This window comes from Pleomorphochaeta sp. (genome assembly GCF_050031695.1).
Classification (GTDB): domain Bacteria; phylum Spirochaetota; class Spirochaetia; order Sphaerochaetales; family Sphaerochaetaceae; genus Pleomorphochaeta.
The window spans coordinates 1-57671 of sequence record NZ_JBNAIC010000055.1; the positions used below are offsets into that span (position 1 = coordinate 1).

47 protein-coding genes, 1 rRNA gene and 1 other annotated feature (1 of these 49 running past the window's edge) are annotated in these 57671 nt (G+C 28.5%); of the genes, 19 read left to right on the forward strand and 29 right to left on the reverse strand.

Translation table 11 applies throughout. The features are described 5' to 3' along the window. From ACPKM0_RS09220 to ACPKM0_RS09310, 19 genes are all read right to left on the reverse strand, one after another. Positions 1–116, reverse strand: a 16S ribosomal RNA gene (locus ACPKM0_RS09220); the annotation flags it as partial. Positions 117–606: 490 nt separating this feature from the next. Next, entirely contained in the window at positions 607–1788 is a 1182-nt protein-coding gene (locus ACPKM0_RS09225) for a hypothetical protein (protein WP_472475341.1), read from the reverse strand. A gap of 56 nt (positions 1789–1844) precedes the next feature. Next, on the reverse strand, positions 1845–2441 hold the full coding sequence (gene pgsA, locus ACPKM0_RS09230; protein ID WP_472475342.1) for a CDP-diacylglycerol--glycerol-3-phosphate 3-phosphatidyltransferase: 597 nt from the start codon (positions 2439–2441) through the stop codon (positions 1845–1847). Between the two features lie 108 nt (positions 2442–2549). Further along, on the reverse strand, positions 2550–4073 hold the full coding sequence (locus ACPKM0_RS09235; RefSeq protein WP_472475343.1) for a carboxypeptidase M32: 1524 nt from the start codon (positions 4071–4073) through the stop codon (positions 2550–2552). Positions 4074–4126: 53 nt separating this feature from the next. Further along, the gene (gene thrS / locus ACPKM0_RS09240; RefSeq protein WP_472475344.1) at positions 4127–5878 is read right to left on the reverse strand and encodes a threonine--tRNA ligase; all 1752 of its coding nucleotides are present in this window, start codon (positions 5876–5878) and stop codon (positions 4127–4129) included. Positions 5879–5952: 74 nt separating this feature from the next. Beyond that, positions 5953–6188: a binding site (T-box leader), on the reverse strand. A gap of 47 nt (positions 6189–6235) precedes the next feature. Then, complete coding sequence (locus tag ACPKM0_RS09245; protein ID WP_472475346.1) at positions 6236–6685, reverse strand: GAF domain-containing protein; 450 nt, start codon at positions 6683–6685, stop codon at positions 6236–6238. A 42-nt stretch (positions 6686–6727) separates the two neighbouring features. Next, complete coding sequence (locus tag ACPKM0_RS09250) at positions 6728–8191, reverse strand: monomeric [FeFe] hydrogenase (protein WP_472475347.1); 1464 nt, start codon at positions 8189–8191, stop codon at positions 6728–6730. Continuing rightward, positions 8175–8444 carry an NAD(P)H-dependent oxidoreductase subunit E gene (locus tag ACPKM0_RS09255; RefSeq protein ID WP_472475349.1) on the reverse strand — a complete coding sequence of 90 codons (270 nt, stop codon included), beginning with the start codon at positions 8442–8444 and terminating at the stop codon, positions 8175–8177. Before ACPKM0_RS09255 ends, ACPKM0_RS09250 begins: the two co-directional genes overlap by 17 nt. A 12-nt stretch (positions 8445–8456) precedes the next feature. Further along, positions 8457–9653, reverse strand: coding sequence for a SpoIIE family protein phosphatase (locus tag ACPKM0_RS09260; protein ID WP_472475351.1), 1197 nt, complete (start codon positions 9651–9653; stop codon positions 8457–8459). A 10-nt stretch (positions 9654–9663) separates the two neighbouring features. Further along, entirely contained in the window at positions 9664–11442 is a 1779-nt protein-coding gene (locus ACPKM0_RS09265) for a [Fe-Fe] hydrogenase large subunit C-terminal domain-containing protein (protein WP_472475352.1), read from the reverse strand. A 19-nt stretch (positions 11443–11461) separates the two neighbouring features. Beyond that, positions 11462–11707 (reverse strand): (2Fe-2S) ferredoxin domain-containing protein, encoded by a 246-nt coding sequence (locus ACPKM0_RS09270; protein ID WP_472475354.1) that lies wholly within the window; start codon positions 11705–11707, stop codon positions 11462–11464. A gap of 208 nt (positions 11708–11915) precedes the next feature. Then, entirely contained in the window at positions 11916–12578 is a 663-nt protein-coding gene (locus ACPKM0_RS09275; protein WP_472475355.1) for a redox-sensing transcriptional repressor Rex, read from the reverse strand. Next, positions 12568–13437 carry a 4-hydroxy-3-methylbut-2-enyl diphosphate reductase gene (ispH, locus tag ACPKM0_RS09280; protein ID WP_472475356.1) on the reverse strand — a complete coding sequence of 290 codons (870 nt, stop codon included), beginning with the start codon at positions 13435–13437 and terminating at the stop codon, positions 12568–12570. The genes ACPKM0_RS09275 and ispH overlap by 11 nt, the downstream gene beginning before the upstream one ends. A 99-nt stretch (positions 13438–13536) precedes the next feature. Then, positions 13537–14724 carry a protein translocase subunit SecF gene (secF, locus tag ACPKM0_RS09285; protein ID WP_472475357.1) on the reverse strand — a complete coding sequence of 396 codons (1188 nt, stop codon included), beginning with the start codon at positions 14722–14724 and terminating at the stop codon, positions 13537–13539. Beyond that, a complete protein-coding gene (gene secD, locus ACPKM0_RS09290) occupies positions 14724–16451 on the reverse strand; it encodes a protein translocase subunit SecD (RefSeq protein ID WP_472475359.1) in 1728 nt (575 codons plus the stop codon). The genes secF and secD overlap by 1 nt, the downstream gene beginning before the upstream one ends. A 33-nt stretch (positions 16452–16484) precedes the next feature. Next, entirely contained in the window at positions 16485–16946 is a 462-nt protein-coding gene (gene yajC / locus ACPKM0_RS09295; protein ID WP_472475360.1) for a preprotein translocase subunit YajC, read from the reverse strand. Between the two features lie 195 nt (positions 16947–17141). Next, on the reverse strand, positions 17142–18779 hold the full coding sequence (gene groL / locus ACPKM0_RS09300) for a chaperonin GroEL (RefSeq protein ID WP_472475361.1): 1638 nt from the start codon (positions 18777–18779) through the stop codon (positions 17142–17144). A gap of 108 nt (positions 18780–18887) precedes the next feature. Beyond that, positions 18888–19769 carry a DUF92 domain-containing protein gene (locus tag ACPKM0_RS09305; RefSeq protein WP_472475362.1) on the reverse strand — a complete coding sequence of 294 codons (882 nt, stop codon included), beginning with the start codon at positions 19767–19769 and terminating at the stop codon, positions 18888–18890. Then, positions 19766–20437: a diacylglycerol/polyprenol kinase family protein gene (locus ACPKM0_RS09310; protein WP_472475363.1), complete on the reverse strand. Its 672-nt coding sequence runs from the start codon at positions 20435–20437 to the stop codon at positions 19766–19768. Before ACPKM0_RS09310 ends, ACPKM0_RS09305 begins: the two co-directional genes overlap by 4 nt. Before the next feature lie 221 nt (positions 20438–20658). On the opposite strand from ACPKM0_RS09310, the gene argR reads away from it, so the two are divergent. The 4 genes from argR (at position 20659) to ACPKM0_RS09330 (ending at position 26420) form a co-directional block, all read left to right on the forward strand. Beyond that, positions 20659–21129, forward strand: coding sequence for an arginine repressor (argR, locus tag ACPKM0_RS09315; protein ID WP_472475364.1), 471 nt, complete (start codon positions 20659–20661; stop codon positions 21127–21129). Positions 21130–21215: 86 nt separating this feature from the next. Then, entirely contained in the window at positions 21216–22793 is a 1578-nt protein-coding gene (locus tag ACPKM0_RS09320) for a glucose-6-phosphate isomerase (RefSeq protein WP_472475365.1), read from the forward strand. 139 nt (positions 22794–22932) lie between these two features. After that, a complete protein-coding gene (locus ACPKM0_RS09325; protein ID WP_472475366.1) occupies positions 22933–24699 on the forward strand; it encodes a hypothetical protein in 1767 nt (588 codons plus the stop codon). Positions 24700–24704: 5 nt separating this feature from the next. Next, positions 24705–26420, forward strand: coding sequence for a hypothetical protein (locus tag ACPKM0_RS09330; RefSeq protein WP_472475367.1), 1716 nt, complete (start codon positions 24705–24707; stop codon positions 26418–26420). A gap of 197 nt (positions 26421–26617) precedes the next feature. Here the strand turns inward: ACPKM0_RS09330 and ACPKM0_RS09335 are convergent, their stop codons facing one another. The 4 genes from ACPKM0_RS09335 to ligA all read right to left on the reverse strand — a co-directional run bounded on the left by ACPKM0_RS09335 (position 26618) and on the right by ligA (position 31917). Further along, the gene (locus ACPKM0_RS09335) at positions 26618–27976 is read right to left on the reverse strand and encodes an ATP-dependent 6-phosphofructokinase (RefSeq protein WP_472475368.1); all 1359 of its coding nucleotides are present in this window, start codon (positions 27974–27976) and stop codon (positions 26618–26620) included. Between the two features lie 64 nt (positions 27977–28040). Next, on the reverse strand, positions 28041–28421 hold the full coding sequence (locus tag ACPKM0_RS09340) for a winged helix-turn-helix domain-containing protein (protein WP_472475369.1): 381 nt from the start codon (positions 28419–28421) through the stop codon (positions 28041–28043). After that, the gene (locus ACPKM0_RS09345; RefSeq protein WP_472475371.1) at positions 28412–29713 is read right to left on the reverse strand and encodes an aminotransferase class I/II-fold pyridoxal phosphate-dependent enzyme; all 1302 of its coding nucleotides are present in this window, start codon (positions 29711–29713) and stop codon (positions 28412–28414) included. The genes ACPKM0_RS09340 and ACPKM0_RS09345 overlap by 10 nt, the downstream gene beginning before the upstream one ends. 98 nt (positions 29714–29811) lie before the next feature. Continuing rightward, positions 29812–31917 (reverse strand): NAD-dependent DNA ligase LigA, encoded by a 2106-nt coding sequence (gene ligA, locus ACPKM0_RS09350; protein WP_472475373.1) that lies wholly within the window; start codon positions 31915–31917, stop codon positions 29812–29814. 107 nt (positions 31918–32024) lie between these two features. Between ligA and ACPKM0_RS09355 the strand changes: the two genes are divergently transcribed. The 9 genes from ACPKM0_RS09355 to ACPKM0_RS09395 are packed head-to-tail and all read left to right on the forward strand — an operon-like array spanning position 32025 to position 44010. Next, positions 32025–34019 (forward strand): xanthine dehydrogenase family protein molybdopterin-binding subunit, encoded by a 1995-nt coding sequence (locus tag ACPKM0_RS09355; protein ID WP_472475374.1) that lies wholly within the window; start codon positions 32025–32027, stop codon positions 34017–34019. Further along, positions 34012–34569, forward strand: a complete 558-nt coding sequence (locus tag ACPKM0_RS09360; RefSeq protein WP_472475375.1) for a (2Fe-2S)-binding protein — start codon at positions 34012–34014, stop codon at positions 34567–34569. Before ACPKM0_RS09355 ends, ACPKM0_RS09360 begins: the two co-directional genes overlap by 8 nt. Then, positions 34559–35449 carry an FAD binding domain-containing protein gene (locus tag ACPKM0_RS09365; RefSeq protein WP_472475377.1) on the forward strand — a complete coding sequence of 297 codons (891 nt, stop codon included), beginning with the start codon at positions 34559–34561 and terminating at the stop codon, positions 35447–35449. Before ACPKM0_RS09360 ends, ACPKM0_RS09365 begins: the two co-directional genes overlap by 11 nt. 33 nt (positions 35450–35482) lie before the next feature. After that, entirely contained in the window at positions 35483–38950 is a 3468-nt protein-coding gene (dnaE, locus tag ACPKM0_RS09370) for a DNA polymerase III subunit alpha (protein ID WP_472475378.1), read from the forward strand. 15 nt (positions 38951–38965) lie between these two features. After that, a complete protein-coding gene (locus ACPKM0_RS09375; protein ID WP_472475380.1) occupies positions 38966–39577 on the forward strand; it encodes a YggT family protein in 612 nt (203 codons plus the stop codon). 9 nt (positions 39578–39586) lie between these two features. Then, a complete protein-coding gene (recG, locus tag ACPKM0_RS09380; RefSeq protein WP_472475381.1) occupies positions 39587–41662 on the forward strand; it encodes an ATP-dependent DNA helicase RecG in 2076 nt (691 codons plus the stop codon). Between the two features lie 8 nt (positions 41663–41670). Then, on the forward strand, positions 41671–42210 hold the full coding sequence (rsmD, locus tag ACPKM0_RS09385; protein WP_472475382.1) for a 16S rRNA (guanine(966)-N(2))-methyltransferase RsmD: 540 nt from the start codon (positions 41671–41673) through the stop codon (positions 42208–42210). Positions 42211–42214: 4 nt separating this feature from the next. Further along, entirely contained in the window at positions 42215–43138 is a 924-nt protein-coding gene (locus ACPKM0_RS09390) for an AEC family transporter (RefSeq protein ID WP_472475383.1), read from the forward strand. Between the two features lie 53 nt (positions 43139–43191). Further along, on the forward strand, positions 43192–44010 hold the full coding sequence (locus tag ACPKM0_RS09395; RefSeq protein WP_472475385.1) for an acyl-[acyl-carrier-protein] thioesterase: 819 nt from the start codon (positions 43192–43194) through the stop codon (positions 44008–44010). A gap of 2 nt (positions 44011–44012) precedes the next feature. Here ACPKM0_RS09395 and ACPKM0_RS09400 read toward each other — a convergent pair whose 3' ends face one another. Continuing rightward, positions 44013–44231, reverse strand: coding sequence for a SlyX family protein (locus tag ACPKM0_RS09400; protein WP_472475386.1), 219 nt, complete (start codon positions 44229–44231; stop codon positions 44013–44015). A gap of 355 nt (positions 44232–44586) precedes the next feature. Here ACPKM0_RS09400 and ACPKM0_RS09405 point away from each other — a divergent pair, with 355 nt between their 5' ends. Further along, entirely contained in the window at positions 44587–45651 is a 1065-nt protein-coding gene (locus tag ACPKM0_RS09405; RefSeq protein ID WP_472475387.1) for an IS110 family RNA-guided transposase, read from the forward strand. 91 nt (positions 45652–45742) lie between these two features. Here ACPKM0_RS09405 and ACPKM0_RS09410 read toward each other — a convergent pair whose 3' ends face one another. Then, positions 45743–46111 carry a VOC family protein gene (locus ACPKM0_RS09410; protein WP_472475388.1) on the reverse strand — a complete coding sequence of 123 codons (369 nt, stop codon included), beginning with the start codon at positions 46109–46111 and terminating at the stop codon, positions 45743–45745. A 228-nt stretch (positions 46112–46339) separates the two neighbouring features. Here ACPKM0_RS09410 and ACPKM0_RS09415 point away from each other — a divergent pair, with 228 nt between their 5' ends. The 3 genes from ACPKM0_RS09415 to ACPKM0_RS09425 all read left to right on the forward strand — a co-directional run bounded on the left by ACPKM0_RS09415 (position 46340) and on the right by ACPKM0_RS09425 (position 48350). Beyond that, on the forward strand, positions 46340–47311 hold the full coding sequence (locus tag ACPKM0_RS09415; protein WP_472475390.1) for a helix-turn-helix transcriptional regulator: 972 nt from the start codon (positions 46340–46342) through the stop codon (positions 47309–47311). 39 nt (positions 47312–47350) lie between these two features. Further along, the gene (gene rd, locus ACPKM0_RS09420; RefSeq protein WP_472475391.1) at positions 47351–47512 is read left to right on the forward strand and encodes a rubredoxin; all 162 of its coding nucleotides are present in this window, start codon (positions 47351–47353) and stop codon (positions 47510–47512) included. Between the two features lie 64 nt (positions 47513–47576). Next, the gene (locus ACPKM0_RS09425) at positions 47577–48350 is read left to right on the forward strand and encodes a nitroreductase family protein (RefSeq protein ID WP_472475392.1); all 774 of its coding nucleotides are present in this window, start codon (positions 47577–47579) and stop codon (positions 48348–48350) included. Here the strand turns inward: ACPKM0_RS09425 and ACPKM0_RS09430 are convergent. Then, complete coding sequence (locus tag ACPKM0_RS09430; protein WP_472475393.1) at positions 48340–48915, reverse strand: GGDEF domain-containing protein; 576 nt, start codon at positions 48913–48915, stop codon at positions 48340–48342. The two genes, ACPKM0_RS09425 and ACPKM0_RS09430, sit on opposite strands and share 11 nt — an antisense overlap. Positions 48916–49470: 555 nt before the next feature. On the opposite strand from ACPKM0_RS09430, the gene ACPKM0_RS09435 reads away from it, so the two are divergent. Further along, positions 49471–50277, forward strand: coding sequence for a histidinol-phosphatase HisJ family protein (locus tag ACPKM0_RS09435; RefSeq protein ID WP_472475394.1), 807 nt, complete (start codon positions 49471–49473; stop codon positions 50275–50277). Positions 50278–50341: 64 nt separating this feature from the next. Here ACPKM0_RS09435 and nifJ read toward each other — a convergent pair whose 3' ends face one another. The 3 genes from nifJ to gdhA all read right to left on the reverse strand — a co-directional run bounded on the left by nifJ (position 50342) and on the right by gdhA (position 56186). Beyond that, positions 50342–53878, reverse strand: a complete 3537-nt coding sequence (gene nifJ, locus ACPKM0_RS09440) for a pyruvate:ferredoxin (flavodoxin) oxidoreductase (RefSeq protein WP_472475395.1) — start codon at positions 53876–53878, stop codon at positions 50342–50344. A 357-nt stretch (positions 53879–54235) separates the two neighbouring features. Continuing rightward, positions 54236–54478, reverse strand: a complete 243-nt coding sequence (locus ACPKM0_RS09445; RefSeq protein ID WP_472475396.1) for a hypothetical protein — start codon at positions 54476–54478, stop codon at positions 54236–54238. A gap of 370 nt (positions 54479–54848) precedes the next feature. Further along, a complete protein-coding gene (gene gdhA, locus ACPKM0_RS09450; protein ID WP_472475397.1) occupies positions 54849–56186 on the reverse strand; it encodes an NADP-specific glutamate dehydrogenase in 1338 nt (445 codons plus the stop codon). Between the two features lie 221 nt (positions 56187–56407). Here gdhA and ACPKM0_RS09455 point away from each other — a divergent pair, with 221 nt between their 5' ends. Continuing rightward, positions 56408–57671, forward strand: the 5' portion of a protein-coding gene (locus ACPKM0_RS09455; RefSeq protein WP_472475399.1) for a PEP/pyruvate-binding domain-containing protein. The gene runs 1676 nt beyond the window's last position; the window shows 1264 of its 2940 coding nt (coding positions 1–1264); it begins with the start codon at positions 56408–56410; its stop codon lies beyond the right edge, outside the window.

Consider the following 57671-nt stretch of genomic DNA (forward strand, 5'->3'; position numbering starts at 1 on the left):
CGTGTTACTCACCCGTCCGCCGCTCTAGGCTAACCGAAGTTAGCTTACCGCTCGACTTGCATGCTTAAAACGCGCCGCCAGCGTTCGTTCTGAGCCAGGATCAAACTCTCCGTTATATAAATATGGTCCGAAGACCACTAAATTAACAAATTCATTTAATTCCTGTCACTCGCTTTTAACGAACATTAGCTTATTTCATCTTGTTCTATTTTGAATTGACAGAAAGCCCTAATGCTTTCTATGTATTACTTTTACAACGACCAATAATGGCAATCAAAAAGTAAAATAAACTTCTCTTCTCTTCTCTAATATCTATGTCAAAAATCTGCTCTAAATAATCTAAAATTATTAACAAGCTTGTTGAAAATAGCACGTATAAAAATTATAGTCAATAGCTAATTTATTTTTTCTTGTTTTTTTCAACAAAATTGTTGTTTTTTAAGGTTTGAATTAACATTTCTTGCTAAACAACAAGACGGATATTACGAAAACTTTAGATTTTTGTCTAGTACTTTTTTTAATTTTTTTTATTTATTTTTATATACCTTAAAATTAGACTATTTTTTCTTAAAAACACCAATTTTTTTTGACAATTTTAGCCAAATTTTAATATTTTGTTTCAGAAAATATTTGTTTAACTAAATTTATCTTATTGCAATCATTTAATAAACTATTCCAATTTTCTTTAAATTTAAAATATTCACTACATTTAATTTCACAAGTAGATAATGCAGCATTAATATAGTCATCTATTTTATTTTTATTATTTTCAAAAACTATAGATAATATCTCTTTTACATCATTTATAAGTAGTTCTTCTTTTATAAAATAATTCCCAGGATAAGGATAAAACAAATTATTATCCATTTTTTTATATCCAAACCTTTTATTATATTCATTTATTTTTTTATTCATATAAATAAATCTAACAATATCAGCTTTTAATTTGTTTAAATTTGATTTATCACTAGAAGCTTCTGCACTTGGTGGAAGATGAATTATATGAGTGTTTTTATTAAAATAAAATTGAAAATCAAAAAGATAAGCATTCAATACATAATCATAATCTTCACCTCTTGGAATAAATGGATCGTGAGGTATATTTTTAATTGTACTTCTTTTAAAACACATATTACCACCAAAAGCTATTACACTAGGATGAAAATCATCTTTATGATTCATTTCTTTTTTTACAGCTTCATTCATGTAATATATTTTACGCTTATATAAATTAGTTTCTTGATTTAGCTTATCAGCATTTTTTATTTCATAATTTCCATTTTTATCAAGATAAGGCCCAGCTAGGCCACATGCTTTATCTTCGTTATCTAAAGACGTAACAACATCTTTAATAAAGTCTTTATTTTCTATTATTTCATCATCATCTATTGCAATAACATAATCACAACCTAAACAATAAGGTATAAACAATTGAATATTTCTAACACTTCCATATGAATTCAAATTTAATAAATTAGTATGCAATTGTTTAGATATCAGATTTATTTCATCTTCAGAAACTAAAAATATATTATTTCTTATATTTAATTTATTAATTATAGTAACAACTTTTGATTTGGCTTCATTATAATACTTTTTATGAGTAATTGCTAAAATAATCAAAACATTAAACTTCCCGTTTATATTATTTAAACTATTTATGGTCCTACTTAATGTCTCTCTAGAACTTGGATATGTTGGATGATCAAAGATTATTTGGTTTTCTAAACTATTTATTTCATTTTTACCCCAAAAAGTAGGTATTGTTACCCAAATATTTTTACCCATAAAACCTCCAAAAAAAAGTTGCTACAAATTAATGTAACAACCTATATTTTAATTTCTTATCTGCTTAAATGATTTAATATCCCACTTTTTTTTATTTCAAATATATAAGTAAAAAAAGAAGCAATAGAGGCAAATGCTGATAAATAAAATAAGATATTCAAAATCAAATGAATCTTAGATAAATATGAAAAATCAGGAACACTTCTTACTAGTATTAAATACAAAACACCAGCAACTGCTGAAACTGCATAAAGTACAGCTTTTGATTTTCCCCATATATTAGCAGGCAAAGCTTTTCCTTCTCTCATTAATAAAGACCTTACAAAAGATTGTGCTAATTCTCTCCAAAATATTATTACAAATGCTATTATCGGAAAAATGCCAACACTCATCAAACATACAAAATAAGTTAATCTTGCAAAAGTATCAGCAAAGGGATCCATTACTTTCCCTAAATCAGTTACCATATTTCTTTTTCTTGCAATAATACCATCTAGTAAATCCGTAGCTTCGATTGCAATAAACAATAACAAAACTAATATTGTCGATAATGTTTGCAAATTAGTACCAAACCATTGTGGTAAATTAAAAGCTACAAAAAACAATGGAGTCATTATTAATCTCGCAAGAGTTAATCTATTCGGTAAGTTCACTTTTCTCTCCTATAAAATGCAATTTATTATATATTTTAGCCAAGAGTTATCTCTTTTTTCATACTTAGAGTATAAAGCATTTATAAATAATAGCTTTATATTTAACTATTATTCATTATAGATATCATTTAACTTCTTCTCAAGGTACTGTGTGAAATAGTTCGCGTCAAGTGTTTTATTTGTGATTTTATTTACTAGAACTTCAGGTTTATATAAACATCCCTTTGAATGGATATTTATATCTAACCATTCACTAATTTTAGAAAGGCCATCTTTTTTTATTATTTCACCTAAATCTTTCATACCAAAATCTTCTATCATTTGATTACTAAATTGTGCAGCATATAAATTCCCTAAAGCATATGTTGGGAAATATCCTATTAATCCACTTCCCCAATGGACATCTTGCAAACACCCATTTTTTGCTACATCAACTTTTCTAGAAAATAGTTCTTCATAAAGTTTATTCCATTCTTTTTCTAAATCCTTTACTTCTAAACTACCTTCAATTAATTTTTTCTCTAATTGATATCTTAATATAATATGTAAACTATATGTAACCTCATCTGCATTAACTCGTATAAAAGATGGATTAACTTTATTTATAGCTTTGACAAATGCTTTTTTTGACACACTATTTAATTGAGTCGGAAATAAATTTTGTAGTTTTATATACCAAACATCCCAAAAAGCAGGGTTTTTTAATATCATATTTTCCCAAAATCTACTTTGACTTTCGTGTATACCCATACTAACACCTTCGCCTATACTTGAGCCTTTAAAATAACCTTTAGAAGCATTCATTTCATATAGAGCATGTCCCCCCTCATGAATAGTTGAGCTTAATGGATCATTAAAATTAGGGTCTGTGTATCTAGTTGTAATTCTTATATCATCAGAACCAAGACTTGTTGTAAAAGGATGTATTGCTAATGATAAAGTACCTCTATCAAAATCAAATCCCATTTCTGTTAATATTTCTTTTGCAAAAGCTTCTTGCTTTGTTTCATCATACTTTAAATATAAAAAGTCATCTTCTATATTTTTAGAACTATATTTCTTTACTAAAGGTATAAGATTTGTTTGAAGTTCATCAAAAACTTGATCTAGCATTTTGCTAGTTGCTCCTTCTTCATATTCATCTAATAAAGCATCATATAAACTTTGATTTTCTTTTTTAATATAACTAGCTTCATCCCTTAAAATGTTTACAACATCTTCTAAATATGGAACATAAGATTCGAAATCATTATTATTCCTAGCTTCTACCCATTTATCATAAGATAGTGTTAATATTTCTCTTTTTCTCTTTATGTGCTTTTCAGGAATTCTATTCGCTCTAACAAACTCTTTATACCTTCTTCTTATTATTGCTTTTTGATAATCTGTATCGCCTTCCCCTTCTTCTTTATAATCACAAGCTCCTAAATCTTTTAATAATTCTTCGATTTCTCTACTAGAAGCTAATTTATGAGCTTCTAATGAAGTCCAAGACATTTGTTTTGATCGCTCTTCGCTTGCTTTCTTTGGAGCATTAACTTCTAAATCATATTCTAAAATTTGTGTAATATGATTTATCATTGTAATTCTCTTATCAATCTCTTCTAATTCTTTAAACTTTTCAATTTTCATAGGTATACCCTTAAAAAGGGTGACAAATAATTGTCACCCTATATTTTATTTTATTATAATTCAATTTGTTTTGTATCAATAATATTATGCAATTTACTTACAAAAGAATCAAAGTCTCCCCAATTCTGTTGTTTTCCATTTCTAAGTCTTACTGACATCTCTTTAGATTCAACTTCTTTATTTCCTACAATTACCATATAAGGAATTTTTTCATGTTGAGCTTCTTTAATTTTAGCTTTGAAGTGAGCAGAAGTTAAATCTGCAGAAACTCTAAAGTTTTCTCCTCTTAGTTTCATTTCTAACTCTTTACAATAATCAAAACAAGAATCATTAATTGGTATGATTTTTACTTGTTCAGGTGATAACCATGCAGGGAAAGCTCCAGCATAATGTTCAACTAATACTCCAAAGAATCTTTCAATTGAACCAAGAAGTGCTCTATGAATCATATATGGGCGTTTTTCAACACCATCTTTATCAACAAAAGTCATATCAAATCTATCTGGTAAATTAAAATCAAATTGAATTGTAGATAACTGCCATTGTCTACCAACAGCATCTTTAATCTTTAAGTCAATTTTTGGACCATAGAATGCTCCACCACCTTCATCTACATCATATTCAAGACCTTCAGCTTCAATTGCTTTTCTAAGTGCTGCAGTTGCTGCATCCCATCTTTCAACTTCACCTACACTTTTTTCTGGTTTAGTAGATAAATATGCTTTAATATCTTCAAAACCAAAACTATGTAACATATGAAGAGAGAATTTTAATACTGTTGAAATTTCTTCATCCATTTGTTCAGGAGTAACAATTAAATGTGCATCATCTTGTGTGAATCCTCTTACTCTTAATAATCCATGTAAAGCCCCAGCTTTTTCATATCTATAAACAGTACCTAATTCAGCCCATCTACAAGGAAGCTCTCTATATGAATGTTTTTTATTATTATAAATCATAATATGGAAAGGACAATTCATTGGTTTTGCATAATAGTTGGCTTTATCCATAACCATTTCTGGATACATTCCTTCTTTATAGAAGTCTAAGTGACCACTTGTTTCCCAAAGCCAAGATTTTCCAACATGAGGAGTATAAACCATTTCATAACCATTTTTATAATGTTCATTTCTCCAAAAATCTTCTATAGCTAATCTAATTCTAGCTCCTTTAGGATGCCAGTAAACTAAACCAGGACCAGCTTCTTCATGAATTGAGAATAAATCTAATTCTTTTCCAAGTCTTCTATGATCTCTTTTTTCAATTTCTTCAAGTTTGTTAAGATATAATCTTAAATCTTTTTTATTAGCCCAAGCTGTACCGTAGATACGAGTTAACATTGGATTAGATTCTTTTCCTCTCCAATATGCACCAGCTATACTCATTAATTTGAATGAGTCAAATCTTAATTGTCTTGTTGAATCAACATGAGGACCTCTACAAAGATCTGTAAAATTACCTTGATTATATAGAGTAACTACTTCATTTTCATCAATTGCATCTAATAACTCTAGTTTATATTTTTGATCGCTAAATCTCTCTCTTGCTTCATCTCTAGAAACTTCAATTCTTTCAAACTTTTTATCACTTTTGATAATAGCTTTCATTTTTTCTGTTATTTCATCTAAATCTTCACTTACCAATTGTCTTGGTAATTCAAAATCATAATAAAAACCATTTTCAATTGAAGGTCCAATAGCTATTTGAGCTGTAGGGAACATTTCTAAAACAGCCTCAGCCATAACGTGAGCCATAGAGTGTCTAATTCTAGCTAATTTTTCTTCTGCACTTAATTTCTCTGCCATATTCTTTTCTCCTAATAAAAAACAAAAAAAGCTATTATGTCTTCATCTTTATAAATGATGACATAATCATCAATTACAAGGACGAATGCATAATAGCTCCCGCGGTTCCACCTTGTTTCCTTTTCAAAAATCAAAAAGGCACTTAATTATCTCATAACGTTGAGTATACGGCTTCCTTAATAAACTTTAAAGTTTTTAGGGTTGCAGCTAAAAAGGGGTTTTCACAAAAGCGTTACTAAATATCTTTCAGCCTAAGGATATTCTCTCTAAAGCACAGACTTTTGTTACTCGTCTTTATCATTGCTGTTATTTAAAAATATGCTATTTTTAAATTCAGTTGTCAAGATGTAATATTATTTAAAATAATTTTTTTCCAATTATTTCTACAAGATCTTCTAACATTTTAATTTCCTCATTTTTAAAACGAGAAAAAGATTTAGAATCTATATCTAATACACCAACAACTCTTGAGTTAGATTTTATTGGAATTACCAATTCACTACATGTATCACTTTCACATGCGATGTGATTATCATACAAATTAACATTGTCTACATTAATAGTATCTTTCTTTGTATAACAATCACCACAAACACCTCTTGTAAAAGGTATTTTTTCACATGCAACATTTCCTTGGAATGGACCTAAAACTAAAAAAGAATCCTTTTTCAAATAAAAACCAATCCAAGAAATCTCATTCAACAAAGTTTTTATATAGGCTATTGCATTTGCTAAAGAACAATATCTGCTCTCAATTGAACCATCATAACTTTCTAATAATGCTTCTAATTCTTTTGTATTACCCATAATTACCTCTTTGCTAAAAAATAAACTTAATTTTATTTATGGTCAATAAAGAGGTTCTTTTTTCATAGCTTTTGCTATAGCTTTTGTATTACCATTTCTTAATTTCATAGCAACTTTTGGTTTTACAATAGTTCCAGGTCCATTTATACAACCACCTTCACAAACCATAACTTCTACAAAATTACCTTTAGCTGGCATCTTTTCAATAACATTCAACATTTTATATGCTTTTTTATCTAAGCCATTTATTGCATAAGCTTTAACAAGAGATGGATCACTAATCCTGCTCATTACACATGCTGTAACCCCATCATTAATAGCAAAGTTTCTACAATCAGCAAAAGATTCTGTGTCCCCTAAATCAGTTTCATCTATCTCTTTTACATCTATTTCTTTAGCTACAAATATAGAAGCTAATTCACTAAAGGTCATAACTCCATCAATTTCATTGTATTTTGTTGCTTCAACACGTTTAGCTAAACAAGGACCAATAAAGACAACTTTTGTATTAGGATCTCTTTCTTTTACTATTTTTGCTGTATATGCCATTGGAGAGAGAGTATCACTCTTTATTTTATTTAAATGAGGATAATGTTTTTCAATTAATTCAACATAAGCTGGGCAACAGCTAGTACTCATTAATTTATCACCTCTTTCTATTCTTTCAACTAATTCTTTAGCTTCATTAATACTTGTTAACTCAGCTCCTTCGCTAACTTCTACGACATTACTAAAACCAACTTGTTTTAATGCAGTTTTAATTTGACCTAAATTACCTGGGAATTGTCCATCAATAGCTGGAGCAAATATTGCAGTTACAGATTCTTCTTTTCTTAATAATTCAAGAATAGAGAACAGACTACTTCTTTCAACAATTGCACCAAAAGGACAACTTCTTGAACATTTACCACAACTTATACATTTGTCATAATCAATTTCAACAAAGCCTCTCTCGTTTTTCTTAATAGCACCAACAGGACAAGCTCCTTCACAAGGAACAGGGGTGTGTAAAACACTATTAAAAGGACAAACTTCTTGACACTTTCCACATCTAATACATTTTTCTTGATCTATTTTAGCTTTCCCATTTACAAATTTAATTGCATTTACAGGACAGTTTGCTAAACAAGGTCTTGCATAACAACCTCTACAAGCATCACTAATATAATACCTGTCTTTTGGACAAGCACTACAAGCAGTACTAATTGTTGTTAATACTGGAATTTGTTTAATCTTTGTAGATATAGCTTCTTTATAAAATTCACTTAAAGGTTTTAATTCATCATCATCTTCTTCAATATTCACACCTAAAAAAGCTAGAATTCTATAACGAATCATCGCTCTTTCTTTATAAATACAACAACGACTTGGATCAGTATCTTTAGGAATAATCCAATAAGGGATTTTATCAATATCTTCTTCAAGAGTTCCTTTGAAATAACTTCTTAAAACATAAGCATAAACTTTATTTTTTAAATGAGTAAATTGATTATTTATTTCTAGCATTGTATACCTCATTTACTATTTCTTTTAATTTTCTTGGGGTCATATCTCCATAAACAACATCATTTATCATTACAAATGGAGCACCTTCTTTATTGCTTATATTTTTACAAGCATTGATACAGGAAACACCTTCAATATCACACTTCTCAATTATTTCTGGATCTAAAAAATCATTATATAATAATAAATCTGCTCCACCTTGTACAAAACAAGATGTTCCAACACATATTTTAATTGCTACTCTCTTACTCATAAAATATCCCCTTTAAATGTATTCTATTGAAGTTTCTTTTAGATAATTATCTTCTAATGCTCTTCTTAATCGTTCAATCAAAGTCCTTCTTATTCCAATCTCAACAGGAATACTTGGATCTTGATGTGCTTCATTTATTTTAGTACCTACTAAAAAGTGAACTTGATCACTATCTAATATTAACTCTACATATTTTTTAACAGCATCATTGTTTAAATTATTGATTGCTATTTTATTTTCAATAACATTAACAACTTTTGTAAGTGTTAACATTCCTTCTGTAACTAAATCCATACCATCCATTTTAGAATATGGGGGAACATCTTTTGACCATGAAGATAAATCAACTTCAATTTTCTTTTCCATTATCCTAGAAATAATTAAAGCAGTAGTTCCACCTGAAATTATTTTTTTACCCTTAAACTCTGAAACTTTTTCACACATTTTTTCATCAGATTCTTTTAAAAAAGGAGGACCGGTTACTATTAATGTTCTTCTAGGCTTTCTTATATAAATACAACAACAAGTTATATCATCTTTGGAAGCTAGCCCATCTAGATTTAGTGCTTTATATACAATTTTCTTTGTTAATTCTCTACTACTAATTGAAGGATTATTTTTTAATATAACACCTATATAATCTTTAACTCCTTGAAGTCTCCAACCTAAAGGGGTTGATGTTCCAAGTCCTGATTGAGTAACTCCATCACTAAAAATAATTAACCTATCACCTACTTTTAAACTAAACTCATTGTGAATTATTTCTTCATCTTTAAAAGCTTTTTTTCTATCTAGTACTATTTTGTCACCAAACCATTCGCAGTTTTTATCATTTTTAAAATATAATGCTCTAGGATTATCATATTCTAAAAAATTTACTTTAATATCAGAATTAAATTTTTTATATCTAATATCTGCTATAGAAAAAGTTGAATAACTTATCTTCCTTTCTTTACATACGGGAAGTGTATCCATAATTATTTTAGCTGAATGTTTTAAATCCATAGGAGAAAAGCTTAGTTTCTTTGCCATATTAGCAGTTAATGATGCTAAAACATTAGCTTTTACACCGGAGCCTAACCCATCACTTAATACTGCAACTATTTGCTTTCTCTCAGGATTTCTTTTTTGAAGGAAAACATCTCCTCCAATCTTTTGTCCATATTTATATATTTGGCAATAATCTATATCTATAAAAATATCATTCATATTATATCACCTAATATTTATTTTTTTCTTCAGAAGGCACATCAAAAGCTTCTATTAATGAATTTAATGTTATTTCAGTATCAGCAGCATTTTCACCTAGTAATGAAGCAATTTGTTGAACAGTTTCTAAGCTATGCTGAATTACAGTTTCGGCTTTTTTTACAACAGTTTCTCTTCTAACAGTAGGATTTGTTATATCATCAAATAATGCACCGACTAAATTATGTTTAGGTATTGAAAAGAAAGTAACCTTTAAAAACATTTCATTTACTTTTATTTTAACTTGTTTTGAATATTCTTTATTAAATTGTTCTTTAAATCGATCTTCAAAAGAAATAAATTTACTAACATGAAGACCTTTTATTATTTCTAAGTATGCATTGTCTATTTCATAATCTACTTCAGAAAACAATTTAACAAATTTCGCATTACAATCAACAATATTTAACATCTCATCAACTATTACAACACCCATAGGTATAGTTCTTAATAAGACATCCATTTTTGTTTGAGCTTCTTTTCTCATTTTTGTAACGCACATTTCAACTTCAGCCATTCCATCTAAATATGCAATTGCCATATCTCTACAAGTAGAATAACCACATCCACCACAGTTGATTTGATCTTTTAAATGAACCTTACCTAAAGCGCGTAATGCCTTTTGAATTTCATTCTCACTATAAATTTCTGTATCATAATGTCTATATATTGTTGTAGCAGGTTTTACTTTTAATATTCCATACCCTTTTTCAACGACTTTATTAACAAAATCCATTGGAGATTTAAATAAATTTTCTTCATGTAATCTATCTCTTGTATATCCTGTTGAAATATACTTTTTATTAGATAGAGCAATTTTTTTATTGGTAGAAGGACCATTGATACAACCACCTTCACAACTTAATAATTCTAAAAATTGATTATTTTTAGAATGTACTAAATTATCTAAGGTTGATTTAACAGCTAAACTACCTGATAATGCTATAGAATTTTCTTGGAAGAAATTATCACCATCTTTAAAAGAAGCTATCATCCCACCTTCAACACTATAAGCAGAAGTTTTAGCTGCTTTAGATGGAATAAATTGTGGATAATCTAAATTATTTATAAATAATTGGTCATTTATCCTATCTAAATCTATATTCTCTTGCTCAAACCAAGTTCTCAGTTCATCAAAAGTTAATGCAAAATTCGGATATCCTGGCCATTCATCAGCCTCCCATTTTTTAGCAATACATGGACCAACAAATACAATACCAATATGTTCGCCATAAAGCTCTCTTAAATATGCACTGTGTAATTGTAAGGGAGATGGAATTGGTGCTAGATCTTTTTCAAGAGTTGAATAATACTTCTTTACTAACTGTACTACAGATGGACAAGCAGTTGAAATCCAAGAAGTTTCTTCTCCTCTTCTTCTATATTCATCAACACAAGAACTTACTAAATCAGCACCGATAGCTGTTTCACTTATATCACTAAATCCTAATTTTTTTAAAGCAGTTAATAATGCAGCTTCTCTATTTACAAATTCACTACTATGAGAAGGAGCTAAAGAACAAATTATTTTTCTATTACTTTTTAAGAATAATTGAACTCGTGCAATATCATTTCGAATTTTTTTAGCATTTGCAGGACATACATCAACACATATTCCACAATAAGTACACCTATCATGAATTACAACAGCATTGCCTTCTTTTACTTGTATAGCTTTTGTAGGACAGGCTCTAACACATTTATAACAATCTCTACATTCAGTTAATTCAGTATATATTGGATGAATCATATATTTTCTCCCTTTGTTATTATTGTTCTAATTCTTCACGAATTAAATCAATTACACATTCGGGATTAATATTTTCATAATCCTTGCCATTAATTTTAATTATTGGTCCAAAACTACATTTTCCTAAACATAGATGTCCCTTGATTTTAATTAAATCTGAATAATCATTTTCTTTTACAAATAATTCAATTAATTCTAGAGTTCTTGAGTTCCCTCTAGAAAAACAAGAACTACCCATACATAACTCAACAACGACTCTTTCCATATTTTTCTCCATCCATTAATTTTATAATATTTTTTATAGATAGAGGTCAATAGAAAAAATTAAAAATAAGTTCCAGTTTTTACAATTTATTAAACTAATATATGAAAATAAATCGTATATATTGTTAATAATTTATTATAATTATCTTTTTTTTAATTTAATATCCTAAAAATATATATTTATGTGAATAATATCACATAAATATATATTACCAAAGAGTATTTTCAGATTTGCTTTTTTCTTTCATTATATTAGATCTTAGCTTTGCTGAAAGAACAGCAAATTGTGTTGCTAAATCAGTTCTTTGTACTGCAATATTTTCAGGCAAAGATAAATCTTTAGGAGCAAAAGTCCAAATAGCTTGAATACCACATTTAACTAACAACTCTGCACAAGCTTGTGCTTGAGGAGCCGGAACAGTTAATATAGCTATGCTTATTCCATTAATTAATACATATTCTTCTAACTCCGTTAGAGATTTAACCTTTAAATCGTCAATTTCTGTACCAACAATATCTTCTTTTTTATCAAAAGCAGCAACAATTCTTAAACCGTAATTTTCAAAACCTTTATATCCAATTAAAGCTGATCCTAAATTACCTGCCCCAATCAAAATTGCATCAGTAGAGTTATTCCACCCTAAAGCTTCTATTAATGCTTCAGATAATTGTTCAATATCAAAACCAACTTTTGGTTTTCCTTCAATACCTGAAAAAGCTAAGTCTTTTCTTACTTGTATAGGATTAAGTCTTAAATCATTTGCTAAAATAGTTGCACTTACACTCTTTAATCCATTTTCTTTATATTGATTAATTAATCTAATATAGGAAGGGAATCTCTTAATTGTTGGAATTGGAATTTTATGTTTCATTTTTACCTCTTTTTAGTTTTTCTTCTATCTCTTCTATTACGAACAAGGGTGTTGAAGTTCCTGTAGCTAAACCTACAGTATCATAATCAAATAAATGACTAGGTATTTCATCTTTATTACTTATTAAATAACTCTCAACACCACTATTTTTACAATAATTGTATAGCCCTCGAGTGTTTGAGCTATTTTTACCGCCAATTACAATTATACAGTTACACTTTTTAGATAACTCTGCAACAGCATCTCTTCTTCTTTGATTACTATTACATAATTCATTGGCAAATTTATATTTTATTTTATTTTCTTTTGCAAAAGTTTCTAAAGAATTTTCAATATCTCTACTTCTTCCACTTGGAAAAGTAGATTGTATAACTACAAATAAATTGTTAGTTGTAGGAATTTCTATAATATCTTTTACATCACTAATTATAATCTTTTTTGTCGGAGTTTCAACACTTTTTAAAGCAACTGCCTCAGGATGTGTTTTCCCTCCAATAATAACAATAGTTTCATCTTCTTGAGCATTTAAGACCATATCTTGTTCTTTTAAAACAATTGGGCATGTCGCATCAAAGATATAGAAGCCTTTGTTTAAAAACAACCTTCTAACCTTGTCACTTACTCCATGAGCTCTTAATACAACTATACCAGGATTAACTTTATCAGCATCAGCCTCTTCAATAACAGATACACCATATTCTTTTATTCTTTCCACAACTTGAGGGTTATGGATAATATGGCCAAGAGAATATACTTTCTTATGTAATATATCTCCAACTTTTACAGCTTCTTTCATTATCGAAATTGCTCTTGAAACACCACTACAATAGCCAATCACATCCGATTTAATTACTTCCATTTTCTATCCTTTCTTTATTATAAATTAAAAATTAATCTTTATAAAGAAAAAAATACCGCAAGAAAACTCTTGCGGCATATATAAAATATAATCTATATATTAATTTTCTTTAGTTTTTTCTTGAACATGTTCACCTTTACTAATCCAATATAAGAAAGATGGAGCAATAAAGTTAGAAGAATATGTACCAATAATAATACCAAAAATCAAGTTAATAGCAAATAATCTGATTGAACCACTAGCTAATAGAGCAAGAGGTAATACAGCTAATACTGTTGTAACACTTGAAATAATTGTACGTGTTAATGATTGTGTAACACTATGTTCGATTACTTCTTTAAATGGTTTATCTTTCATTAATTTACTATTCTCACGAATTCTATCGAAAATAACGATAGTAGCATTCAATGAATAACCAATAATTGTTAATACAGCTGCAATTGTTGTACTTGAAACTTCAAATCTAAATAAAGCAATAAATCCTAATAATAATAATACATCATGAGTTAATGCAATTAATGAAGATACAGCATATGCAAATCTAAATCTTACCCAAATATAGAATAAAATTAATACCATAGCTACTAATATTGCTAATAAAGAACCAGTAATCAATGTTTGACTAAATCTAGGACCAACGAAGTTACTTTCTAAAACAACAAAGCCATTATCAAAAGTGCTTTCAAACCCGTCTGAAACTGCTGCTTCCATACTGCCTTGAGTATCACCATCATTAGTTCCAAGTCTAATTTGGAAGATTTGATCTGATTCGTCACCTACAGTTTGTACTTGAACATTTCCTAAACTTGTTAATGCTGATCTAACTTGTTCAATATCAACATCACCACCAGTAGCAAAATTAATACTAGTTGCTTCATTTGATAATGTTGCAGGGAACCCATAACCAGAAATCATAGTTGAAGAGTCTATATTACCATTAAGAACATTAGCACTTACACCTTCTATTGAAGATAAAGCTGCTGCTAAATCACTTACAGTACTATATTGTGAACTTTCAAATGTTGTAGATTCAACACCAGAGTCACCTCTTACTTCAACAACTAAAGCATCATTATTTACAGATACTTCAACATCATCAGAACCTGAATATGTTAATTCTAATCCAACTGGAGCAATTTGAATTCTTTGACTCAAACCACTTTCAAAGTCAATACCAGTATTGAATCCGCTATTTAAAATAAAAGATACAATACCTACTACTAACAAACAAATTGAGAATGTTAACGCAATAAAACGTGTTTTAATAACAGGAAGATTCTTTTTCATTATTTTTTCCTCCAAGTTATATGTAATTTTGCTCCCTCACGATCTGTGACAGTAGCATCAAAAATTAAGTGTGATACGAACAATGCAGTAAATAATGAACTTATAATACCAATAGCTAATGTATTAGCAAATCCTTTAACTGCACTTGAACCTAATTGAGAAAGAACTAATGCTGCAATTATTGTAGTAATATTTGCATCCATAATTGTCCAGAAAGCTTTTCCAAAACCAGCTTTAATAGCTGCTTGTGGGCTCTTTTTAAATCTTAATTCTTCTTTAATACGTTCAAATATAATAACGTTAGCATCTACAGCCATACCTAGAGTTAATATTAAACCAGCGATTGAAGTTAGTGTTAATGTGAATTTTAATGCTGAAAGTACAGATAACATAAGTACTAAATTTAGAACTAGAGCTAAATCAGCAACAAGACCACTTACACCATAATAAATAAACATAAATACAACAACTAATAATAAACCAATTAAAATAGCATTTAAACCTGCAGAAACAGCATCTTCACCTAATGTAGCACCAACAGCTTGTTGACTTGACACAATCAATTCAATTGGTAATGCAGCTGTTCTTAATACAATAGCTAAAGCTGAAGCTTCTTCTTGGCTAAATCCAGAAATTTGAACATCTTGGCGAATAGGTTCATTAATTGTTGCTATAGATTTTACTTTTCCATCCATTACAACAGCCATTGCTTCACCAACATGAGTAGATGTGAATTTATAGAAAGCATCACCACCACTTGCATCTAAATGGAAATTAACTACAGGTTGACCTGTAATAGAATTAGAACCAGTTTGAGCACTTTCTAAATGAATACCATCTAAACCAATTTCAGAATCTAAAACCACAAAACTTTCTAACTCATCTATGCCATAAGAATCTTGAACATAATAACCTGCAGCAATTTTACCTGCTGGTAAGAATTCAGGTTGTTTGATTGAACCACTTTCAGTATATACTTCTGATGGGTTTTCAGCAAAATAAGTATTTAATTCTTGTGTTAAAGTTTCATCAACTACTTGGAATAATAAAGAACCTTTACCTTGTAAGAATGAATTAACTCTTTCAGGATCTGCAGCACCAGGAATTTCAATTAATATTTGATCATTTCCTTGTAATCTGATTTCAGGTTCACTTACACCAAATTCATCAATACGATTCTGCAATATTTCTATATCTTGAAGAACTAATTCATTAATTTCTGATGAACTAGCGCTTTTACCAGCTTTTTCATTATAAGAATCAACATCAGCATCAAGTAAAATACTCATACCACCACGTAAATCTAAACCTAATTGTAAAACACTATCGCTTAAATCTTTTACTTCTAATAATGAAGATCTATAATATTGTTCAATTGTATCAAACATATCTTGTTCATTATAGAAACCAGAACAAAGTTCTTCTATAGTCCAATTAGAAGGAGTATCTTTGTCCATTAGACGATAATTTTCTTTAGCAAATGATTCTAGGTATGAATACTCTGCTGGAACATCAGCTGAAGCATCACTACTTACTAAACCTTTAATTGCACGAAGTTCGCGAGTTGCTTGTCCACGTGCATATTCTCTTATTTGCTCATTTGAGCCACTTGCGAGATCTTTGGTTTCCTGAGGTACGATTGTATACCACTTAAAAGTTGGGTATAGAAAATAACCGCACAAAAGTAATACCAAAAGAACTATGATCCATCGATCACGTTTTTTCATAACATTCTCCAATAGTAACTTATGTGATTTTTTTTAATTTTCTTTTTTGTCTTCAGTTGATTCTTTAGTTTCTACTGATTCTTTAGCTTCATCTTTAGTTTCAACAACTTTTTCTTCTACAGCTTTTTTAGCATTTTTAGATTTAGCTTTGTTTTTTGCAGAAGCTTTTGAAGCACCTTTCTTAGCAACTACACTACTAATAGCTGATTTACTAAATTCAATTCTAGCATTATCATCAACTTTGATAACAACTGTTTGTTCTCTAACTGCTACAACAGTACCATGAATACCACCGATAGTAACGATTTTATCTCCCTTTGCGATAGAAGATATCATATCTTTTGCTTCTTTATCACGTTTTCTTTGAGGACGAATGATTAAGAAATAGATAATTACGATTATTAATCCGAAAGTAACCATTGAAGTAGCCATACTACCTGCTTGTGCAGAACTTGATGTTGCTGTTGTTCCCATTAATGCAAATAATGAATTCATTAATTAAACCACCTTTATATACATAAATAAATTATGTCAAAATTATTATTGATAAAAATTTGAAAATAATTAATATCAATGCCATTTAAAATAACATGTTAAGTTAATTATAGTCAAGTTTTTAGTTTTGTCTATGTTAAATATAACATTAGGACTCCGATATACGAAGTCCTAATTATAATATAACATTTTAAATTACATCATGCCGCCCATTCCGCCCATTCCTGGAGCTGGAGCTGCAGGAGCTTCTGGTTCAGGTATATCAGTAATAGCACATTCTGTTGTTAAAATTAATTGTGCAATAGATGCAGCATTTTGAAGTGCACATCTTGTAACTTTCATAGGATCTAAAATACCATTATCAACCATATTTACCCACTTCATTGCATTAGCATCAAAACCAATACCACTTTCATTGTTTTTACACTTATCAGCAATAATTGATCCATCTAATCCAGCATTTTGAGCAATTTGACGAATTGGTTCTTCTAAAGCTCTTCTTACAATCTTATATCCAATTTTTTCATCTTCTGTTAAAGTAGCTAAATCTTTATTTTCTAAAGCATTTACAGCTTGAACTAAAGCAACTCCACCACCTGGAATAACACCTTCTTCAATAGCTGCACGAGTTGCACTTAGTGCATCTTCAACTCTATGCTTTTTCTCTTTTAATTCTACTTCTGTAGCAGCACCAACATTAATTACAGCAACACCACCAGCAAGTTTTGCAAGTCTTTCTTGAAGTTTTTCTTTATCATAGTCACTTGTTGATTCAATAATTTGAGCTTTTATTTGAGCAGTTCTTTCTTCAATATCACTCTTTTTTCCAGCTCCATTAATAATTGTAGTATTTTCTTTATCAACTTTAACATTCTTAGCTCTACCTAGCATTGAGATTTCAGCTTTTTCTAAAGTTAAACCAATTTCTTCACTTACAACTTCACCACCAGTTAAGATAGCAATATCTTCAAGCATAGCTTTTCTTCTATCACCAAAACCAGGAGCTTTAACTGCTACAACATTTAAGATACCTCTTACTGAGTTAACAACTAAAGTTGCTAAAGCTTCGCTATCAACATCTTCTGCAATAATTAATAAAGGTTTATTTGTTTGAGCAATTTTTTCTAAGATAGGAAGTAATTCTTTCATATTAGAAATCTTTTTATCATAAATTAAAATAAATGGATCTTCTAATACAGATGTCATTGTTTCTCTATTATTACAGAAATATGCACTTAAATAACCTCTATCAAATTGCATACCTTCTACAAAATCAGTTGTTGTTTCGAAAGTTTTAGATTCTTCAACAGTAATAACCCCATCAATACCAACTTTTTCCATTGCATTAGAAATTTCATCACCAATAGTTCTATCATTATTTGAACTAATAGTTGCAACTTGTGCAATTTCTTCTTTATCTTTGATAGATTTAGACATATTTTTAATTTCAGATACTGCATCTGCTACAGCTTTATCAATACCACGTCTAATGCCCATAGGATTTACACCAGATGCTACACTTTTCATTCCTTCTTTTGTAATTGCCCAAGCTAATACAGTTGCGGTTGTTGTACCATCACCTGCAACATCATTAGTTTTAGTTGCTACTTCTTTAAGCAATTGAGCACCCATGTTTTCAAAAGGATCTTCAAGTTCAATTTCACGAGCTACTGAAACACCATCTTTTGTTACAGTTGGAGCACCAAATTTTTTATCTAATAAAACCAAGCGACCTTTAGGGCCTAAAGTAGTCATTACTGCACGAGAAATTTTCTCAACACCATTTACTAAAGACTTTCTTGATTCTTCACTAAATTGTAGTTGTTTAGCCATTTTTCTTTCCTCTCTTCAATTTATATACATATTTAAATTAATTAGCGTTTTGCCATCTATAAAAAAATACAAACATTTTTATCAATAAGCAAGTAATTATTTATTTTTTTATACAAGTATTTTATAAAATAGTGCAACAAATACTACACTAAACAAATTACTAATAAAATTAACCTTATCATTATTAATTATTCTAAGTCCTTTTACTAAAGGTAATTTCTTCCCATTTACAAATTCTTTTTCTACAATCTTATCCTTATCCTCATCATAATAATGAGCTTGAATCGTTATACCTAAAACACTATCAATTAAAGCTCCTAAAAATCCAGCTAAAGTAACTATTGCAACAAAAGAAACAGTTCTTATTGAAGGATTAAAATAAGTTGAATACCACATTGTTGCAATTAAAAAAGAACCAATTAAACTTGCTAAAGTTCCTTCAATAGATACACCCCCCGATAAACCAGGTTTAACAGGCTTACCTGTTAATATAGAAACAGTTTTACCTTTTGTTAGCATCCCAACTTCACCAGCAAAAGTATCACTTAGAGCCTCGGCTACACTAGCACCAAACATTATTAATATTAAAGGAGAAGGTGAAATTAAATAAATTAATCCTAAGAAAAAACTCACACCCCCATTTGCAAAAACTTGAATAATATCTCGACTTCCATTCTTTTCTTGTATTTCTTGAGCTTCTTCATATATTTTATTATGTTTGTTTATTTTTGATAAAATCCCTGCCCCAATTACAAAAAATAGCAGTATAGTTAATCCACCAAAGCCAAATGATAATATAATTACAACACCTAAAGAAAAAGCACCAAAAACACCACCAATAGTAAGTTGCTTTGTTAAATAGGCTACTACTGCCAAAATTAATAATAATAAAATAATCCAAATTACATAATTATTTATAGAAAGGAAAAATCTATCAATTACTGCAGCTAAAGAACTTGGGTCTGAACTTTGTAAAAATCTATCACTCAAAATAAACCTCCAACAAGTAATGCAGTTAATAAAGGAACACTAATATTGTCTAAACCTAAAGGAGTTACAACTTCTAAAAAGGCAGCACTAACTCCTACTATAATAGATATTAGTAGTTTATCATTAATTGAAAAATTAGTCATAACAGATAAAACAACAAAAGAAGAAATAACACAAACAATAAGCATTACAATACTACCAAAATATGTTTTTCCACCAGTTGGTAAAGGAATTCTCTTTTTACCCCATAAAGATCCAAAAATAGCAGCAAACCCATCGCCATAACCCATTGCAAAAACGCCAATAGTTGCAGCATATAAAGTAATTACATCAGTATACACCCATAAAACTAAAATAAGGACAGAAAAAGGATAATAAACTAATCCTAAATTTCTCTTTTTATTTGGACAACCTATTTTCTCTCCCACATTAGGATAAAAAACAAATAATGAATTGAAAAAAACAAAACAAATAGGACCGGCAATAGCAAATAAAATATTATCAAAATAATTGACTAAAATAATCCACCAATTAGCTGTTAAGATATGAATTGTTTTTCTTACAAACTCATCTTTAACTTTAGTTTTTTTCTTTAACAAATAAGCTAATATTAAAATTAATCCTATATAAATCATGGAAAACATCAATCCTATACAATTTGTATTCATAATTTTAAAACACCTCTCTCAAATAACTGCTATTAAACTTATACCACAAAACAATAAACAATAAATACCTTTCCATAGTATAAATATAAACTTTTTATCGTTTGATATAATTATTTATTATCAATCTATTTTATTAATATAAACAATTACTATCTTGTTTTTTTAATAAATTTAATGTATATTTATACAGTACGAATGCATAGTATCAAAGGAGCTAACAAATGCGAGAACGTCATACTAGACTTAATCTTGTTAAAGAATTAATTAAAAATAACAGAATAGATAACCAAGACTCATTATTAGAAATGTTAAAGAAAGAAGGTTATTCTGTAACTCAAGCAACTTTATCTAGAGATTTAAAGATGTTAAAAGTTGGTAAAATTTCAGATGGTTGGTCTGGATATTACTATGCTTTACCTGAAAATGATTTAATTAGCGAATCTGAAAAAAGTTATATACAAGATGTAAGACGTGGTATTCTATCAATAGAATTTAGTGGTAACTTTGGAGTTATAAAAACAAGAAGTGGCCATGCCAATAGTGTTGCAATAGCATTAGATGTTTTAGCAATCCCTGAAATTCTTGGAACTTTAGCAGGAGATGATACAATTTTTGTTATTCTTAGAGAAGGAATGACAAAAGAAGATCTCCAAGAAAGCTTCAAAAATAGAATTCCTGATATTCAAGAATAAAAATATTAAGGCTTTGATTAATATCAAAGCCTTTTTTCTTGAATTTTTTTTTATCTATAAATATTATACTCTCATAGGAGACGAAAATGGAATATAAAAATTTCACACAATTAAAGTCATTCAAAAAATTAAAAGATATTGAACCTTTTGATTTAAAATCAGGTCTTAATAAAGATAGAATAGAAAAATACCAAACTAACAATGGAACACAATTAAACTATTCTTATGCAACAATGCCAATTAATGACAAACATCTTGAACTTTTTCAAGAATTAAGTGAAGAACAATCTCTCATTGAAAAATATAAATTATTATTAAATGGAGAAAGAATTAACACTGGTGAAAATAGATGTGTTTTACATCAATTAACAAGAGGTCAACTATTAAATGACGTTGAAATTGATGGTGAAAATAAAGGTGAGTTCTATAAATCTCAACTAAATAGAATTAAAGATTTTTCAAACAAAGTTAGAAATGGGGAAATTGTTGGTTCTACTAATAAGAAATTTGATACAGTTGTACAAATTGGTATTGGTGGTAGTGATTTAGGTCCTAGAGCTTTATACCTTGCATTAAAAGGCTATGTAGCAGCTCAAGATAAACAAATTATTGATGCAAAATTTATCAGTAATGTTGATCCTGATGATGTAAGTGATGTTACTAAAGATATTGATTTTGAAACAACTCTTTTTGTATTAGTTTCTAAAAGTGGAACAACTCAAGAAACATTAACAAATAAAGACTTAGTATTTGATACATTAAAATCTTGCAATATTGAAGGTTTTATTCCAAGTAAACATATGATTGCTGTTACAAGTAAAACAAGCCCTCTTGCAGATAGTGATGAAGTTTTAGACGCATTTTTCATTGATGATTATATTGGTGGAAGATATAGTTCAACTAGTGCTGTTGGTGGTGTAATATTATCTATTTCACTAGGGTTTGAAACCTTTAACGATTTATTAAAAGGTGCAAATGAAGCTGATAAAAACGCTTTAAATGAAAATGTTGTTGAAAATGCTGCTCTTCTAGATGCAATGATAGGTGTATATTTAAGAAATTCCTTAAATCTTCCATCAACTGCAGTCCTTCCTTATTCACAAGCATTATCAAGATTTCCAGCACATTTACAACAATTAGACATGGAAAGTAATGGTAAACATGTTAATAGATTTGGTGAAGATATTAACTATTCAACAGGACCTGTTATTTTAGGAGAACCAGGTACTAATGGACAACACTCCTTTTATCAATTGTTACATCAAGGTACAGATATAATTCCTCTTCAATTTATTGGATTTAAAAAAAGTCAATTTGAAAAAGACATTGTTGTTGACAAATCAACAAGCCAAGAAAAACTTAATGCAAATTTAACAGCACAAATTGTTGCATTTGCTATTGGTAAGGATGATGAAAATCCTAATAAAGTATTTGAGGGTAATAGATATTCTTCATTAATCTCTGCTAATCAATTAACACCTAGTGTATTAGGCGCATTATTAGCTCATTTTGAAAATAAAGTAATGTTCCAAGGCTTTATTTGGAATTTAAATTCTTTTGACCAAGAAGGAGTACAATTAGGAAAAATTCTTGCTAAAAAAGTATTGAATGGCTGTGAAGGTGATGAACTTTTAATTGCTTATTCATCTTTATTAAATAATTAAAAATAATTTTTACAATTAAATAAGTAAATGGGTTAATTTATATATAAATTAACCCATTTGACTATAAAAACTATTAGATTCCTTGCAATATGGATAATTCTTCAATATAATGTACATTTGCATATATAGGAGTTTAGCCATGTCAAAATTATTTAATAAAACAATAGTTTTATTAATGGTTTTATTACTTGCAAACACTTTACTTTTCGCCATTAATAATAATCAAAGAATTCTAGATATCGACAGTGATGTTTATAATGGAATAAGAGATTTATATCTTTCCCAAGGTTTAGCTCAGCCGTCTTCAGCTGCACCATACTCAGATAGTGAATTATATATGATGCTTGAGCTATTAGACACAAGTAAATTCAGTAAAGCAGATACTAAAGTATATGAATATATATTAGATTCTTTAGAATTAGATGATAGAAATAACACTAAACTTGGAAAAATTGAATGGAATCCTACTATTAATGTTGAAAGTTATAATCATACTAATACAACAGATTTTTTAACTCGAGATAATTGGATTTATGATTTTCAAGATCAAGAACAATTCTTAAGTTTAGATGTTGAGGCTTGGACTGGTTCATTTTTTTATGGTTTAGGGAACTTTTCAATAGGAACAACATATACAACAGAAAATACTTTTGGTATCACTAACTTTAATTCAAACCTACTTTTTCTATATCCTAATAAAATTATAGATTTAGATTTCAATTTCCCATACAGAGCATTTATTGCAGTAGGTGATGATTCATGGTCTCTTCAAATAGGTAGAGATAGAGTAAAATGGGGAAGCGGTGTTACATCTAATCTAATGATAGGCGATAATCTTAAATATCTTGATGAACTAAGATACACAACTTATTCAAATCAGTTTAAATATACATACCTATTATCATTCTTCCCATATCCTAGTAATTATATAAACAGTTCTGATTATGATGCAACCACAGGATTAGGACAAGGAAATGAAGTTTCTGGGACTAGAGCATTAATTGCTCACAGAGGGGAAGGTAGATTATTTAATAATAAAGTGGGATTAGCCCTTAATGAATCAATAATGTATCAATCTGAAGAGAATGTTTTAGATTTAAGATATTTATCTCCTACTGCATTATTCCATAATTATTATATTAGAGCTAATGCAAATTCACTTGTAACTCTAGAACTTGATTATACACCAATTAAAAACTTTAATATTTATGGACAAGTAGCTGTAGACGAATTTTCACTCCCAGGAGAACCGGTACAAGGTGTTTCAAGTTTAGCTAATCCTAAAGCTTTAGGATATTTAGGAGGTGTTAGATATCACTATGATGTAGCAGATAAATATAAAGGTAATACTTCACTTGAATTAGCTTACACCGACCCTTATTTATATCTTAGAGGAAGTGGAACATATAACGATTCTACTCAAGAATCAGATGAATATGGCATCAACTATGTAGTAGCATTTAGGGAGTTCGCTGAAGGAACATATTACCATAGTGAATATTTAGGTTATGAATATGGAGGAGATGCAATTGTTGCAAATATTAATTCTACATTAGTTAATTATGGAAAATGGAACATTGAAGCTAATATTTTCTATATGTTACATGGAACATTCGATATGTTTACTTGTTGGCAACAAATAGAAGATACTGATGATCCATCTTCATATACAACACCAACCACATCAAATGATAACGACTCGAATAATTCAGATAATGTTGATAATTCTGCTAAAGATTCTGTTTCTAGAACTTTAGTAATTGGTGGTAGTGTTTCATATGATTTAACTGAAAAAATTAATTGTTTTGTTCAGCTTGATTATATCAACATCAAAAATTATGAAAATATATCAGGTGAAAATACTCAAGACTTACAGCTTGTATTAAGCCTAAGTTATAGTATTTAATTATTATGAAAAAATTAATACTAATAGCAATTTTCATTTGTCTTTCATTTAATTTATCTTCTAAAGATCAACAAATTTTGCCTTTAGAAGATAAGGCATATGAATATATAGATTATCTTTATCTTTTAACTAATAGTGCTCCACCAACTTCAGCTAAACCATATTCAATTAGCCAAATGAGAATATATTTGAATGGAATTGATTATAATAAACTAAATACTTCTAGCATTAAATATTTTAATTATCTTTTAAATTTAGTTAATGAAAAAGATTTAGACATCAAATTAGATGATAAATCATCCATAGATGTAAATGGAATTACAGCTTTAGAAATCTACGCACATTATAATGATACTGATATTAAAACTAATAGAGATTGGATTTATGATCAAGAAAATAGATTACCACTATTAAAACTTGAATTAGATATTAATGTTGATGAAATCATGTACACAACCTGCGAAATGCAATATCAAATGGGAAAATATGAACCAAGTGATGATAGTCTTTATTATATTGAAAACAGTGACTTTTTTGATGAGTATGCTCCTGATGGAATTGGAACAATATCTAATAATTCAGATGTTATTTATAACATCTTAACAAATCAATATAACAATCTATTTAGTACTAATATACCTCTTGCTAGTAAATATATAGATTTTGACACACCCAAAAGAGCTTTATTATCTGTAGGTGGAGAAAATTGGAATTTTAATTATTCAAAAGACACTTTAGAATGGGGAAATAGTATAATTGGCAATTTTATATTTGATGATCATTTAATCAATAACTATATAAATTATAAATATTTTTCAAAAAATTTTAATTTAAATAATACTGTTGCATTCTATAATACACAAACAGAAAGTGGAGAAAATATTGATGATGAAGTTAAAATGTATTTTACTCATCGCTTAGAATTTAAACCAACAACTAATTTTAGATTTGCTATAAGTGAAAATGTTATGTATCAAAATGAAATTCTTTCCTTCTTATATTTTAACCCAGCTTATATTTATCATAATATTAATAATAGAAGTATGTTCAATGCTATAGCCTCTTTAGAGACTGATTTTTACCTTTTTAATAATATATCTTGGTATTCTCAATTTGTTTTAGATCAAGCAAGAGCTCCAAATGAAGATGATAGTCAATCAGCGGCTTGGGGCTTTTCAACAGGATTAAGGTACACTTCTATACTTAATGATAATATATTAAATATAAGTGCAGAAGCATTAATAGCTACTCCTTGTCTATATAGAAGAGATGAAGTTGATTTTATTACTTTTACAAAAACATTTGTAATTAATCAAAGTTATGTAATTGAGCCAACTTTTATAGGATTTGAAGAAGGAGGAGACTCCTTAGCTTTTAAATTACAAGCAGAATATAATGTCATAGATAAATTTAATATCATAACTTATTATTATTTATTATTAAAAGGTGAAGTTGATATATATACAGCTACTCATATCAATAATGATGGTACTACCACTAATGATGGAAAACCTAATTATGGAGATATGATTTTTAAAAACGGTATTTATTCAATGAAACATGTAGTTTATTCAGGTATAGATTACAAATTATATACTAATAAATATATTTCGATTTCTAATATAACTACATTATCATTTATTTTTAATAAAACAATACAGCCAACTGAATCTAGTTATAGTGATCTTCAATTTAGCACTGGGATTTCAATTTCATTCTAGTAAAATGGGCAAAAAGAATCCCCAGTAGACTAAAAGGAGGTAAAAGCCTACCGAGGCAAAACAAAAGGAGGTTGAAGAGAAAATTCATTTCTGAATTATCCTCTTACAAGGCGTAAGATACCTAAAATATTTTTTTTATTCAACCCCTTTTATTAAAAAATACATTAAATTAATAAAAATTTATCGTTTTACTTAATTTATAAATCTATTTTACTATCATTCTTCATTGAAAAAGGTTGACGAGTGTTTTCTAATACATCTCTCCATAAACTTCCTTCAATATCTACATAATTTCTTTTACATACTGCTTGCTTTATAGGAATATGTAAAAATCTATTATTTATTTGAGAAATTAAACATTGTGTTTTACCAGCCATTGCTGCATGTACAGCATGAGCTCCAAGTCTTGCACAATATATAGAATCAAAAGAATTAGCAGGTGCACTTCTAATAATATATGAAGGGTCAATATATTTTACATTTACTTCTAAACCCTCTTCGTCAAAATATTTTTTAATTTCACCTTTTAAGAAAATCCCTATATCTGCATACTTAACATTACCAGAGGCATCTTTTTGTCCAGTTGCTGGAACTAAATCTTGACCGGCACCTTCAGCAATAAGAATAACAGCATGTTTTCTAGTCATTAATCTTTCTTTTAAATGTGCTAATAAACCATTTGGTCCATACAAATCAAAAGGATTTTCTGGAATTAAACAGAAATTTACATCACTTTGAGCTAAAGAAGTATGTGCTGCAATAAAACCACTTTCTCTACCCATAACTTTTACAAGACCAATACCATTAATTGAATTTTTTGCTTCTATATGAGCGCCTCTTACACTAGGAACAGCAGCTCCAACTGCAGTATCAAAACCAAAAGAGCTTTGAATAAAAGATAAATCATTATCAATAGTTTTAGGAACTCCAATAACAGCTATTTTCAATCCTCTTTTTTTAATTTCTTCTCCAATATCGTAAGCACCTCTAAGCGTTCCATCACCACCAACAGAAATCAAAACATTAATGTTCAATCTTTCAAGTGAATCAACAATTTCATCTACTTGCATTCCACCACCTCTAGCAGAACCTAGAATTGTACCACCTTTTTCTTGAATATCATCCACAACATCGGGATCTAAAGGAATTAAAGGCCAAGGGGAATTTTCTAACAAGCCCCTATATCCAAATTGAACTCCACTTATCCTTCTAACACCATATCTATACCAAAAACATCTTACAACAGATCTAATAACATTATTTAAACCTGGACAAAGCCCACCACAAGTTGTAATTGCTGCATGCACATGAGCTGGATTAAAATATATTTTTTTTCTTGGGCCAGCTTTTTCAACAGTATCTTTAATTAATGGAACACGATTTCCATTGTCATCAAGTTGTGATTCAACACTAAAGAATACCCTATCATCATCACTAACATAATCTGCTTGACCATCTCCGCTGTTATCACTCATGATAATAGGTGTTGCTAATTTTGGCTCACCTAAATTAGTGATATCAAAATTATATTGTAGACCCTCTGGCTTCTTTTTCATAAAAACGCTCCTAATATAAAAACATAAATTCCTCTATCGATAATGATAAAGGAATTTATAAATCTTATAATTCATTACCTTCCTTATCATATTTACTTAATAACGAATCTATTTCATCATTAAATTTATCATAAGGACCTTTTGTTATCTCTTTTATTTCTTTATGGAAAGCTTTATAAGCTTTTAGAAATTCTTCTCCAAATTCAGTTAAATAAGCACCTTGTCTTGAATAACCACCACGTCTTCTTACTAAAATAATTTTTCCTAATGAATTTTCTAGCATATTCATCATAGAATAAGCTTTAGAATAAGAAATGCCAATTTCATTTGCCGCAGCTCGTAAAGAAGAATGCTTTTTTATTTCTTCTAGTAACCAAACAACGCCTATTCCCATAAATTTTTCATTTTCGGAATTAATTAAATATATTTTAGTTTTTAAGTCCATAGCTCTCCTGCTGCCTTATAAATTATATCAAATAAATCTGATAATTTCTCAGTATCTACAGAACAATAAGCTACTCTAAATACTTTATTCATAATATTTATTGCCCCAATATTATACTTTTCTAATAAATAAAGTCTCAAGTCTTCAACTTCACCTTTACATTCAAATGATAAGAAATAACCGCTATTAAATGCAAGAGGTTTTAAATACTCTACGCCTTCTTTTTCTTTTAATTTATCTTTTATTAGACGATAACGTTTTTCCATTTCGACTCTTGCTTCTTCTTTTCCTTTATTGTAAGAATCTTTATCTTCTAAAGCTTTTATTAATAAACTTTGTGAAGGTTTACTGCAGTTAGAAACAGAAGATCTAATACTACCTAAAACTTTTTTATTAAAAGCATCATATTGCTCTTGTGAAAAATTCTTTGTTGAAATTGTAATAAAACCTACTCTAAAGCCCCAAACCATAGCTTCTTTAGTTGCAGCATCACCTTTAACAGCTAAAAGATTTTCATGTGCATCTGCTATTTTTGCAAATAATGATTCTCTTGCAGTATTTTCTTCATAAAATAATCCAAAATATGCATCATCACAAATTGCTAAAACCTTTTTGCCATTATCAGCCGCTTCAATTAAAATATTTGCTATTTTATCCATTTCATCATTAGTTGGAGTATAACCTGTTGGGTTATTAGGGAAGTTTAATACAACAACTACTTTTTCACTTTTATTTTCTTTAATAGCTTTTTTAAAACCTTCAACATTAAAAGCAGTCAAACTGTCATCATATAATGGGAAAGTTGTAAATGAAGCATTTACATTTTCTCTAATAACTAAATCATAATTATCCCAAAATAAATGAGGTAAGATTACAGAATCACTTTCATCTAAAAACAATCTTAGTGTAATCGATAATGCTTGAGTTAAACCTCCAGTAACAACAGGTAAAGAAAAAGATTTTCCAACTAGTGAAGGATTTTTTTCTAGCATATCTTCTTTCCATAACTCTTTTAACTTAGGAAGTCCACCACCTGGTGCATATGTAAAAATATCTGCTGGTCCCATTTTTTCTTTATCAAAATTGTCATAAATACTTTCTAAAAACAAAGGTGTTCCTTGTTTAAAAGCTTGACCTACTGTAGCATTATATCTTGTTGCTTTAGCTCTCGCTTGAGCACTTTGGGCTACAATTCCTTTTGGGAAATACATTCTTTTCCCATAATCTGATAGTAAGTCATAAACAACACTACCTTCTAAAATTTCATTCAATTCTCTAGCTAATTCATTCATTTCTTGTCTCTCCATCTCTTAATTTTTTATAAAATTATAAAAAAAATGATTATTTTTCTACAGGTTTATACGTTTTTTTGTATATTTATTCATAAATTTTAAAACAATTCACCTTGTTCATAAATAGTTTCTTCATCATTGATATCTTTTTTACCCAATAGTTTAATAAACTCAGGCTCCTCAACAATTTGAATATTTAATTTCTCAGCTTTAGCTTTTTTACTTCCTCCGCCCTTTCCTAAAAGCAAATGTGTAGTTTTTGAAGAAAGTGAAGATACTGTTCTTCCCCCTCTCTTTTCAATTTCCTCCAAGGCTAAAGTCCTAGGATTATAATTTTTAAAAGAACCAGTTACTGCCCAAACTTGATCACTAAAAGAATGATCAATCATATTGTTTTCATTTTCAACTTTCATTTTTAAACCAGCTTTTTTTAAAGCAGCAATTCTATCTCTCATAATTGGATTATCTAAAGTTTCAATAATATTTGTAGAAGTTTTTTCAGCTATCAGTGGTATATTACATAAAAACTCATTATCTTTTTTATCCACAACACTATATAAAGTATCTATTGAATCAATACCATTTTTTAATAACATATCAACAATTTTCTTACCAACTTCTGGAATACCTAAAGAAATTAAAACTCTACTAAAAGGTTGTTCTTTGCTTTTTTCAATTGCATCTATAATACCTTTAATTTTTTTATCGCCAAAACCTTTTTGTGAACTTAACTTTTCAAAATTAATACTATAAATATCTTGAACATCTTTAATTAAATCCAACTCTAATAGAGTTTCTATTGTTTTTGGACCTAAAGTATCTATATCCATTTGTCCTTTTCCTACAAAGAACTCAAGACGGCCAAAAATCTGTTTAGGACAAAACTCATTTGGACAAAAAGTATGAGAACCAATTAATTCAACAGGAGTTGAACAAATAGGACATTGTTCAGGCATTTTATAGGTTGTATTACCTTCTTCGTTTTTATCTATTACTTTTTCAACTGCAGGAATTACATCACCTCTTTTACTAACTTCAACAATATCTCCTAAAGCTAATTCTAATTCATCAATATATTGTTGATTATGTAAAGTTACATTGCTTACAGTAGAGCCTCCAATTTCAACAGGTTTTATCCTAGCAACTGGAGTAAGTCTTCCAGTTCTTCCAACTTGAACATCTATAGATTTAATTACACTTTGAGAAAAAGGAGACTCAAATTTATAAGCCATTGCCCATCTAGGATGATGTACAGTATAACCTAATGTTTCTCTAACATTAATCTCATTTACTTTTATTACCAACCCATCAATTTCATATTCTAAACCATTTCTATTTTCAGTTTCTTTTTCAATTTCAATATTGATATCATCAAAACTTAAAAAGTTACCGTCCATTTCATATTTTGCCAATAGGTTCTTTGCATTATCACTACTTTTCGAAAACACACAAATATTAGGATTTGTTCTAAAACCAAGTTCCTTTAATTTTGCTAAAATCTCAACATGAGAATTAAAAGAATAATCAGAATTTTCAAAAAATCCTTCATAAATAAATATATTTAATGGTATTTTTGCACTTTCACTACTTTTTTTTCTTCTAATTGTACCAGCACATAAATTTCTAGGATTTGCAAAAGGTTGTTCAAGCTCAGCATTCACTTTTTCAAAAACTGCCTTTTCTAGATAAATTTCACCTCTAACAGCTACATCAACTTCTTGTGTTAAACGAAGAGGAACTTCTTTTATAGTTTTTACATTATTTGTAACATCATTACCGATGTAACCATTACCCCTAGTTACAGCTCTAACTAATAGTCCTTTTTCATAATATAGAACTATAGAAATTCCATCTATTTTTTGTTCTAAAACAAAATTTAAATCATTATTAACTTTATTTTGACATTTTGTAATCCAAGATAAAACCTCATTATCACTATATGACTTATCTAAGCTTAAAACAGGAATACTATGTTCTACTTCTTCAAAATTTGAGTCTAAATCACTACCAACTCTTTGTGTGGGAGAGTCTTCAAGTTTAAAACTTGGATATTCTCTTTCAATTTCAACTAATCGATCAAATAATCTATCATATTCTAAATCACTAACTTGGGAATTTGCATCAACGTAATAAGCTTTTTGAAAAGCTCTTAGTTTATCACTTATATTTTTAACTTCTTCTAATAATTTATCTTTATTATTCATATCACATATGGTACAACACAATTTACTATTTTTCCACAAAAGTTATAAAACTTTCCTAGTTTCCATCATGAGTTTTTCATGCTATTCTTTATTAGAAAGAGGACGTCATGGGAAATATAAAATTTTCATTAAAAAACAAAGACTTTTTACATGGTATTGTAGTAAAGGCAAAAGAAGGTATTAATAAAAATCCACAATTTACTTTACCAAAAATACCTGATGATTGCTTACTAATATTTCCTAAAGATATTACAGGATCTAATATTATAGAGATTCAAAAACAAAATATTCCTTTATTTGCTTCATCATATATTACATATATAGGACAGCCTCTTTATGCAATTTTTGCACCTACTCTTGAAAAAGCAGAACAAATTTCATCTTCTATCATTATTGAGTATAAAGAAAGAGAAAAAGAAAATATCAAAAGTCAAGAAGACATTAATTTCACATACAAAAAAGGTGGTTTTGACTCTACCTTTAAAGAAATACAAGAGAGAAATAATACAACTTTAGAAGAAGATAAGAAATATAAATCATTTAATTCAAAAATAACATTTGATAGAATTAATTCTACAACTTATAACACTACAAAAATTATAGTAGATTTAGATAACGATATATTGAATGTACACACGCCAACACAATGGCCATCTTTAATAATTAATAATATAAGTAACATATGTGGATACAATAAAAAAAAGATAATTATTCACAAGGAGAAAGCATATTCTTTAAAAGATGAATTATTAATCCAACCTGCTATTCTTACAAGTATTGCAGCCTTAGCCGCAATAAAAACAAAAAAAGTAATATATCTTCATGACAACATTTCTAATTCAAGACCTAAAATTGAGATTGAAAAACAAACTTGGATTGAAAAAGAAAATAAACGTACAATAATAGAAAAAATAGATGTAAATATCTACCAAGGGTCTACGTCAATTTTTCATAAAGAGATGTGCAATCAATTAATAGCTGGATTAATACCTTATTATAATTTAAAAGCAATTTTAATTAACTTTACTTTTTTACATACATCTTTAGCTCCTGCTAATTTCTATGGAGGACTAGGTTATGAAAACGCTTTAGCAGCTACTCAAATCCATACAACAAAATTAGGTAATTTTTTACAACTATCGCCATTTTTATGGATAAATAAGAGTTTTTATGAAAGTTCTATTCACAAAAAGGTTTTAGATATAGATAATATACAAACACCAAAAGAAAACCTTAGTAATTTAGTTGATGAAAGTTTTTATAATAGAAAATATGCTGCATATAAAGTTAATTCAGCAATTGATCGTAATTTCTCAACATTTACCCCTTATGCAAGAGGTATAGGATTAGCTATTGGCCCTAGTATTAGTGGCTTTTCTTCTAACAATGAGAATTTCTCTTCTCCTAAAGTTAAATTAACGCTTAATTTCGATGGAAAAGTTGAAATAAATACCTCTTTTTATAATTCAAGTAAAACAAGTGAGCTATGGAAAGATATTATTTATAAAGAACTTGATGTTGATAAAAATAACGTAACATTTTGTACAAACAGTCTAGAACTTATTGATAGTGGCCCTTGCACATTATCTGCAAACAGTAAAATTATGTCTGAACAAATTAGATTAGCCTGTGATAAAATTAATGAAAAAAGATTTCTAGAAGGTCTTCCTATTAGTGTTAGTTTAGGAAAAACTAAAAAAACAACAAAAGCTCCTCTATTTAAAAGTGATACTTGGGTAGCTATTGTTATGGAAGTTAGCATTGATCCAATTACTTTAGAACCAATAGTATTTAGTGTAAATATTAATTGTTCTGTTGGAAATCTAGTTAATGAAAAAAGCTATAAAACAAATATGAAAGTAGAAATATTAAACACATTAGATGAACTAGGAGCAAAAATAGCAAAAGGAAACAAATTCCAATTAACTATAAAACTAAATCAAAATACTGATAAAATAAGTGATAGCATTACATCTGGACTTAGAGGGGTAATATATGCTGCTTTTAATACAGCCATTGAAATGGCATTAAACACAGATAACACAATTCTTCCAATTACAAGTGATATAATATTAGAAAAAATGGAGAAATCGAATGATTAAATTAGCTTTAAAACTTAATAAAACAGCTTTTGAATTAATAGTCGATGAAATGAAACCTTTATCTCAAATATTATATGAAGATTTAGATGTTAATCTTCCAATTAGAAAAAGCTCTGATATAATTTGTGGTAATGCTTTAGTTATTTTAGATAATGAACCAGTAATAAGCTGTTTAATTCCGGCATTTAAACTTCAAGGAAAAACTATAACAACCTTTGATACCTTTCAGCAAAGTGCCCATTATAGAAATATAAGAAGAACATATGATTCTCTTGGTTACGAACCTTGTCCTAACTGTTATGAAGCAAAAACACTAATTATTGAATCTTTATTATTGAAGGCTAAAACAAAGAGAATTGATAATAAAATGGATGACTTTAGTAAAAAATTTCTTACTAAAGCTTTAGAAGAAGATTCTAAAAATCAAATAGATTTTGATTCAGCAGAAAAAGAATTTTCAATTAATCATTGTAATTGCTTAACTTCAAAAGAATTATATACAATTGTAATTAAAGCATTAGAAGATAGGATAAAAAGACGTGTATTATAAAAATCAAAAATTAATCATTCCAGAAACAATTAATGAATTACACCAAGAAATTCTAAAAAATTCTGACAACATCCTTTTTGCAGGAGGTACACACCTTATGCAAAATAAACAACTATATCCTTCCTCATCTTCTCAAGTAATAATATCATTAGAAAAAATAAAAGAGTTATTTGAAGTTACTAGAAATATAAAATATGTAGAAGTAGGAGCTATGGTAACTACTAATAAATTATTAGAAATAGGTAATTTAGCATTTAATGATTTATTATTAGACACATTAAGCAATACAGCAACACATATAATAAGAAATCAAATTACTATTGGTGGTGCATTATGCACTAAAGATATTAGATATTCTCTAGCTGGAACACTTGCTTGTATGGATTCAAGTATTGAATTACTTTCTTTATCTAAAAATAAAATTATTTCTAAAATTATTCCAATTGAGAAAATGTATAAAAATAATAATATACTAATTGAAAAAAATTCTCTTGTAAAAAAAATAAGAATACCTTTAAATCATTTTGACTTTGAAAGATTTTATTGTATCGACTCTCCAATAAAAAACCCTGAAAAATCAGTAATATTGGCTTTTGGTGCTAACATTAATCAAACTATTATAAATAATGTAAAAATGAGTTTCACTTTCCCTAAATCTGGAATATATTTTACTTCTTTTATTTCATCAGAATTAGAAGGCGCTCAAATACCTATTATTCCAAAAACAGTGAATTCTATTTCAAATAAGCTAGTTTCTGAAATAGATAAAAATATTGAAGGGGGTACCCCTTTACAAAAAGAGCGAGCTAAAAGAATATTACAATCAACGCTTTATCAAATAACTCCTTCAAAAAACTTATTTGATAAAAATGACAAATAAAAAATATACAATGACAAACTATAGGAGACAATATTGACAGAATTTGTTCATCTTCATAATCATACAGACTTTTCCTTATTAGACGGAGCTGCGCCAATAAGCAGATATATAGAAAAAGCAAAAAAATATAACATGAAAAGTTTAGCTATTACTGACCATGGAAATTTATTTGGTGCATTAAGATTTTATACCGCTTGTAAAAAAGAAGATATTAATCCAATTATTGGTTGTGAAGTTTATACTAATCCAAAAGGACATACTTTAAAAAAACGCTTAGGCGTTGAAGATGATACTAAAAGATATCATTTAATATTATTAGCAATGAATGAAACAGGTTATAAAAACCTTATCAAATTAGTTTCTATTGCCTACACAGAAGGGTTTTATAAAAAACCTAGAGTTGATGACGAATTATTAGAAAAATATAATGAAGGATTAATATGCTTATCAGCCTGTTTAGGAGGTGAAATATTACAATTATTAAAACACAACAGATATGATGAAGCAAAAAAAAGAGCTTTATGGTATAAAAGCGTTTTTGATGATGATAGATATTATCTTGAGTTACAAGATCATAATCTTGAAGAGCAGAAAAGGACAAATCCTTTACTTGCTCAAATAGCAAAAGAAACAGATATTCCTTTAGTATGTACTAATGATATTCACTATATAGAAGATACGGATTGGCTTGCACAAGATGTTTTACTATGTATTGGTACCGGTGCAAAATTATCTGATGAAAAAAGAATGCGATTTGATGGAAGAGAATTCTATTTCAAAAGTCCTGACCAAATGGCTGAACTATTTAAAGACTACCCTTCTGCTATAGAAAATACTAATGTAATTGCTAATAGATGTAATCTTACAATTAATTTTCCAGGTCCTATTTTACCTGAATCAACAATACCTGAGCCTTTTAAGAGTGAATCTGAATATTTAATACATTTATCAAAGGAAGGATTAAAAGAACGATATCATCCTGTGCCTAAAGAATATGAAGACAGATTAGAATATGAATTAAATATAATTATCAAAATGGAATTTCCAGGATATTTCCTAATTGTTCGAGATTATATATATTGGGCAAAACAAAATGATATCCCAGTTGGTCCTGGTCGTGGTTCAGGTGCTGGATCAATAGTAGCATATTCTTTAGGTATCACAGATGTAGATCCAATGAAATATAATCTACTTTTTGAAAGATTCTTAAACCCTGATAGGGTTAGCATGCCTGACTTCGATATCGACTTCTGCCAAGAAAGAAGAGGTGATGTAATTGATTATGTTACAGATTATTATGGAGTTGAAAAAGTTGCTCAAATTGCAACCTTTGGTACTTTAAAAACTAAAGCAGTTATTAAAGACTGTGCTAGAGTTCTCGATATTTCTTTTTCAGAAGCAAATAGAATTGCTAAACTAATACCAGATGAAAGAAAAATGAGTGTTCAAAAAGCTCTTGAAATGAGTGAAGAACTTAGAGAAATAAAAGCACAAGGTGGTGTTTTTGAAACATTATTCAATGTTGCGGAAAGGCTAGAAGGGTTAAATAGACATATTTCAACTCATGCTGCAGGTGTTGTTATAGGAAGAGAAGAACTAACTGAATATGTACCTCTCTATAAAGATCCTAAAACTAATGCAGTTTCTTCTCAATATACGATGGACTTAATTGAAGAATGTGGACTTGTAAAAATGGACTTCTTAGGCTTGAAAACTTTAACCTTAATTAAACATTGTGTTGAGTTGATACATAAGAAAAATAAAGATTTTAAAATAGAAACAATCGATGAAGAAGATGAACCAACTTTCAAAATGCTACAAAATGGAGAATCTTCATGTGTTTTCCAATTTGAATCTGCAGGTATGCAAAAAATCCTAAAACAAGCAAAGCCAACTAACATCGAAGATTTAGTTGCCTTAAATGCATTATATCGTCCAGGTCCTATGGCATACATTCCTCAATTTATCGACGGTAAACATGGAAGAGGGGAAATAAAATATGCAGATCCGGCTTTAGAAGATGAACTAAAAACAACATATGGCGTTATAGTTTATCAAGAACAAGTTATGAAAGTTGCTCAAATAATTGCTGGATACTCATTAGGCCAAGCTGATATCTTAAGAAGAATCATGGGTAAAAAGAAAGTTTATGAACTTGAAGCTCAAAAAAAGATATTTATTGAGGGAGCTGCAAAAAAAGGTCATTCAAAAGAACATGCTATAGAGATTTTTGAAATGTTAGAGCCTTTTGCTGGATATGGATTTAATAAATCTCATGCTGTAGCCTATTCTGTTGTTGCATATCAAACAGCTTTTCTAAAAGCAAATTATCCTGCAGAATTCTTAGCAGCAAACTTAACAAATGAAATGAATAATCCTGATAAGTTTAAGGAATATTTAAGTGTTGCTGAAAGCATGGGTTTAGAAATATTACCACCTTCTATAAATTATTCTGAAAAAAGTTTCAGTGTAGTAAATAATAAAATAGTATATGGACTTGCAGGTATAAAAAATGTTGGTGAAGTCGCTGTTGGAAAAATCATTGAAGAAAGAGAATTAAACGGAGACTATAAAAGCTTTATGGATTTTTTAGAAAGGAGTAATCCAAAAGTATTAAATTCTAAATTACTTGAATCATTGATTACTGCTGGAGCTTTTGACTCCTTGAAAATGAATAGACCTTCATTATTAGAAGCTTTACCTGAAGCAGTTAAATTTGCACAAGGAATTATTGAAGATAAAGCTATGGGTCAAATGAGTTTATTCGATGATTTTGAACAAGAAAGTTATAATGATTTCGAAATACCTATACTTGAAGATTGGAATATTTTAGAAAAACTAGAAAGAGAAAAAGAACTATTAGGCTTTTATATATCAGGCCATCCATTAGACACATATAAAAAAGAAATTAGAAATAGTGTAATTTTTGATTTATCAAAACCAAAGCAATTTGTATTAAATAAAACAACTGCATTAGTTGCAACGCTAACGAGCAAAAGAGAATTTACTTCAAAGAATGGTAAGAAAATGGCATTTCTTCAATTAGCAGACCAGAATGGACTTATTGAAAGCGGTTTATTTAATAAGAAATATGAACAATATAACAATGACTTAGAAGTAGATAATATATATGGGTTTATTGGTAAATTTAAAAAGAATTACAAAGATGAGAGTAAAATTGATTTTGATATAGAAAAGGTTGTTGATCCAAAAGAATTACCACCTATTGCATTATCAACATGTAATATTCGAATCAATTACAATATAGCTAAAGAAATTGGATTAAATGATTTAAAACAATTAATAATGAGTAATTCAGGAGATCTCAATTTAAGGTTAATAATGCAAAAAGACTTTATTGAAGATGAAGAAGAATCCCAAAATGAAGAAACTTCTCCTATTAACATACAATGTAATGTAGTATTTAATGTAAAATATAGTGATGATTTTATTTCGCAATTAAATGATAGACCAGAAGTTATTGATGTTTGGTTTAATTAAAAAAAAGGAAAAATAATGCAAGAAACAACAATTTTTATGCAAGTTTCATTAGTACTTGCTCAGATATTATCTTTTTATAATTTATTAATTTGGATTAGAATTTTATTATCTTGGTTTGGTAGTATGTCTCATATCAACCAAAGCGCAATTCTTATTTACTTAAAGAAAATAGTAGATCCTTATTTAAATTTATTTAGAAACGTAAAAATTTTAAAAACTCAAAATATAGATTTTACACCTCTTTTAGCTTTTGCACTTCTCTCAATAATTCAAAGTATATTAACACTATTTGGAACAACTGGTGAAATATCTTTATATATTATTGTTGCACTAATATTAAATACTCTTTGGTCATATTTATTATCACCATTCTTCTTTATTTTTACAGCAATAATAATTATTAGATTAGTTTTATGTTATAAAAGAGGCCCTAATACTATAAACTTTATTCGTTCTTTAGAGAGAATAATTGGTGGATATTTAAATTGGGTTCAAAAAGTATTTTTCTTTGGAAAAATAATATCTGATAGAATATTACTTATTGTAAGTACAGGTGTAACTATTTTATTTTATTTATTAACACGTACAATAATAACCTATATAATTACATATTTGTTAAGCTTATAAAGGTATAAAATGTTTATAAGGAATTATTCAACTAAAATTAATAACTTAAAAGGTGTTGGAAATTCCGCTAAAGATAGTTATTCATCTTTAGGGGTAAATAGTTATGGAGATTTACTATATTTAACCCCTAGAGATCGTGAAGATAGAACTAAACTTATTAATTTAGAAAATTTACCTAAACATTTTAACGAAGCTATTCAAGTTAATACATTTGTATTAATTAAATCACATTCTTTTTTTGGAGCGTTTTCAAAAAGTGGAAAAACTTTAAAAATCAAAGTTGAAAGTTATTTTGGAAATAGAACACTAAGTCTTCTTTGTTTTGGTAGAAATTTCTTACAAAAAATAATAAAAACAGATAAATTATATTATCTATATGCTACCGTTTATTCTCACAATGGTGAACTACAAGCATCAAGTTTTGAATTATTTGAAATAAAAGATATAGATAATCCTCCTCCTCCATTTGGACAAATAATACCATTATATCCACTTAAAGGATCATTAACTCAAAAATTAATTAAAAAGAATATAATTGAAGTGTTATCTCAACCTATTAAATTTGAAGATGAACTACCCCAATATATAATGGATGAGTTAAATCTTATGCCTTTTGATAAAGCAATAAGATCATATCATTTTCCTAAAAACAAAGAAAATTTAAATAAAGCAAGAGAAACCTTAGCATTTAATGAACTTTTTTATATGCAAATAATTGCAAGAAAAGATATTAGTATACATACCACAAAAGAAAATATTAAAAGTATACCTTCAGAATTAGAACTTAAATTAATATCTAACTTACCTTTTAAATTGACAAACGATCAATTAAACTCTTTAAAAGAAATTAGATATGATTTAGATAAAAGTGCACCTATGAATAGGATGCTACAAGGAGATGTTGGAGCAGGAAAAACATTAATAGCTTGGGCTTCAGCTTTACATGAAATTTCTAAAAAACATCAAATAGCGTTTATGGCACCAACTGAACTATTAGCAAATCAACATGCCCAAAATGCGGCTGAACTATTAGAACCTTTAGGTATATCAATAGCTTTATTAACAGGTTCTGTAAGTAAAAAACAAAGAAAACCAATCTTAGAAGGAATAAAAAATAACACAATCCAATTATTAATAGGAACACATGCTTTATTTAGTGATAATGTAGAATTTAAAAATTTAAGATATATCATCATAGATGAACAACATAGATTTGGAGTAAATCAAAGAGAAAAACTTTTATCAAAAGGCATAAAGCCAAACATTTTAATGATGAGTGCAACACCTATTCCTCGCTCCCTAGCTTTAACTGTATATGGGGATTTAAATGTATCAACTATAAAAAATTTACCAATGGGAAGAAAACCTATAATAACTCATCTTGTAAGTGAAAAATCAAGAAAGAGAATGTATGAGGCCATTGGTGTAGAATTTAAAAGAGGCCATCAAGCTTATTTTGTTTATCCAAGGATAGATGATTCAGGTTCTCAAGAATTAAGAGATGTTACAAATATGTTTGAGTATTTAAAAAAAGAATATCCCAATATTCCCTCAGCTCTATTACACAGCAAAATAGATGATGATGAAAAAATAAAAATACTCAATAAATTCAAAAAAGGAGAAATTTCCTACTTAGTATCTACCAGTGTAATAGAAGTAGGGATAGATGTTCCAAATGCAACTTGCATGATTATAGAACATGCAGATATCTTTGGTTTATCTGCACTTCATCAACTTAGAGGAAGAGTTGGACGTTCTATTTTACAATCATATAGTTTTTTAGTTTTTGATGATAATATAAGTGAGTTAGGTAAAGAACGTTTAAAAGTTATGAGAGAGACAAACGATGGATTTACAATTGCAGAAAAAGATTTAGTTTTAAGAGGGCCTGGAGATATTTTAGGTACAAAACAATCAGGTTTTTTACGTTTACACTTTGCGTCTCTTGTAAATGATTTGAAAATGATTAAAATAGCAAGAAAGTATTGTGATAAAATATTATTAGAAGATCCAAACTTTATTAATATAGAAAATCTAATTATAAAAAGAGTTTTAAAAGAATCAAACCCTTTTGAAGAAAAATAAGAGGTAATATGAGAATTACGGGTGGAAAATATCGAGGAAGAATTGTAACTTGCCCTCCAGGAGTTATTAGACCTGCTATGGATAGAATGAGAGAATCTTTATTTTCAATTTTAGGAAATTTGGATGATTATTCCTTTTTAGATTTATTCACAGGAAGTGGATGTGTTGGAATTGAAGCTGCTTCAAGAGGTGCAAAACCTGTCCATATAGTTGAAAAAGATAGAGGTAAAAAACAAGTAATATTAAAAAATATATCATTTGTTGAAACTCCGATAAAATTATTTATGGCTGATGTAAAAAGATTTATTCCAACCTCAAAAATTTCTTATGATATTGTATATGCAGACCCACCATTTCCAATGAGTGGAAAAGTGGAACTTACTGAATTAATTGCTAAATCCCAAATAATTAATAAAGGTGGATTATTTATTATACATTACCCTAGTGAAGAAAAATCTCAATGGCCAGAAAAAATAGGTGATTTAGTAAATTATGATGAAAGAAAATATGGAAGAAGCATATTACGTTTTTACAGACGCGAAGAATAAATAAATGGAAATAGCAACAAAAACTAGCTTACAAATAATTCAAATGTTAGTCATTTTGGTTATAGGTGCTTATTCTTATAAAAAAGAAATAATTTCTGATTCCGGATTAAAAACTCTTACAAATGTTCTACTAGAAATAGTAAGTCCTTTATTAATATTTACATCTTATCAAAGAGATTATAATCCAGAGCAAGTAAAAGGCTTAGTTGTCACATTTTGCCTATCTATTTTCTCAATTATTGTTGCTATTATAGTTTCATTAATTGTTATTAAAAAATCAGATAAAAGAGATTATTTAGTAGAAAGAATGGCTATTATGTATACTAATTGTGGATTTATTGGCCTTCCTTTAATGTCTGCATTATATGGATCAATAGGAGTCTTTTATTGTACTGGATTTATCACAGCTTTTAACTTAATCTGTTGGTCTTATGGTATTAGTATGCTTGTTAAGTTACCAATAAAAGAAAAACTAATTAAGATTTTTTCTGGAAGAAATATGATAGCTATTTTTTTAGGTTTGTTTTGCTATTTCTTTTCAATTAGACTACCAAATACTTTATTAATACCAATGACATCAATTGGTTCTATGAATGCTACACTAGCACTTCTTATAGTTGGTGCTACAATAATGATGAACCCCATTAAAAGCATGTTTTCAAATAGTAGAGGATATTATATTCTAATTATTCACAATGTTTTAATTCCTTTATTAATTATTTTCCTATTAATCAAAGTAAATACAACGGATATGATAAAAAATATTATTTTAATTGCAATGGCATGTCCTGTTGGAGCAACAACAACTACCTTTTCATTAAAATTTAATAGAGACGAAAAATATGCTTCATCTTTATTAGGTTTATCAACACTTGTTTGTGTAATAACTATTCCAGTTCTTCTCTATATAAATACTTTATTCTTATAAATTATTGAATAGAATAAATATTTATAGTATTTTTTTTAAGAGGGGTCTCTCATATGAATAGCAAAATACAAAATGTTGGTTATATAAAAAACAATATATATAATGAATCTTTTATTCCTTATTCTTCAAATTGTGATGTACATGCAAATGTAAATTTGGATTGGATTTTTGAAGTTGTTCAAGAAGTTGCAGCAACCCATGCAACAATTTTAAATTCATCTATATTTGATCTTCAAAAAATAGGATTAACCTGGGTAATCTCAAGAGAAAAAATAGATATATATAAATACCCAAAATGGCGAGAAAAAGTTATTGTTGAAACTTGGGCTCAAAAACCATATAGAAGAGTTCTTGTGCCAAGAATAATACAAGCAAAAAATAGTGATGGTGAATTACTTTTTAAAGCTACAACTTTATGGGCAATTATTGATTTAAAAACTCAAAGACCAATTGAACCTGATAAGATTCTAGATGTTTTTGGATTTCCAAAAGTAACTAAAGATGAAAAATTTTATATTCATAAAAGAGATATAATTAATGATGAAAACCATATAATCTCTAAACGAAAACCTAACATAAATTATTCTGATACTGATTTTAATCATCATGTAAATAATATTTCTTATGTTAGATGGGCATTAAGATCAATGCCAAATGATTATAGAAATGATTATAAAATTAAATCTGTAGACGTATCGTGGTTAAAACAAACTTTTTTAAATGACAATGTAGAAATAGTTACAACCAGTGAGGATTTAAATGCATTACAAAAAAATAATGCAACTTTTTATCATAAATTAGTACGACAAGATAATCTTGGAAAAAATACATCAGTTTTTGAAGCAAAATCTGTTTGGGAAAAAAGTAATTAATTCTAATAATGAGGAGGTCTTCTATTTGGGAGATCTCCAGATTCACTTTCCTCAATTAGTTCAGCAACTTTTTTCTCTAATTTGTTAATATGATTATTTAATATCCCTATTTCTTTTTGTTGATTTGTTACAATTTCATTTAATTGTGCAACAATTTCTTCCGTATATGAAATTTTAATCTCTATTTTTTCTAAGGATTCAACTATTTTATTTTCTTTCATATCACATCTCCTAATATTTTTATTGGTATAATACCAATATATTTAATTTCGAATTATCACCTAATTAAAGATGATATCTAATTATACCTAATGTATAATTGTGGGACAGAGGACCTTTTTCACTTTAAGCCTTGTAGCTTCCTAAGGAGTCTGTCCTCGGGTCCCAGCTTTTCCCTATTGGTTGATTAAGCCTTGTAGCTTCATTCACTCGGGAGATTGGAAAATGGAACCACTTATTTCTAACCTAAAGGAGGTTTATTACTATGAGTATCGTTGGTATTGATATTGCTAGTAAGTCGGCTACATTTTGTGTTCTAGGGAACACTGGTGTTATATCTCAGAAGACCATTTTGACATGAGCGTTGAAGGATTTAAATTCTTATTATCATCTCCCCATATTAACAAAGATAGTACCTTCGTCATGGAATCAACGGCTTCTTACCATCTTCCTCTTTATAATTTCTTATTGAATCAAAACAGGAAGGCCTATATAATTAATCCCAGTTTAATTAGTAAATATAAATCTACTAATACACGACGGAAAACTAAAACAGATCCTTTGGATGCTGTGCTTATTGCTTCCTTTGCCAATAGGCCTGAAGTCCAACTTGAAGGAAGGAGCTCTGCCTTGGAAACAGAAAGCAAAATACTCTCTAGAAGTCGCCTTGCAAATAGCGAAGATCTTGCTAAAGCAAAAACTAGATTTAAAGGCAATCTTTCTGTATCCTTCCCAGAAATGCTTAAATTTAACGTTTACTCTGATTCTATGCTTAACTTTCTCTCTGTTTATGGTTGTGCTAAAGATGTTCTTAATGCAACTGATAAACAAATTGAAAAAGCTATTAAGGGTAGTAGAAAACAAGTAACACCTAGAGATAAAGAACTTGCTAAAACTCTTAAAAAGATTTCTAAAGAATCCATTGGAGTAGCTTTGCATGCTTCTATGACTATTCACAGTGCTAAAACAGTTAAACATCTTAGTGAAGAAGATAAATTCTTTACTAAAGCTCTTATAAATATTGAAAAAGAAATTCATTCTAAAGAAATTGAAATCATTACTTCCATTCCAGGTATTAGTGATATTTCCGCAGCTCACTTTATGGCTGAAGTTGAAGATATTACTAGATTTTCTACCTATCAAAAACTTATTGCTTTCATCGGTACAGATCCAACTATTTATCAATCTGGAAAAGTAACTAAAAATGGTAAAATCTCTAAAAAGGGGAATAAAATCCTTAGAAAGTATTGTTATATTATGGCCACTAGTTGTGTACATTGGAATCCTGTCCTTGGAGAATATTACCAAAAGAAAAGGGGCGAAGGTTTCCCTCATCGTAAAGCTATGGTAGCTACTGTAAATAAACTTATTAGGACGATTTACGCCCTTTTGATTAGGGGCGAAAAACTTAAAATGTATTAATTTATATTTTTCTTTCTTAATCATAATTCTTTATAGTTGACTCCTTAATACAAATAGTAGTATTACAAATTTCTAGTAATTTCAATATTAATTAAATATGTTGATCAATTAAAATTAAATTACCATCAGGATCTCTTAACATAAAACTACAAGGACCTGCCTTTTCCACATTGTCTGTAAAAACTTCAATACCACTTTCTTCACAGTTTTTCTTTAAAGCCCTTATATCATCAAAATCTTCAACTTCATTTCCATCTTGATTCCATCCTGGATTAAACGTTAAAATATTAGTATCAAACATTTTTTCAAATAGTCCTATTACACTATTATCATTTTTCATTATAACCCATTTATGCTCAACACTTCCCTTAAATTTAACAAAACCTAGTTTTGTATAAAACGAAATAGATTTTTCTAAATCATTAACTGTCAAACTAATTGAAAAAGCTCCTAATTTCATATTTACACCTCTTGTTAATTATATCATAGAAATTAGAATTCTTTATTTTTTTATAAACAGTTGCTTTTTTGTATACTTTTTTGATTTTTTTTTACAAAAATCTACATAACGTGTAAATATTATTATTTTTTTTTGTACTTTTTGTTGTTTTTTTGTTGCAAATTATTCTATATGTGATATTGTATAATTGTTGCATTTAGTTGCAATATATCTTAGGAGACAAATAATATGAAAGGTGAACGAGTCGCTCAATTAGAATTATTACTACTTTCTCATCCAGAAGGTTTAAGAAGAGCAGAAATTGCAAGAAGACTTGGTGTTCATAGATCTACAATCAGTAGATATGTTACTGATTTAAGTAAATATATAGATGTATATGAAGAAAACAATTTAATTAAAATTAATAGTGATAAGAATGAAGATGAAAATATAGAATTAAGCATATATGAAAGTCTTGCATTTAACATGTCTGCTGAAGCAATAGCAAAAAGCTCTGAATTTCAAAATCCACATCTAGCATCAGGATTAAGAAAAATAGCATTAAATATGAGATCATATGCTCCAAAAATTAGTAATAATATTATTCAATTATCTGAAGAAATTGACAAAGATATCCAAAATAAAAATGGAAATTCAAAATATAATAATATATTAGACGTACTAATTGATTCATGGGTGTCAGGTAGAATTGTAAAAATAGAACATACAATAAATGGAAAAAAAAGGATTTCAGAAGTAGCCCCTTACTTTATAGGATTTAGAGAAGAAACTACAGGTAGAAACCCAATTAGTGTAACAGGAAGATTAAGACATACAACAGAAATGATTACTATTGACATTTCAACTATTACCAAAGCAATTATTTTAGAACAAACTTACACTATTCCTGACAACTTAAAACCTTTTAAAATGCCTTTACAGGAAAATACATACGAGCCAATAGATGTAATACCATTAAAAATTAAAGTTAAAGAAATTTCTGCAATTAACGTATTTAATAACTTAAAACATACAACACCAACTATTATTGAAAATGAAGACCACTTCATTTATTCCTTTGATATAGAGAATTCTATTGAATTAATTCTAAGAATAATTCAATGTGGTTCTTCAGTTGAGATATTAGAACCAGAATCCTTTAAACATAAATTTTGTAAAACTTTACAAGAAATTCTTGCCGTTTACAATATTACTTGCTAATATATTTATTATAAGACAACTGTCTTAAGGAGAAAAAAAATGAAACAATACGAATGCGACTTATGTGGTTATATCTATGACCCAGCAGTAGGTGATCCAGATGGTGGAATTCCAGCAGGAACAGCTTTCGAAGATATTCCAGATGATTGGGTATGCCCTTTATGTGGAGCAGGTAAAGAAGATTTCTCTGTAATTGAGTAATTAACCATTAATAAACAACAAGAGGCTTTATAAGCCTCTTATTTTTTTGTATAGTAATAATATTATGATAGACAAATTATTAAATAGACGTTCACACAGATCATTTAAAGAAGAAAAGATAGATTCTAAAGATTTAAATCTAATAAAAAAAGCTACATTACAAGCTCCAACAGCTGGCAACTTATCACTTTATTCAATAATTGAAATCGAAGATGAAAATATTAAAGAGAAACTTTCTATTCTTTGTGATAATCAACCAATGATAAAAAAAGCTCCTCATGTTTGGGTTTTTTTAGCTGATTTTCACCGTTGGATAGAATATTTTAAATATAGCAAATCTGATATTAAAACAGGTATAGAAATTAGAGACTTAGGATTAGGGGATTTACACCTAGCTTTACAAGACACAATAATAGCTTCACAAACAGCTACTGTAGCTATTGATGATTTAGGATATGGATCTTGTTATGTTGGTGATATTATTGAAAACTTCGAAGAAGTTCAAAAATTATTAAATCTACCTCAATATGCTGTTCCTGCAACTATGCTTATTTTTGGGAAACCTAAAAAACAGTTAAAAACCCCATTAGTAAGACCTAATATAGATACTATTTTCTTCAAAGATATTTATAAAAATCAAAGCAACGAAGAATTAGTAGAAACATACTCTAAACATGAAAAAAGAGCAAAAGAAAACAACACTCTTCCATTTGAAAATACAGGAACAATTGCAGACCAATTTTATATAAAGAAATTTTCAAGTGATTTTATGAAAGAAATGAATAGATCAACAAAAGTTTTTATAGAAAAATGGTGTGAAAAAAACACTAATTTATAAAACAAACCCTATTTCTGCCCTCTTCTTTTGCTTTATAGAGGGCTTTATCTACTTTTTCAAAGGTTTCATTCCAAGAATTAACAATAGAACATTTAGTCACACCGCAGCTGATTGAAACTTTATCACTTCTTAAATCTTGACCAAAATCTTTTTCTTCTATTTCTTTTCTTATTTTTTCCATTAGACGAATTATTTCTTTTTCATTATCACATTCAAAAATAAATAAAAATTCATCTCCACCAAATCTAACAATTGTTAGCTTCTCATTCTTATATTTTTTGAAAATCCTAGATACTTCTTTTAATACAAAATCTCCAGTTGAATGACCATATATATCATTTATTTGTTTAAAATTATCAATATCCGCTAAAGCAAAAGAAAATTTCTTATTTGATTTTTCTAAAACGTTAGACAAATAATGTCTATTATATAATTGAGTTAATTCGTCTTTATTGATTAAAGCAAATAAATCAGAGGAACTCTTTTTTATACTGTAATTTGAATTTCTTAAAAAAGTGATAATAAAAAAACAATATGAAACTATAACAATTAATTCAAAAACCATAATTTTTAAGTTTATATTATGATTTTTTACAATATTAAAAATATATATTAATACCAAAACTAACTTAAATAATATATTTAAATATCCAATATATATTTGATATTTTATTCTTCTTAAAATTATAGCTAAAGGCGTTGAAATAAAAATAAAGGGTATTAATATTAAAATATTATCTTTAAACAAATAAAGAATTAATGGAGATATAATAAAATTAAAAAAATACATGTTAAAAATAGAGATATCTCTTATTTCTAGTTTATCAAACTTAAAGTATATATTAATTGAAAAGAGTAAATAACAAATAATAAAAGCTAATATTTGGTAATTAAAATTTAAATATATAAAAGGTATTAAACAAATTAGCATTACATTGTATGCCAATAAAATGAAAAGAATTGAATTTTTATCAGAAGCATTTAAATTATTATTTTTACAGAACACAAATTTCATATTATTTCCTAATTATAATCAATCGTTTATTATTTATAATATCCCTTTTATTATATCCTTTCAAATAGTAATTATGATATTATTTAATTAATATTGGAGGACAAGGTGATTTTAACTAATTTACATACACATACAACCTTTAGCGATGGTAAAAATACTATTGAAGAAGTAGTTAATAAAGCTATAAAACTCAACTTTGAATCAATTGGAATAAGTGATCATGCAGAATGCGGTTACGATATAGGCTGCCCTGAATTAATGCTTAATAATCAAATTTCTTATTATAACATAATAGATGATTTGAATAATAAATATCAAAATATAAATATATACAAAGGTTTAGAATTAGATTCTTTAAATTGGGAATACAAAGGTAAACCTGATTATACTATCGGGTCTGTTCATAACTTTCTGATCAACAATAAAGTATATACATTAGATTGGAAGATTGAATACTTAAAAGAATTACTAGATATTTGTCATGGTGAGAGAAATTTTATTATTAAATATTACCAAGAACTAATTAATTTCGCAAAAGCTAGTAATTATGATATTACAGGTCATCTAGATTTATATACCAAGTTTAATGAAAAAGAAAAATTGTTTAATATTGAAGAAAAATGGTACTTAGAAACAATAAAAGATGTAATAAATGAATTAAATAAACTAGATAAAATTATAGAAATTAATACAGGAGCAATAGGTCGTGGTTATAGAACCACACCTTATCCAGATATCCCTATCATTAAAATATTAAAAGAATTAAATTCTAAAGTAATTGTTGGCTCAGATTCTCATTCAATAGAAACTTTAAACTGTTATTTTTATGAAATTGAAAATATTTTAAAATCAATTGGAATAAAAGAAATATATAAATTTTCAAAAAAAGAATTCATTCCAATAAAATTATAATTATTATTTAAACAAAAATGAGGTCCTAAATTGGACCTCATTTTTTATAGTTTGCAGTTGCAAATTACATGATTTCTCCCATAGCTTTGTAGAAATTCATTCTGTTCTTTGCATCATCTTCTGCTTTCTTGAACAATTCATCAGCTTGTTCAGGATTAGTTTTATAAAGAGATGTATAACGTACTTCACCTTTTAAGAAATCTTGATAAGGAACTGTTGGTTCTTTCTTAATATCCCAAGAGAATCTCTTACCTTCTTCTAATGCAGGATTGAAGCGATATAATGGCCAGTAACCAGCATCAACAGCTTTTTTAGCTTCAACTTGGCTGTATCTCATATTCATACCATGGTTAATACATGATGAATAACAGAATACAATAGATGGACCATCCCAAGCTACAGCTTCTTGAAGAGCTTTTTGAGCATGCATTCTGTTAGCACCTAAAGCAATAGAAGCTACATATACATAACCATAACTCATACACATAAAGCCAAGGTTTTTCTTACCTAATTGTTTACCAGCATTAGCGAATTTAGCAACAGCACCAATTGGAGTAGCTTTAGAAGCTTGACCACCAGTATTTGAATAAACTTCTGTATCTAATACAAGAATGTTTACGTTTTTACCAGAAGCAACAACATGGTCTACACCACCGTAACCAATATCATAAGCCCAACCGTCACCACCAATAATAAATACAGTCTTATCTGAGAAATAATCTTTTAATTCATTGATTTTTTCTAAGTAAACTCTATTTTCATCTGTAGCAGCAGCTAAAGCAGCAGGAAGAGCAGCTTGTACTGCATCTTGAGCTTCAATTGCATCTTCTTTAGCAGAACCCCAAACAGCTAAACTAGCATTAATTGCTTCTGTTAGTTCTTTAGTTGTTCCAACTTCTAGAAGTTTATCAACATTGATTTTTAATAAGTTTCTGTTACTATCTACAGCTAGACGCATACCTAAACCATATTCAGCATTATCTTCAAATAATGAGTTACCCCAAGCTGGACCTCTACCATCTTTTTGACGAGTAGTATAAGGAATTGTAGGGAATGTACCTGAATAAATTGAAGAACAACCAGTTGCATTAGCAGCAATCATATTTTCACCACAGATTTGAGAAACAAGTTTAACATATGGAGTTTCACCACAACCTGCACAAGCACCACTAAATTCAAATAAAGGTTGTTTGAATTGTAAGCCTTTAACAGTTGTTAATTTTGTACCATCTAATACATCATATGGTAAATCTTCGAAGAATTCTGCATTTTCAACTTCACCCTTATCTCTTTCAACTTGTATTGGAGATAATTCAAGAGCTTTATTCTTAGCAGGACAAGCTTCAACACAAACACCACAACCTTGACAATCTTCAGTGTAAACTTGAATTTTGAATCTTAAATCTTTATCGTTCTTAGTATTTGATTTTAGAGTTGTAAATGTTTCTGGTGCATTGTCTAATTTAGCTGGTTCAATTTGTTTTGCACGAATTGCAGCATGAGGACAAGCTTGAACACATTGGTTACATTGAATACAGTTATCAGAAATCCAAACTGGAACAAATGGTGCAACACCACGTTTTTCTAATTTTGCTGTACCTGAAGGTAATGTACCATCATAAGACATTTTAGAAACAGGAATACTGTCACCTGCACGGTGCATAATTGGTTCAATAATATCTTTAGCAAATTGAGAAGCATCATCACTAATCAACTTAGCAGGTTCATAATATTTACCTACAGTTGAAGGAACTTTAACTTCATGTAAAGCATCTGAAGCACCATCAACAGCTGCCCAGTTCTTTTTAACAATTGCTTCACCTTTCTTTAAGAAAGTTTTCTTAATATATTCTTTAATTAATTCAATAGCTTCTTTTTCTGGTAAGATTTCACTAATCTTGAAGAATGCAGCTTGCATTACAGTATTAATTCTTGTACCTAAACCAGCTTGTTCAGCAATTTCTAAAGCATTGATATTATAGAAACGAATCTTTTTATTAATGATTTGTTCTTGCATATCTTTTGTTAAATGTTCAAATACTTCGTCAGAAGGAATTTGGCTATTTAATAAGAATACACCACCTTCTTTTAAAGGAGTTAACATATCATAACGTCCGATATATGCAGGATTATGACAAGCAACAAAGTCAGCATGGTCAATTAACCAAGGCATGTTTAATGAGCTTTCACCGAATCTTAAGTGACTTACTGTAATACCACCAGATTTCTTTGAGTCATATGCAAAATATGCTTGAGCGTTTTTATTAGTATTGTTACCAATAATTTTAATTGAGTTTTTATTAGCACCAACAGTACCATCAGAACCAAGACCCCAGAACATACATGAAGAAACATCACTAGGTGTAACATCAATTTGATCACAAATCTTAATAGATTTATTTGTAACATCATCTTCGATACCAACAGTGAAACCATGGAAAGCTTCTCCTGCTAAATGATCAAATACAGCTTTTGCATGTGTAGGAGGGAAGTCTTTACTACTTAATCCATAACGACCACCAATTACTTGTAGACCTTCTAGACCCATTTGTTTTAGAGCAGCTACTACATCTAAGTATAATGGTTCACCTAAAGAACCAGGTTCTTTAGTTCTATCTAATACAGCAATTCTTTCAACTGTTTTAGGTAAAGCTTCTACAAAATGTTTTGCACTAAATGGACGATATAGGTGAACATTTATAACACCAGTTTTTCCACCTTTGCTGTTAATATAGTTACTTGCCCATTCACATGTATCAGCACCAGAACCCATAACAATAACAACATCAGTTGCATCTGCAGCACCAGTGTATGAGAATAAATGTAAAGGTCTACCTGTCATTTCAGATACTTGAGCCATATAATGTTCAACAATTTCTGGAACTGCATCATAATATTTGTTTACAGTTTCACGACCTTGGAAATATACGTCTTCATTTTGAGCTGCAACTTTAATCATTGGAGCTTCAGGACGTTGTCCTCTTAAGCGGAATTTTTCAACTAATGATTCATCAACTAATTCTTTGATATCATCATAAGAAATTTCTTCAACTTTTTGAATTTCATGAGAAGTTCTAAAACCATCAAAGAAACTTAAGAAAGGAACATCACTTTTTAATGTAGCTAAATGTGCTACAACAGCCATATCCATTGTTTGTTGAATACTACTTGCAGCAGTCATTGCAAAACCTGTATTACGACAAGACATTACATCTGAGTGATCACCGAAAATTGATAGTGATTGAGCTGCTAAAGAACGAGCTGAAACATGGAAAACTGTAGGAATCATTTCACCTGCAATTTTATGCATGTTAGGAATCATTAATAATAAACCTTGAGATGCTGTAAAAGTAGTTGTCAATGCACCACCAGATAAAGCACCGTGAACAGCACCTGCTGCACCTGCTTCTGATTGCATTTCAATAATTTCAACAGTTTTACCCCAAAGGTTTTTCTTACCTGTACTTGCCCAAGCATCAGCATATTCACCCATTGGTGAAGATGGTGTGATTGGATAAATAGCAGCAACTTCACTGAATGCATATGCTATATGCGCTGCAGCAGAGTTACCATCAATAGTTACCATTTTTTTGTTGTCCATTTTGACACTCCATTACCAAAATATAATATTTGATTTAATTTAATTTAAAATCTTTCAATTACCTATAAAGACAATAAAGGTCTTACAACCTTTATCATCAAACAAACAAATTATAATACACCAATTTAGTGTTTTCAAGTACACTGAGCAAAGTATTGTAAATTTAATATTGTATATAATTGATTTATTAATTTTTTATTTTATAATAATTTACGCTTATAAATGTATAATAAATTATTTAACTATTTATTACACTAATTCATTAGTTATTGTGAGAAGATTCTCATTAATGTAAAAAAAATCAAGATAAAGAATAAACCTAACTTATCTTGATTTTCATTAATTATTTTTTACTATTTAGATTAATTTATCTTTCTTATTTTTTCTTAAAAAAGAGAAAACTCTTTTTTTCCCATTTCGAGCTTGTAAATCGACATGAACACTTTCCATCTCAATAGGTTTTGCAAATTCCCTCTTATTAGTCTCTTGAATTTTTAAATCTTGAAGAAAAATTTTTTTAGCATCTTCTTTTCTAAACTGTTGACTATCTAGGGTACTATTTCTTCTTGACGTTTTCATTTCATATAAATAATCTAACATCTTCTATCTCCTTAACAACACAACACGCATACACTATCATGAAAGATTAAGAACCGCAAGATTAGAAAAAAGTGAGAATACTAAACATATTCTTTCTACTATTTCTATATAATATTTATATAATTTTTATTAATTTAAATTTATTTTTTATTTAGAACAAATGGCTTTTGAATTAAATTAATCTAAAAAAACACCCTAAGAATTAGGCTAAAAAAGGTAATTTAACTTAACTAAGATTTTTTATTTTTTTTTAAAATAAAAGAAAATATTTTATTTTAACTTAACATATAATAAGCAAAAAAACAGGCGAGTATTTCTACTCGCCAACAAAACCAACAAACTAGAAGATTAATCTTCTCTTTTTTATATATTAATATCCTTGAGCAACCATTGCATCAGCTACTTTTTTAAAGCCTGCGATATTAGCACCTAATGGATAATTAACACTTCCATCTTCTTGTGTTCCTTCTTTAACACATTGTTGATGAATGTTTTTCATAATTTGTTTTAACTTTTCATCAACTTCTTCAGCAGTCCAGAATAAATGCATTGCATTTTGGGTCATTTCTAAACCAGACACAGCAACACCACCAGCATTTACAGCTTTTCCAGGAGCAAAAATCATATCACTTTCTAAAACAAATTCAATAGCCTCTGGAGTACATCCCATATTTGAAGTTTCAACAACATATTGACAGCCATTAGAAGCTAATTTCTTTGCATCCTCTGCATTCAATTCATTTTGAATTGCACAAGGGAAAGCTAAATCAACTTTTTCATTCCATGGTTTTTCTTTTGCATGGAATACTGCACCAAATTTCTTTGCATAAGGTTCAACAACATCATTATTAGAAGCTCTAAGATATAACATATAATCCCATTTTTCTTGAGTATTGATACCATTTTCATCATAAATATATCCATCAGGACCACTAATTGTTACAACTTTAGCACCTAGTTCAGTAGCTTTAACTGCTGCTCCCCAAGCAACATTTCCAAATCCACTAATTGCAACTCTTTTATCTTTTAAAGAATCATTTCTATGAGTTAACATTTCTTGAGCAAAATATAAAGCACCATAACCAGTTGCTTCAGGTCTAATTAATGAACCACCCCAACCTTGACCTTTACCAGTTAAAACACCAGTATTTTCATGTTTTAATCTTTTATATTGTCCATAAAGGAATCCAATTTCTCTTCCACCAACACCAATATCACCAGCAGGAACATCAGTATCAGGTCCAATATAATTGAATAATTCAGACATAAAGCTTTTACAGAAACGTAAGATTTCAGCATCACTCTTACCTCTTGGGTTAAAGTCTGATCCACCTTTACCTCCACCCATAGGAAGTGTTGTTAAACTATTTTTGAAAATTTGTTCAAATCCTAAAAACTTTAAAGTATCTAATGTTACAGAAGGGTGAAATCTTAATCCACCTTTATATGGACCTAAAGCACTATTAAACTGAACTCTCCAACCTTTGTTGACTTGGATATCTCCATTATCATCTTCCCATTCAACTTTAAATTCAATAATTCTTTCAGGCATTGTGATTCTTTCAAGAATTTTATTCTTTAAATAAATTGGGTTTTCGTTAATTACAGGTAAAATACTTTCTAATACTTCACGAGTTGCTTGTAAGAATTCTTTTTGTCCAGGATTCTTTTGTTCCAATTGAGCCATAAAAGCTTCTAAATTATACATTTATTTTATCTCCTTCTAGATAAAAAATTATTTGTTACGGACACAGAGTATACCCACTTTGAATAATCGTCAAGTTTCAATTTTCAGTAATTTAAAATATTTTTTTTAGTTTTTCACTATTTTTATTACAACATTTTATTAATCAGCTAAAAATTTTGTAATTTTATTAATTTAACAAAATTTTAATTGTTTAACAAAAATCTCTATGTTATCATTATAAAATGTATAAACTAGATCCAACTTGGTTACCTTTTAGTAACTTAATGCTAAAACACATATATAATGTATTATTAATTTGTAGTGATTACGACAGATTTCTATTAGAAGAAGACGGGAGAGTTGAAGAAGCTCTATACACAGAATACACTCAATTAGGTTTATCAAACCCTCCAAAAATAACACATGTAAATACACCGCAAGAAGCTTTAAATATATTAAGCTCATCGAGCAGAAAATTTGAATTAGTTATATCTATGCTAGATTTAGGAAATGAAAGAGTTGAAGAACTTGCTGATGAGATCAAAGAAATATATCCATATATGCCTATTGTCGTATTATCTCCTTCTCCTGTTCACAAAAGGAATAAACAAATTAAGAAAAAGAAAACCCCTTCAATAAATAATTTTTTCTATTATCAAGGTGATCCAATGATTTTCTTAGCAATGGTTAAATTAGCTGAAGATAAAATGAATATTGATCACGACACAAATGAAGCAGATATTCAAGTAATTATTTTAGTTGAAAACTCTGTAAGATTTTATTCATCTTTCTTGCCTATTTTATATAAGAGTTTAATTACTCAAAATAGATCTTCTATACTAGAAGGATTAAATTCTTGGGGAAAAATATTAAGAATGAGAGGTAGACCAAAAATATTATTAGCTAAAACTTATGAAGAAGCTGTCGAAATGTATAATAATTACAAAGATAATATTCTTGGAATAATCTCTGACATGTCTTATGAGAGAAACAATGAAGAAGATAAATTTGCTGGATTAGAATTATGCAAAACAGTTAAACAAGATAATCCTAGACTTCCTTTTTTAATTCAAAGTATGAATAAATTTAATGAAGAAGTAACAAAAGAAGTGGGAGCACAATTTCTTTGGAAAAAAGCAGATAATTTATTATTTGAATTAGAAGATTATGTTACTGCTAACTATGGATTTGGTCCTTTCTTATTCAAAGATCCAAAAACTAACCAAACTATAGCTCAAGCAAAAACAATGAGACAATTACAACATGCTATAGCAGATATTCCTCTAGATAGTTTTATATATCATGCTAATAGAAATGATTTTTCTAGATGGCTAAGAGCTCAAAGCCTATATGTAGCTGCAGCACGTATAAAACCAATAAAAATCAAAGAAACTAATGCTGAAGAATCTCGATTAAATCTAGTAAAGGTTATAAAAGAATATAGAGCAGAAAGAACTAAAGGTGTATTAGCCCAGTTCTCAAAAGAAAATTATGATGAAACTCTTT

Excerpts from the sequence above, each read along its gene's own strand:
- ACPKM0_RS09225 (WP_472475341.1), bottom strand. The coding sequence starts at position 1,788 with ATGGGTAAAAATATTTGGGTAACAATACCTACTTTTTGGGGTAAAAAT.
- ACPKM0_RS09235 (WP_472475343.1), bottom strand. The coding sequence starts at position 4,073 with ATGAAAATTGAAAAGTTTAAAGAATTAGAAGAGATTGATAAGAGAATT.
- thrS (WP_472475344.1), bottom strand. The coding sequence starts at position 5,878 with ATGGCAGAGAAATTAAGTGCAGAAGAAAAATTAGCTAGAATTAGACAC.
- ACPKM0_RS09245 (WP_472475346.1), bottom strand. The coding sequence starts at position 6,685 with ATGGGTAATACAAAAGAATTAGAAGCATTATTAGAAAGTTATGATGGT.
- ACPKM0_RS09250 (WP_472475347.1), bottom strand. The coding sequence starts at position 8,191 with ATGCTAGAAATAAATAATCAATTTACTCATTTAAAAAATAAAGTTTAT.
- ACPKM0_RS09255 (WP_472475349.1), bottom strand. The coding sequence starts at position 8,444 with ATGAGTAAGAGAGTAGCAATTAAAATATGTGTTGGAACATCTTGTTTT.
- ACPKM0_RS09260 (WP_472475351.1), bottom strand. The coding sequence starts at position 9,653 with ATGAATGATATTTTTATAGATATAGATTATTGCCAAATATATAAATAT.
- ACPKM0_RS09265 (WP_472475352.1), bottom strand. The coding sequence starts at position 11,442 with ATGATTCATCCAATATATACTGAATTAACTGAATGTAGAGATTGTTAT.
- ACPKM0_RS09270 (WP_472475354.1), bottom strand. The coding sequence starts at position 11,707 with ATGGAAAGAGTCGTTGTTGAGTTATGTATGGGTAGTTCTTGTTTTTCT.
- ACPKM0_RS09275 (WP_472475355.1), bottom strand. The coding sequence starts at position 12,578 with ATGAAACATAAAATTCCAATTCCAACAATTAAGAGATTCCCTTCCTAT.
- ispH (WP_472475356.1), bottom strand. The coding sequence starts at position 13,437 with ATGGAAGTAATTAAATCGGATGTGATTGGCTATTGTAGTGGTGTTTCA.
- secF (WP_472475357.1), bottom strand. The coding sequence starts at position 14,724 with ATGAAAAAGAATCTTCCTGTTATTAAAACACGTTTTATTGCGTTAACA.
- secD (WP_472475359.1), bottom strand. The coding sequence starts at position 16,451 with ATGAAAAAACGTGATCGATGGATCATAGTTCTTTTGGTATTACTTTTG.
- yajC (WP_472475360.1), bottom strand. The coding sequence starts at position 16,946 with ATGAATTCATTATTTGCATTAATGGGAACAACAGCAACATCAAGTTCT.
- groL (WP_472475361.1), bottom strand. The coding sequence starts at position 18,779 with ATGGCTAAACAACTACAATTTAGTGAAGAATCAAGAAAGTCTTTAGTA.
- ACPKM0_RS09310 (WP_472475363.1), bottom strand. The coding sequence starts at position 20,437 with ATGAATACAAATTGTATAGGATTGATGTTTTCCATGATTTATATAGGA.
- argR (WP_472475364.1), top strand. The coding sequence starts at position 20,659 with ATGCGAGAACGTCATACTAGACTTAATCTTGTTAAAGAATTAATTAAA.
- ACPKM0_RS09320 (WP_472475365.1), top strand. The coding sequence starts at position 21,216 with ATGGAATATAAAAATTTCACACAATTAAAGTCATTCAAAAAATTAAAA.
- ACPKM0_RS09325 (WP_472475366.1), top strand. The coding sequence starts at position 22,933 with ATGTCAAAATTATTTAATAAAACAATAGTTTTATTAATGGTTTTATTA.
- ACPKM0_RS09330 (WP_472475367.1), top strand. The coding sequence starts at position 24,705 with ATGAAAAAATTAATACTAATAGCAATTTTCATTTGTCTTTCATTTAAT.
- ACPKM0_RS09335 (WP_472475368.1), bottom strand. The coding sequence starts at position 27,976 with ATGAAAAAGAAGCCAGAGGGTCTACAATATAATTTTGATATCACTAAT.
- ACPKM0_RS09340 (WP_472475369.1), bottom strand. The coding sequence starts at position 28,421 with ATGGACTTAAAAACTAAAATATATTTAATTAATTCCGAAAATGAAAAA.
- ACPKM0_RS09345 (WP_472475371.1), bottom strand. The coding sequence starts at position 29,713 with ATGAATGAATTAGCTAGAGAATTGAATGAAATTTTAGAAGGTAGTGTT.
- ligA (WP_472475373.1), bottom strand. The coding sequence starts at position 31,917 with ATGAATAATAAAGATAAATTATTAGAAGAAGTTAAAAATATAAGTGAT.
- ACPKM0_RS09355 (WP_472475374.1), top strand. The coding sequence starts at position 32,025 with ATGGGAAATATAAAATTTTCATTAAAAAACAAAGACTTTTTACATGGT.
- ACPKM0_RS09360 (WP_472475375.1), top strand. The coding sequence starts at position 34,012 with ATGATTAAATTAGCTTTAAAACTTAATAAAACAGCTTTTGAATTAATA.
- ACPKM0_RS09375 (WP_472475380.1), top strand. The coding sequence starts at position 38,966 with ATGCAAGAAACAACAATTTTTATGCAAGTTTCATTAGTACTTGCTCAG.
- recG (WP_472475381.1), top strand. The coding sequence starts at position 39,587 with ATGTTTATAAGGAATTATTCAACTAAAATTAATAACTTAAAAGGTGTT.
- rsmD (WP_472475382.1), top strand. The coding sequence starts at position 41,671 with ATGAGAATTACGGGTGGAAAATATCGAGGAAGAATTGTAACTTGCCCT.
- ACPKM0_RS09390 (WP_472475383.1), top strand. The coding sequence starts at position 42,215 with ATGGAAATAGCAACAAAAACTAGCTTACAAATAATTCAAATGTTAGTC.
- ACPKM0_RS09395 (WP_472475385.1), top strand. The coding sequence starts at position 43,192 with ATGAATAGCAAAATACAAAATGTTGGTTATATAAAAAACAATATATAT.
- ACPKM0_RS09400 (WP_472475386.1), bottom strand. The coding sequence starts at position 44,231 with ATGAAAGAAAATAAAATAGTTGAATCCTTAGAAAAAATAGAGATTAAA.
- ACPKM0_RS09405 (WP_472475387.1), top strand. The coding sequence starts at position 44,587 with ATGAGCGTTGAAGGATTTAAATTCTTATTATCATCTCCCCATATTAAC.
- ACPKM0_RS09410 (WP_472475388.1), bottom strand. The coding sequence starts at position 46,111 with ATGAAATTAGGAGCTTTTTCAATTAGTTTGACAGTTAATGATTTAGAA.
- ACPKM0_RS09415 (WP_472475390.1), top strand. The coding sequence starts at position 46,340 with ATGAAAGGTGAACGAGTCGCTCAATTAGAATTATTACTACTTTCTCAT.
- rd (WP_472475391.1), top strand. The coding sequence starts at position 47,351 with ATGAAACAATACGAATGCGACTTATGTGGTTATATCTATGACCCAGCA.
- ACPKM0_RS09425 (WP_472475392.1), top strand. The coding sequence starts at position 47,577 with ATGATAGACAAATTATTAAATAGACGTTCACACAGATCATTTAAAGAA.
- ACPKM0_RS09430 (WP_472475393.1), bottom strand. The coding sequence starts at position 48,915 with ATGGTTTTTGAATTAATTGTTATAGTTTCATATTGTTTTTTTATTATC.
- nifJ (WP_472475395.1), bottom strand. The coding sequence starts at position 53,878 with ATGGACAACAAAAAAATGGTAACTATTGATGGTAACTCTGCTGCAGCG.
- ACPKM0_RS09445 (WP_472475396.1), bottom strand. The coding sequence starts at position 54,478 with ATGTTAGATTATTTATATGAAATGAAAACGTCAAGAAGAAATAGTACC.
- gdhA (WP_472475397.1), bottom strand. The coding sequence starts at position 56,186 with ATGTATAATTTAGAAGCTTTTATGGCTCAATTGGAACAAAAGAATCCT.